This is a genomic window from Wolbachia endosymbiont (group A) of Udea olivalis, from assembly GCF_964028365.1.
GTDB lineage: Bacteria > Pseudomonadota > Alphaproteobacteria > Rickettsiales > Anaplasmataceae > Wolbachia > Wolbachia pipientis.
The window spans coordinates 1,441,783-1,499,453 of record NZ_OZ034773.1 but is presented as its reverse complement, the minus strand read 5'-3'; the positions used below and the strand labels follow the sequence as shown (position 1 = coordinate 1,499,453).

Genomic DNA, 57,671 nt, shown 5'->3' with positions numbered 1-57,671 from the left:
TTTCTCTGTAATTTAATCCAGATATACCAATTGCACATAGCAGATTATATGCTTGAAATTTTCCTAAAACTGGGAAAAATGTATTGTAAATTTGGTTATCAACTTTTACTGTAAGGTATTGACCACTTGGAGTTGGTATTTGCTCTAATAAAGTAATATCAGAGCCTTTTTTTCCATAAGTCACAACTTTATTACTGCGTTTTTCAGCTATTTTAAGCAATGCGCCGTATTCATCTATATCCGCATTTAAAATCGCTGTTTTTCCTTCTGGTAATACTTCGTAAAATAACCTTTTTTTAGTTTCTAAATATCCACCAAGACTTTTATGGTAATCTAAATGATCTTGCGAGAAATTAGTAAAAGCTGCAGCACTCAACTTTAATCCATGGATTCTGTATTGATCAATCCCATGACTTGATGATTCCAACACTAAGTGTTCTACACTTATACCACGCAATGTTGCGTAAAGGTCTTCTGCACCTGGAGTGGTAAGGCTGTTGCTATTACCTTTTCTGCCATTATTGATGCATGTTCCAATTGTTCCAATAGACGCAGCATTATAGCCAGAGTTTTGCCAGATCTGGCGGCAAAATTCTACTACTGAAGTCTTGCCATTTGTGCCTGTTACAGCAGCAACATATTTTGGCTGTTTGAATTGATAAAACCTGCTGACTATTTCGCTGTATATTTCTTGAGGGTTTGGGTGGAAGATACAGATTCCAGCATCACGCGTTGGAATGATACCAAGGCTTGAAGCTTCTGTTATGCAATCACTTGCAATTATCGCTTTAGCTCCACAAGATAATATCTGATCTATGTAAATCCTATCCCTTTCTGACACACAAACAAAAAGATAACCTTCCTTGATTTTCTTGGGATTACATGTGACGCCTTTGATTTCAATATCAAAGTTAACATCAATAATGTTATGCAGTAATTCTCTCAGTTTCATGTCCTACTTCATCGTTTTGAAAGTCTAAACATGGTAACCTTTTTAGTGCGTCATTAAGGTCAAAGATTAAATCTTCAGGATCTTCCAGTCCACAAAATATCCGTATAAAACTTCCACCATAATCTGAATTCATTACAGATCTTGACATAGATCTACGATCTATTGGTAATATCAAACTGTCGCACCCTCCCCAAGAAGCACCGATACCAAAAATTTTCATGTGATCAACCATGCAGCTTAGTTCTTCACATGAATATTCTCTACCCAATACTATACTGAATACGCCGCTTGCTCCTTTAAAGTAACTTTTCCATAATTCGTGTTGAGGATGGGAGGGAAGTGCTGGATATAAAACCTTTCTAACTTTTTGCTGTGCTTCTAGCCACTTTGCCACTTCCATTGCTGTATTTTGGTACTTTTTCATACGTGTGTGCAGTGTTCTTAGTCCCCTATGTGCAAGATAACAGTCGTGCGATTGAATGGTTACTCCATAATTTTTATAGCTCTCATAAAGCAATTTAAAAATTTCACCTTCAGCAATCATAGTCCCCATCAATAAATCTGAGTGACCGGCTAGATACTTTGTTACCGCATATAGTGCAACATCAATTCCATAATCAAGCGGCTTAAATAACAAAGGAGTGGCCCATGAATTGTCGCAAACGGTTACGATTCCACGTTCTTTAGCAACTTTTACTATATGCTCTATATTCGAAATCTCAAACGTTACAGAACCAGGAGTCTCGATCATTATCAATGAAGTATTACTCTGAATTAAATCAGTTATATCCTGTGTTGGATCATAAAAAGTTACTTCTATTCCCCTGTTTGGTAACTCATTTTCGGCAAATCTCTTGAGTCGGTAATAACTGTTATCCTGAATTAAAACATGAGAACCTGCTTTAGTGAAAGTCAAAATAGCAAAAGTAAGTGCAAATAGTCCGGAAGGAAAAATAAGCGCTTGTCCACTCCCTTCAATTTCAGCCAGTGCATTTGAAAAATAATGAACAGTGGGAGTACCAACATTACTATAGCTGTAATCTCTTGCAACATCATCGTTGATTACATCGTATATACTTTCTCCATTTGCTGCATTTAAGTAGTCCTTGTAAGTAGGGAATAATATGGTAGAAGAATGATAAACTGGCGGGTTCATAGAACCTTTATAGTCCTTAAATTTTCTTCCTGCTTTAACTAATAAAGACTCTTCCTTCACATTTTTATTATTTATTTTTTAAATTGTACTCGTTTTGCGTATACAAGTGAAGAGAAATTGCATGTATTAGCTCTATCTCACTCTTTAATAATTCATAGATCAATTTATGCCTTTTGAGAGTGTTCATTCCGATAAAGCTGTCAGATATCAATATTAGCTTGATATGTGAAGGTAGTGTTGAAGATGAAGCAAAATAATGATCAGCATGCTTTGCTGATTCATCGATAATGTTGATATCAATTACATCTATCGAATCGTGTATCTTTTCTTCTATCGTTTTAATAATATCCATAATGGTTTCTTTAAGCAACAATATGCTCCTCTTGTCATCCCAGTATCAGCTACTTGGATGACAATCGCAATTACTTATTCTCTTCTTTATTATCTATGTCTTGATAATCAGAATCTACTACTTTTTCCTCTTTATCATTTGGATTTCCTTCTGATGAAAAGCCATTTTCAGCACTATTTTGTTGAGATGCTTGATACATAGCTTCTCCAAGTTTCATAGATAATTGAGAAAGATTAGTGACTTTCTGCTGTATTGAATCAGCGTCATCAATGTTATCAGATTTACTAACTTCTTTTAATTCGTTAACTGCATTTTCAATAGCAGATCTATCTTCTGGTGAAACTTTATCACCATACTCTGTCAGAGACTTTTCTGTAGAATGGACTAAGCTATCCGCTTGATTCTTCACTTCAATAAACTTTTTGCGCTTTTCATCTTCTTGCGCTTTTTCTTCAGCTTCTTTTACCATGCGATTTATTTCATCATCAGATAAACCGCCTGAAGATTGAATGCGTATTTTTTGCTCTTTTCCAGTAGCTTTATCTTTTGCAGAAACGTGTGCTATTCCATTTGCATCTATATCAAATGTCACTTCAATTTGTGGCCTTCCGCGCGGAGCAGGAGGTATCCCTTCCAAACTAAACTGACCGAGTAGCTTATTATCAACTGCCAGTTTTCTTTCACCCTGATGCACCTTAATTGTAACAGCTGTTTGGTTATCTTCTGCAGTTGAAAACACCTGAGATTTTTTAGTAGGAATTGTAGTATTACGCTCAATAAGTGGAGTGAATACTCCTCCTAGAGTTTCAATACCAAGAGAAAGTGGGGTCACATCAAGTAGTAACACATCTCTTACATCACCTTGAATGATCCCCGCCTGTATTGCAGCTCCAATTGCTACAACTTCATCAGGGTTAACTCCTCTATGTGGATCTTTGCCAAAGAATTCTTTAACTTTCTCTATGACTTTTGGCATACGAGTCATGCCACCAACAAGAACCACTTCGCCAATTTGACTAGCAGATAAACCAGCATCCTCAAGAGCTTTTTTACAAGGAGCCATAGTTCTTTCGATTAAATCATTCACTAAGCTTTCAAGTTTTGCTCTCGTTAATTTCATATTTAAGTGTTTTGGACCACTTGCATCAGCTGTAATAAACGGTAGATTTATTTCCGTTTCCATTGCACTTGATAATTCAATTTTCGCTTTTTCAGCAGCTTCTTTGATTCTTTGCATAGCCATTGGATCATTTTTCAAATCAATGCCATTACTTTTCTTGAATTCATCTAGTAAATAACTCACTACTCCATTATCAAAGTCTTCACCTCCAAGATGGGTATCACCGTTTGTTGCTTTCACTTCGAAAACTCCATCACCTATTTCAAGTATTGAAACGTCAAATGTACCACCACCAAGGTCATATACTACTATTGTGTGCCCATGTTTCTTATCAAGACCATAAGCAAGTGCTGCAGCAGTCGGTTCATTTACTATTCTGAGTACATTTAATCCGGCAATTTTTCCTGCATCTTTTGTTGCTTGACGTTGAGAGTCGTTGAAGTATGCTGGCACTGTTATCACAGCATCTTTTACTTCCTCTCCAAGATAAGCTTCTGCTGCCTCTTTCATGTTTTGTAGTATAAATGCACCAATTTGACTAGGAGAATATTCTTTATTATCAGTTGTTTTAACCCATGCATCACCACTTTTTGCTGCAAATACTTTGTATGGTACACTTAGATTTTTCATCTCAGGATCACTATATTGACGGCCTATTAATCTCTTAGTAGCAAAAAAGGTATTACTTGCATTGGTGGTTGCTTGCCTTTTTGCTGGAGCACCAATCAACCTTTCTCCTGAAGAAGTCAATGCAACTATAGATGGAGTAGTTCTTGCCCCTTCTTTATTTTCTATTACCTTTGTATCCTTGCCCTGCATTATTGCAACACAAGAATTTGTTGTTCCGAGATCTATGCCTATTGCTCTTCCCATAATGAGTACCCCATTGTAAATATTATCTGATATAAGAATATATAAGTATAGGGCTCATTAATTACAAGCCCAATTTAGGTTTCTAATTAGTTATTAGAACTTAAAAGGCGCGAAAGCCACTTAGTCAGCCAAAAATTGCCTCGTAGTTTATTTGAATTATCAGCTTCTTCATTGCTGCTATCCCCAATTTGGTATCCAGAGTTCTGTAATGGCTTATAACCGTTTAAATTAACATCATCTCCTTGTTTTAAAACAAATGTATTTACATCTAAACTGTTATCAATACTAACGTTCAATGTAATATTAAACTCTTTTTCGATTGTAGAAACTGTATTGCGTTTGTTATTAAAAATGTGCGCTATAACTGCACTGTGTGCTACTAAATCAAAAGACTTATTTCGATTCTTGTTAGCAATATGTTGTAAATCCCTTAGTATTGATGAAACAATTACTTCGTTTGATTTTACTCTTCCAGTACCTTTGCAGTGTAAACACTCTGTAGTATTAATTTCTTGTATGTTTGGTTTAATTCTTTGTCTTGAAAATACCATTAAACCAAAGTCATTTATGTAGCTAAATTGAACTTTAGCTTTATCATCTTTAAACGCTTGCTTTATAGCAGACTCAACAGCTCTGCAATACTGATATTTCAACATATCAATAAAATCGACTACTATTAATCCTGATAGGCCCCTAAGATTCACCTGTCTTGATATTTCAGGTACTGCTTCCATGTTGGTTCTATAAGCTGTTTCTTCTATGCTATCTTCTCCTGTCATCTTTCCTGAATTTACGTCTATTGAAACAAACGCCTCAGTTAAAGTTATTATCAAAGACCCACCAGATGGCAATTCTACTCTATTGCTATATAACTCAGAAATTTGATCTTCGATTCCGTAGTAAGTAAAGATCGGAGCATAACCTCTATACAATCTATAGCGCAACTTACTACCTTTTAGTGCATTGTTAGCATATTGCCTAACTGCCTCAAAAGCTTCCTTTCCAGACACTATAACTTCTATACCATCGCTACAAAAATCACGAACAGATCTCATAATTACATCTGCTTCATTGTAAATTAATGATGGAACGTTTACAGAGAAGGCATTTTTTTGAATGCTCTGCCATAATGAGGATAAGTAATTGTAATCCTGCTCAATTTCTTTCTTATTTTTTCCTGAACCAACAGTTCTTACTATTAAACCTGACCTTTTTGGCAAGTTTATTGAACTCAGTATCTCCTTTAACTGCTTTCTGACATTAGCATCTTCAATTCTGCGAGACACTCCACCTTTACTCATGGAATTTGGCATGAAAACACAGTATCTACCCACTAAAGTTATGTATGTTGTAAATGAAGCTCCTTTATTGCCTCGTTCCTCTTTAGTTAGCTGAACCAATACTTTTTGATTTACTGAAATAACATCTTGTAATTTGTATTTTTTATATAAATGTACCTCTCTTACAAAACCACTACCTGACTCGTTGACATTCTTACTAGCTGCAGAATCTGAAGAGACATTTGCTATGGTATCGTTCCCTTTTTCTGTATAATCGTCATTTGAGTAGCTCTCAAAGATAGTTTCCTTTTCTTTTTCTGGAATATTGAAGTAATCTAGAGATATCTCGGAAAAAGACAAAAAACCTTGCTTATTTTTTCCATATTCGATAAATACGGCTTGCAAAGAAGGCTCTATACGCTTTATATAAGCAACGTATATATTACCTCTTAATTGTTTTTTTTCCTTGAATTCTTGTTCAAATTCTACAACCTTATTATTAACTGACAAGGCAACTCTTACCTCATTAGAACAGGTGGAATTTTCTATCAATAATAACCTTTTACCACTATTTACCACTTATTTACCGTTTGCTTTTCATTCTGAAGTTAACTTCATGCTACTTAATGCACTGTTGATTGTCAAGAATTTTACGATCTGCATTATTCGGTTGACTTTTAGTGTTTTGCGTAATAAACTCGCATAGAATTTATTATATCATTATAAGTATGGCGAAAAAAAATGCTTCTTTGCTCGTTAAGTTAGTTAGCACTGCAATCAAGACAACAAAAACTGGTGAAGAAAAATCAACAGGTTATTTTTATGTAAAAAAGCGTAATCCAAAAAAGCTTACCAAAAAACTGGAGTTTAGGAAGTATGACCCAGTAGTCAGAAGGCATGTGTTATTTAAAGAAGAAAAACTAAAGTAATTTTTTTATAAGGGATTTTATTATTATGCAAAATTTACAATTAAGTTATCCTATAATAGTAGAGTTGGGGGATGTGAAAGATACAAAACTGAAATTAATAAAGGTCATTGCACAATTAATAAGTAAGAAGTACACAACACAGAAAAAAGCAGCAAACGCTCTAAAGATTGATCAACCTAAAGTATCTCAAATCAATAGGTCAAAAATCGAAGGGTTCTCCTTAGAATACTTGCTTAACTTATTGATTGTATTGGGCCAAGACATAAACGTAAGAATAAAGCATAATTCTAAACCTGCATAATATGTAAAGGACAAATAAATGCAGAACAATAAAACAGTAAGCTAAAAGGGAACTTATTACTCAACAAAACAAGACTTAAAATTTTGTGCAATGTTATTGATTATAGCTAGATATGCATCTTTTCCAGGCTCTATGTCTGATCCAATAGGATCAAGAACTACCATTTTTGCGTCATTAGAAAGAGCATTAGGCTTTATGCTGTCTTCCTGTGAATGAGCAAATATACATTTAACGTTTTCTTCCTTCATTATCTTTTTTAGCTTCATTAAACTCCTCATACCTATGTAAGAATCCTCTTCTATGGAAAGAATGGCACTTGGGTGATTTAAACCAAAATATTTTTCAAAATATTGATAAGCATCGTGAGTGACGATATATTTTTGATTTTTAAAATCATTCAGTTCTTTCATAATTTCTTTTACTTCTTGGTCTATTTTTTTTATAGCTTTTGTTGCATTAGAGTTGTATCGATGGGAATTTTCTTTATCTATGTTAGACAATGTTGCACTTACAGAAAGTATCATGCTCTTTGCATTTTCGGGACTCAGCCAAATGTGTAAATCTTTTTCATCTTTAATGTGAGTAATTTTTCTAGAAAATGAATGTGGCCGAGTAGGAAGTAGGTTGATTGCCTTTGACAATTGCACTAGTTCTTTATTATTTTTGGCGAAAGTTTGAACAAACGTCTCTAAGTTATCGTCAACATAAAATATAACGTCACTTGATTCTAAATTACTCGCATCAGATGGCTTTAATATATAATTATGCGCAGATGTTGCATAGCCAAGCAATTCCGGTTCTAAAATCCCTTCTGTAATAGAAGCTACAAGTGAGTGGATAGGTTTGATTGTAGCTACAACTTTTAAATTGGATGAAAAGGCGATATTATAGTATAGTGTAAATGAAAGTAATAGAAAAAAAGTCAGTAAATGTCTCATATAAACGTTGAGAAGAAGTTAAATTTTGTCAATAAATTGAATAATGTCAATAATCGTGTTCTAAAAATAGAAAATCTTGCTCTCACATATGATGGTAAAAGAATCCTTGACAATATCAATATGTTCATGGAAAGAGGAGACATAATTACAATACTTGGTCCAAATGGTGGAGGTAAAACCTCTTTAGTGAAAGCAATTGCTGGCATAAATAAAAGCTGTACCGGTAATATCGTATTTGCTGACAACATAAAAATTGGCTATATGCCGCAAAATTTTAGTATTAGTAATTTGATGCCAATAACAGTTGAATATTTCCTTTTAAATAGCTCCTTGAAAAGACTAAAGAAAAATCAATCCATTATTACAGAAACGATAGAGTTGGTTAGTATCGGTAACATTTTGAAGAATCAAGTGTTAGAAATTTCTGCAGGGCAAACACAATTATTGCTACTTGCACGTTGTTTAATTGCAGAGCCTGACTTGATCATTCTAGATGAACCAGTTAGTGCAATGGATATTAACGCGCGGGCTAAATTTTATGATATTATAAATAAAATAGCAAAAAAACGATTGGTATCGATTCTTATGACTTCTCATGATCTTAACTCTGCTCTACCATCCTCAGATTACATAATTTGTATAAATAATACTATCTATTGCCAAGGCAAGCCTGATGAGATTATGAAAAATAGAACCCTAAATGAAATATTTAGCAGTTACGCAGCGAAATGATTCAAAATATTTTGCGTCTTCTGCACATAACTACGGTGCTGACGCGTTACAATATATTACCTTATTTACTTCCACCATCAAAAAAATCAATAAATAAAATACAAGGCCACAAGCTAAAGTGTGCTCTTGAAAAATTAGGTCCGGTGTTCATTAAGTTTGGGCAGTCTATCTCATCACGTACTGATGTTTTAAATGAAGATATAACAAATAACTTGTTATTGATATGTGATAGATTGCCATCATTTTCACATAAAATAGCAGTTAAAACTATAGAAAGTGAGTTTAATTGTAAATTGAGCGACATTTTTTCAAGCTTTTCTGAAAAGCCAATTGCAGCAGCATCGATTTCTCAGGTGCATAGAGCGGTTACAACTGAGGGTAAGGAAGTTGCTGTAAAGGTTTTAAGGCCAAATATTGAGAAAACATTCTCAAGAGATATAAAAATGCTTTCTTGGCTTGCAGAAATTGCAGAAAAATTTAGCGAACAATCAAAAAGGCTGAGGCCAATTGAATTAGTTAAAACTTTTGCTGAAATTTGCCGATTAGAGTTAGATCTACGTTTTGAAGCTGCTCACTCTTCGGAACTAAAGGAAAACACAAAAAATGACAGAGGTTTTTATGTACCTGAAATAGATTGGAATAGAACTGCAAAAAAGGTTTTAACATTAGAATGGATAGAAGCAACGCCAATATACGAAGTTGAAAAACTGAATAATCATAAGCAAATAGCTATCAATCTTATAGAATCGTTTTGTAATCAGGTATACAGGGATTGTTTTTTTCATGCTGATATGCATCCTGGAAATCTAATGGTTGATAGTAATAACAATATTATTGCTCTGGATTGTGGAATCATGGGTAGAATAGATCGTGAGACATGCTATTACGTTATAGAGATACTCAAAGGCTTTTTAAATCGGGATTATGATCACGTTGCAAAAATGCACTTTAAAGCTGGTTACGTTTCATCACAGCATAGAAATTTTGTCACAGCTTGCAGGGCAATAGGTGAACCCATTATTGGGCAGCCTATACAGAAGATTTCATTTGCTAGTTTACTTGCTCAGCTATTAAAAATAACTGGTGATTTTGATATGAAAGTTCAAACACAATTGTTATTGCTGCAGAAAACTATGATTTTACTGGAAGGGACATGTAGAAAGATCTACCCAGAAATCAATATGTGGAAAGTAGTTGAAGCGTGGATAAGCAGTCAACATGAAAGTAAAATAGGGTATAGGGAAAAAATTAGAAGTTCTTATCCTGTAAAAACAATCCAAGGGATATTTAGCCTTATAGAAAAATTGAACCTAATAGCTGATAAAAAATTAGAAAACATCCAAATTAAAAATAAATCAAATGGAAAAGTCTATTTTTTATTGTGGTTTGTAATTATAATTCTAATCGTTAAACTTTTAATTTCTTAAACTATGGGAAAAAACTGCGTCAAATCCAATTTTTATTCAACTTAATTTTTAATCTGCAGGAGCCGAGTTGAGAATGTCCAATTTTCCACTTTCTTTATGTATCTGTTCAGCAGAGTGGCAAAATAAGGTAGACGAGAAAAGACAACTATAGGAACAAATGGGTGTCATGCCAGTGCGTGACACTGGCCTCCTGTTTCAATGTTAAACAAAATACCATAGAATTCAAAAAGACAATTCCTAGAAAATTTCTACATCCAAAAAAGGCATAAGTTATGTTAATGCTGTTTGAATGAGATGATATAAAGATAAGCCAAATTTTTACAAAGAAAACATTTCAAGCAGCAAGACACCTTTGATTGAAAGAGAGCACCAAATTTATGGGGTGAGTAACTGCGCTATTTCAACTATAGTATTTTCTAAAACGAATGATAAACGTCTAAAATGGTATTACCAACTAAAAGGTGTAAGTCTGTACATTGATGCATTAGAGGTCTGAGGCAACTTTTGATGGTGTGCCAACAATGCTCTATCGGATTTAGATCAGGTGAATATGTTGGAAGATAAAGCAAATGACAGCCAAAAGACTCTATTAATGACTTTGTTTTGGGAGTTTTATGGAATGTAGCATTATCCATAACTATGGTTGTATCACGCTGTAATTGTGGAAGTAATCTTCGCTCTAACCATACATTAAATATATCTTTATTACACCCTCCTGTGAAGGTCATTGGTGCAATAAACTTCTCATCCACCTATTATACTCACTCTTTCCCGCTTTTTTCCTGGAACATCAGCATATATTTTTTCTCCTCTTGGAGCTCGTGCATATTCTCGGTATAGTCTATTATCAACTCCTGCTTCATCTATATATAAAATGCTACAGTGGTCTATTTTTGAGACTTTATCGATAAATTGCTGCCTATCTTCTTGATTGCGCTCTTGATAGAATGTGACTTTTTTTAAAGGTTATTTTTAGCTGTCTTAATCTATACCAAATTGCACTTATCCCAAAGCCAAGGTTTTGTTTCATTTCTGCTAGTGTGTGATCTGGGTGTTTTTTGACATATTCTTTGAGTATTTCTGGATCTATTTTTCGAATAAAACCAGTACTTTTTACCGCTTTGAGACCTTGGCCAGTAGCTTTCTTTTTTAGCCATCTATATAGTGTTGCTATCCCTATCTCAAAAACCTCTGCAACTTCAACCTTTGACTTTCCTTTTTCTACCAAAGACACTGCTTTTTCCCTTAAATCTACACTATATACCATCGCTTTCCCTACTTTAAAAAAACATATTATACCTTTATCATTCGCTTTTGAAAATACTATAGTTAGCGGAATGACGGTTTTTCAAATTGTCGGTAAATCTAAGTCAGTTTAGCTATAATTTCCTAAATTTGCTCACAATCTCTTGACTTGACACATATGTTTTTTTCCCAAATGTTACTATCTTCCTCCTTTTCCTTTCTCAATTTGTGCAACCATTTCCTTTACATTTGCATGCGTGAGAAGGGAATTTTTGCTGATATGAGATTTTGGATCAGATTTTGCTGTTACGTGTTTCGTTGCAGATCTTTTATTCTCTGTTAGAAATGAATGAGATTGTTTTTTCTTCACACCGATATCCGCTTGTGCTGCTGGAGTGGTTTTGCTTTCAGCAAGCTGTACATTAGCATTTCCTTTTGCTTGATTTTGCTCAAATTTTTCTTTTAATGCCTTTACTTTACTGCCCATCTCGCGATTAGCTCCTCCTTTCATAGTAGCTGCTGCTACTTTTGGTATCGCCTTACCAGCAGCTTTTTGTGCTGATTTCCTATTGTCTTGATTTTCAGATTCTAGTGGTACTCTTTCAGCTGATTTTTTAAGAATTACTCCTACTACTTTTGGCTCTGTGCTTACTTTTTGATTAGCACGGCTTAGATTTTTAGGCTTTGGCGGTACTGCAGGTTTATCTTTGATTACCACTTTCGATTCTTGTCTAACTTCTTGACCAGTAGTAAACATTTTTTTTGGCACTTGCGGTGGTTTTGGTGGTACGAGGGATTGAGGTTGTTGTTTCTGCTTACGTTCTCTTTTTGCTTCTATATGTTCTTTAGGAACTGTTGCATAAATTGGCTCTTCTTTGGGCGATTTTGAACTCTGCGAATTTTCTATTAAAATTTTACTCTTCTTCTCTTGATAATTTGATATCTCTTTGTATACAGACTCTTCATTTAATGAACTTCCATAGCCTGAATCTTCTCTCTGCTCATATAAAGGATTTTCCTTTTGCTTTTTCTCTTGATAATTTGATATGTCTTCATATTCAGACCCCTGATCTAATGAACTTTCATAGCCTGAATCCTCAGAAGGATTTTCCTTAGCATCAGGCATACTAAAACTATTAGCTCCTTTTAGTAAAGAAGATGTAGACTTTGCCTTGCTTTCTCCATCTGAGGATATTTCTGATTTAAAGCGTACCTTCCTCGAATCTGGAGCAGCCGGAGGTGCTGTTGTTGGTCGCTTTATTTGCCTCATGCGATTACCACCTAATTTTTCTTTCGGCTGTTCTTCTTTTCGCAGCTCAAAAGTACCTTCCTTTTGCTTTCTACCTTCCAAACTCACTTCGTGTGATCTATCTTTTCCTTGACTCTTTTCACTTTGTTCTAAATTTAAAGAATCTTTTAAAATATTATTTTTTCTGAAATCTTTTTCTAATTGTTCCAAGAGATCAATTTTTTTTAAAATTCTTGTATACTTAGCTGCTGTTTCTAAAGTGAAACTTGACAACTCATCATTTACAAAATTACTTATACTACTGTTCTTGGTTGGAAAATTTTTTCCCAAAATTCTATTCATTAATGTTTTAAAAAGACCTAATGGCTGTTCTACATAATTGTTCAAGTCAGTATATATAACAAACTCAGCTATACCTTTTGCCTCACCTGTAAAACCTTCTAATGCATGAGATAAATCCCTTAACGTTTTGTTATATTGTTTCTCTGCATTTCCTAGCTTTACAGCTTTGATCAGAGAATCGAGATTTTTTTTATAGTTCTCACTTTTAAATGGATTATTCATACTAATTACAGCTCATTATTTATTAAAATATAGATCTAAAATATTAAGATCTAGTAAATATTACTTTTGTAATTCATGTAGAACTATAGCTATAATAAGTAAGATTTCCCTACGTCATACCGCCGCGGTATCTCCAGATCCCCCTAACAACTTACTATTACCCACAAATATGAGGTTCGTGAGCAAGTCGCCATCCTTCTGCTAAATCAAAGAGACGTTTATATCCTTTCCAAAGAGTAATTGGTCCTGGTTTTGGGTCATTTTTTCTTGCTAAATGGCCTCCAAGTTCATGAAACAGCTTCTTTTATGTTGGGAACTACACTTGGACATGGTTTTCTGTGTATTTTAACGTATAAAACTTTCCATTCTTCTTCAGCTAATAAGGTAGTACATGGTAATGTTGGGTTAGCTCTTGCAATTGATGTAATAAAGAAGATCCTCCAAGCAATAATACTCATAACTGTTAGATATCTCATTAGTCTTTCTGCTATTCCAAGCCTACATTCTTCAACTTTGAGACCGAATTTAAAATTTTATGTAATATCTCTATTTTCCATCTAAGGCAATACCAACTAATTTTTTCAACAGCTTCATCGAAAGTATTAACTGAAAGATTCGTTAATAGCATCCATTCTAGCGGTTTTTTTTAAGGGAAGGGGAGTTTTCTCAACAACATAAACTGCATAAAGTGGTAATTTAGGTAGTTCTTCCGTCTTATGCCTAATATTATTCTTAGATGGATTCATCATAAACTTTCCAAATCTAGCTTCCAAACGTGCTGTTCTTTTTGGCTTATTATCTTTTACAGGAACTTCAACTTCTACCGTACCTGCACAATGAGAGGATTTAATAAATGCCCATAACTTCTGCTCACCTTTTTCAGGATATCGAGATTTTCTATTTACTGCTCTATCTCTGCATGCTCTAACTAGCACTGCCGAATTAAGATTATGTGCAAGCTCAAAAAAGTCATATATATCTGCTTCTCTATCGCATACAGTTATAGTCTCAGTTTGAGTTGGATCAATAATATTATTTGTTTTTCTTAAAGTTTCCAACCACTTTACGCTTTCTTTATCTTCAATGCGATCGCTCTTTTTTTTAAGGTTCTCAGTTTCTTCAGGTCTTGAATAAACTTTTTGATCTAGTATCCCTAGTACCAAACCTTCTATACTAACGGCAAGAGCTGTATGCATTATAATACCTTTTGCAGTATCATAACTGGACAAATTTGCTAATCCGCTTGTTTTTTTATGGTTATTATATACAATGTAACTGGTATCTTGAATGACAAGAACCCTCTTGTGAGCTTTTGTTCTCTCAACCGTCTTATTAATATGTGTAGCTAAAATATCACTTTCTTTTACATTCTCATTTTGAAAAAAAAGGTATGCTGCTTTTGCTTCTGACCAACTTCCGCATGCCTCATTAATTGAGCTTTCAGGTAAACTTATCAAACTATCAGCAATCTTTACTAATCGGTCAGTTAATCTTTTATCTCCAAATTCATTTTTAGCCCATTCACTACTTTTACTTGCCATTTTACACCCTCAATATTTGCAAACTTTAATATTGTAATATTTTACTTTTTAGTCCATTTATATTTGTGGGTAATAGTAAGGAATGACACCGTCTTGGATGGAAACCAGTGTCAGCTACTTTCATGACACCATCACAAGGTGAAACTGGATTCCAGTGGGCTTTGTTGCATCGCTCAAGTGAAAAGAACTGGCAGTTACTGACAAAATTCATTATAAATAGCCATTTAACTGTTGAAGAAAAAATATGCCACAAAAAATGAGAGTCAGTAACTGCCATGAATATAACAAATTTCTCCAAGAAAGAGGAAGCATTTTTTGTTATATCAATGACGCCATAGAAAATTGGTACGAGAATTGTCCAAAAATGCAGGGCGGCAACTATATTTATAGTGATAAAGTTGTGATTTTGGTGCATATAATCGTCAGTTTCTTTAGAATTGGTTTAAGACAAACAGTCGGGTTTATAAAAGGGTATTTGCAACAAATAGGAAGAGATTTGGCAGTTATCAGCTATTCACAAGCATCAAGAAGGTTTAAGAAACTTAATATTAAGATAAATGATTGCAGAAAATAATATGGAAGATATCGAAATTGCTATAGACAGTACAGGAATTAGTATATACAACAACACTCCTGGTCACAGCAAGGAAAATAGCACTGACAGAAAATATCGTGGCTATGAGCAAACGAGAAAATTGCACGTAATGTTGAATATAAACAACAAAAAAGCCATAGCTGTAAAATACAGTAACGGTGTCTACTCTGATCACTATGGAGCTTGTGATTTGCTAAAAGAAGTTGATTTTCAGCATGCCATAAAAGCACTATATGCAGATAGAGCATGTGATAGGCACAAGTTTTATAAGTTGTGTAACGAATATGATATAAAGACAAAAATTCCACCAATAAACAATGCGGCAGAACATCCAGAAATAGATTATATGTCTGACAGGAATGCTGCTATTAGGTTAATAAAATTATACGGTGAAGATGGCATGAAAGAATGGAAAAAAGAAGTAAATTATGGGAAAAGATCTTATATTGAAGGGTTTTTCTCAAGATTAAAGCAAATATTCGGATTTAGTTTGAGGAATAAATCTGAGATAAATCGAGAAAAAGAACTGCTAATCAAATGCTATTTGCTTAATAAATTCACTGATATTGGTATGGCTAAATTTGAGATAGTTACATGAATTTACCATAAATCACCATCTCATAAAGTGTGATGCAACAAAGCCCACTTGGATCCAGGAAAGTTTGCTTGTTTACAAGCAAACTAGCATAGAAAGTGGTTACAACGTTTTCGATGAGATTATATGGAAAACTGGATTCCAGTGTCAAGCACTGGAATGACATCACAGGGGCACTGGGATGACACCTTTACGTTTGAGGCAAACTAGCTATAACACTTAACATACTACCTTTGCAAACAAATGTTCATACAGTACGCGCTGGCGTTATTTTCTCTTGATGAATAAACCTCGGTAGAGTATAGTAGCAGTGCGTTTATATAGATTCTAATGAGTAGTTTAGTTTTGATTTATACAACTTTTTCAAATTTTGAAGAAGCTAAAACTATTTCTGAAGAATTGTTAAACGAGAAATTAATTGTATGTGTAAATATATTTCCCGAAGTGAATTCTCTGTATTTATGGGAAGGTAAAATTAGTAATAGTTGTGAAGTAGTAGCAATTATGAAAAGCAAAAATGATCAAGTTGATAAAATTGTAGAAAAAATTGAAGCAATGCATTCTTATGATCAGCCAGCTATTGCTGTGATGCCCATAGAAAAAGCAAATAAATCTTTTACTAATTGGGCTAATAGTGTTATTGATGTAAGTAGTATTGGGGTGTAGCCAAGTGGTAAGGCAGCGGTTTTTGATACCGCCACGCGAAGGTTCGAATCCTTCCACCCCAGCCATGTTGAAGTGGGTGTGAAATGATATCACTTTTCTATAAATTAAGATTATTGAATTATATATTAGGTAGTCTAAAAGATATAATTGTGAAACTGTTTCTCTTCACAATGTATCTTTACACATTCAGCATTGTGCTCATGTTTCTCAGCAATGGTTTTTGGTATGCTGTAGAATTTTGCTCTTTCAAAAATGCGTTTTACCGTTTGTTTCAATATTGCAAGTGGTATTATGAAAATAGGGAAGATCTCGGTTACGGAATTTCTATTCGAATATTAGTGGCGTTTCTTACTCCGCATTTTCTCTATAAATTATTACTTGGCACAGGCTGGAAGTCCTTTTTAAAGGAAAAGATAATACAGATACTCAACACAAGAAGAAAAAAGGGTAGTGAGTTCAGTAACAGTAGCAAACCAAGTGGCAGTAGTTATAGTGATAAGAATAATTACAGCAATAACAGTGGTAACAATGAGCGTCAAGCTCAAGATGCAAAGCGAAAAGTAAACATGATAAAGCAGCTATTAATCAAAGATATAGAGGCAACTATAGATAGGAGATTGAATTATATTTTTTTCGGTAAAAGGAGTAAACCTCATTAAGTATATAAAAAGGCTTTATCTAGTAAGGCTTTTTAAGGTTGGCTGTATTTTATTTTTTACGTATACCGGATCACAATCAGCCAATATACATGTGTGCACAAAATCTTGACTAAAGTCTGATAACCAAGAAATTGCCTTACGTTTTTCTACCAAGCTTTCTGTTTTTTTGCAGTGACTTGCTGCATCAATCATTGCCTGCGCTATTACTGATTTCCACAGCAAATAATACCTTTGTATATCATCTGACGTACTATTTGTTTCATAGTGGTTAAAAAATTCTTTAAAATTGAAGTTGTTTGACATAATGATACCTCTTTGGATTGAAATTTGAAATGATTTGAGTTTATGTCGCCACAGCAGATTCCGCTAACAAGCAGCGGGATAACGAATTACTTAACCGTCATTACACCGTCATACCGCGATTCATTCGCGGTATCTCAGCCGCTAACAAGAGATCCCGCTAACAAGCAGCGGGATGACGAATTACTTAACCATCATTACACCGTCATACCGCGATTCATTCGCGGTATCTCTTAGCCGCTAACAAGTAGCGGGATGACGAGCTTATCGTCATGCCACTGCGAACCGTCATACCGCCACGAACCGTCATACCGCCGCGGTATCTCATCAGCTAACAAGCAGCGGGATGACGGTTGTCGTTTAGCCATAAACATTAAGAAATTTACCAAATAAAAAAAAGGCAAAAGAAGCCCTGGGGTTATTATCCGCTTTAAAATATTGGCATTTTTTATGTTTTAAACGCTTGACAAGCGAGATTCAGCCGCTTTTAATTGCAACTAACTTACGCTGCAAATGTTTAAGAAATTTACTAAGCAGAAAAAAAGACAAAGAATCCCCAAGTTAGCTAGTCTTTTACTATCTCTGTCGAGTATTGGCATTTTTTGATGTCTTGTAACGCTTTATAAGCGCGTTCAGCTTATTTAGATAAAAATCTAGATGTAGATGAAGTTTTGTAAAGACATACAGTATCTATATACTGCAAAAAATTGAACATAAGACGCCGATACATTAAGTAATCCTTACCTTTTAATCTGCAGATTGGCGAAAGCAAATACAATAGCTTCAGTTTCATGATAAGGGGGCTGGCGAGGTTTGTCAAGGAAGTTTTTTTGTTTCTGCGGGCTACCTGGTTTTTCTACTGAAATTTTGAAAAATGTAATCTACTCCTATATTCAAATATATCAAGCAGTAATTCAAAATCAGCCATTGCGCCTTTTGCGTTATTATACGCGAGATTGAGCAGCTCTTTGTCCTGATATAAATCAGCAAATTTAAATTCCATACATCCTGATTGTTTTGTGCCTAAAATATCTCCACTGCCTCTTAGCATCATATCCCTTTCAGCAATGTAAAATCCATCTTGTGACTCACACATGATCTTTAACTTTGAAGATGAGCTTTTACTTAAATTATCGTATAATAATACACAAAAAGATGGCTTGTTTCCTCGCCCTACTCTGCCTCTTAACTGATGCAATTGTGATAACCCAAATTGCTCTGCATTTTCTATAATCATGATGGTTGCATCTGGCACATCTATACCAACTTCTATCACAGTGGTTGCAACAAGCAGAGAAAATTCATTCCTTTTGAAGGAAAACATAACTTGATCTTTCTGCTCCTGAGTCAATTTTCCGTGTATTATCCCGACTTTATCAAGAAATGTTTTTTGTAATTCCTGAAAACGCATCTCTGCTGCAGCAATATTGGTCTCTTCGTTTTCTTCTATATATGGACAAATCCAATATGCTTTTTCGCCCCTGTTTATAGCACCTTTTAGCTTTTCAATAACATCTGGCACCCTACTAATGTTCATAGTTACAGTTTTTATTGGCAATCTGGATTTTGGTTTTTCTTTCAAAATTGAACATTCAACGTCACCATACATAGCTTGCTGCAAAGTTCTTGGAATGGGAGTTGCAGTAACGAAAAGTATATCGGCATTTTCTCCTTTTCCTACCAAGCGATTTCTCTGCATCACTCCAAATCGCTGTTGCTCGTCTATGACTGCAAGCCCTAAATTTTTAAATGTAACGTTAGCTTGAAATAGTGCATGAGTGCCAATCACTATATTTAAAACACCACTTGCAAGTTCGTTCATGATAATCTTTCTTTCCTTGCGCGAAGTTTTACCAGTAAGCAGCGCAACTTTTATATCGGTACAGGATAAAACTTCCTCAATCCAATTATAATGTTGCTCCGCCAAGATAGTAGTCGGTGCCATTAGAGCTGCCTGCATGTTGTTTTCTACCACATTTATCATTGCAAAAAGTGCAACTACGGTTTTGCCACTACCAACATCACCTTGCAGCAAGCTTATCATGCGATACTTGGATTTTTGTCTCTCTGAGATCTCATCTATTGCACGAGTTTGATCATTTGTTAATTGAAACGACAATTCATTTAAAACTTGCTCTTTGTATTTACTCAATATTATAAATTCTCTTCCCCTTTCTTTCACATGATTTTTTCTTGCAAGTTTCAGCGCTAGCTGATACGCAAACAATTCATCATAAGCAAGCCTTTTTCTACAAACCTCAGCTTCCACCAATGAGCTTGGTCTGTGCAACTTTATGATGCTTTCCCTCCAACTTAACCATTTTTTTTGCTTGATTAATGTATCATCTATCCACTCTGGTAAATCAGGCAATTCCTTTAGATTAGAGCTTATTATGTTCCCAATGCGCTTATTGGTAATGCCACGGCATAATTGGTAAACTGGCTCTATGCAAGCTATTTTTTTAAATTGGTTGATGTCAAGCGACACGTAATCTGGATGAGTAATTTGCCAATGTTCAGCAAATTTTTCGAGTTTGCCACTGATGATCACATTCGCTCCAATTGGAAATAGTTTATATAAATACTTAACTGAGTAATTAAAAAAGACTATGAATATATACTGACTCTCACTTTCAACGACTATTTTATATGGTCTACCTCTAAAAGTGGGCGACTGATGCTCATAAACTTTTGCAATGAAAGTTGTAAATTCTCCAACTCGAGCATCAGATAGTAACTTGCTTCTATCCACATAACTAAGTGGCTTATAAAACAGCAGATCCACCACCTTGTCCCCACCACAAAGTTTAGGCAATATTGCGGAATGGAACTTAGGTATATTCTCCAGCCTGCTATTTAGAAAAATCTGATTGCTCATTGAGATTCATACATGTGTAAAACTGTTATAGAGCCTTTTTAAAATCTTGTCACCTTATGGTCAGGTATGCACTATAGCTAGCACAGCTCTCTAACGTTATACCGCGATTCATTCGCGGTATCTCAGCCGCTAACACGTAACGGAATGACGAATTTGTTGTTTTTAAAATCATCGGTAAGCCTAAGTTACCCCTAACTATATTTGCTATCATAGGGCTTATAGTAGGTATTTTATTAACTTATTAATCATTTTTATGTATTATTATACTATCAGCAGTCTATATCAAGGTATTCATAATGAGTAGCTCTATATCAGAAGAAAAGGAAAATCCAGTAGTTACATTAAGAGCTCAAGCAGAAAAGTTTGGTTTTAGCAAGTTAAGAGCTGGTAAAGACAATGCTGAAGCGAATTCTGGTAATACAGCGTTCTTAGATTTTCAGAGAATGGATTTTGTTATTAACGGCAAAAGTATAAGTAGAGATTTGATTGCCGAGCTATACAAAGAACATGATAGTTTACTGCCAAAAAGTGAAGGTAAAAATGAAGACTACCGCCCATTTGCAAGAAAAGTTTTTAAGGAGATGTTCAAATACGCTAAGGCAGAAGTTCCAAGTGACTCTATCTTGGAAGAATTAGTTATCAATTGTAATCAAGCAGGATATGAAGCTGGTGTACATATAGAGTTTCAAGGTGCACTTAGCCAGCATTCATTCATAATAGAAAGACCTGAAAAAGTGATAAGTATTGACTGTGTTAGCCAAAATAATGTGAGTGTTAAATCTGATATGACATTACCAATATTTTTCCAAAGGAGTGACGGTACATTCGGTGACAAGGTGTGTGATCTATCCAGCTCACTAGAATTCACGCTTAAGTCTCAAGATGATAAAAATGTAACATACACAAATGGTAACTTGTAACTTACTGTTCCTGAGAGACTGAAGGACTATAATATAGGTGATAAAAGCTTATTTGACATTATAAAAGAATACTTTCAGAAATTGTGCGAGAGGCTTGGATTTTTTAAAATAAAAATAGAGCATGGTTTAGGCGATCCACTAGAAGTAAGCGACCATCTGGAAAATATGGAACCCCCTATTCGTAGTAATGAGCACGGCCTGAATTAAAATATCTTGAGCTTGTTTGCACAATCAATCACTTCAGCATTTAGAAATTGTTTTTTAAACCAGGTATACTGACGTTTCGCGTAGTGTCTTGTGTTTGTTTGAGCAATTTGTATCGCTTCGTCTAAAGTAATCTCACCTTTCAAGTACTTTATAATTTCTGGCACTCCGTGTGCTTTCATAGCTGGCAAATGTGGGGCTAGGTTCATGCTAAGTAGCTTTTTTACTTCATCAATTGCTCCATTTTCAATCATTGTAATGAAACGAGAATTTATTTTTCGGTATACATCTTCACGTTTAGGCAGAATTGTATATATCTTAAAATTATTGAATAAAGGAGGCTGTCTATTCTCTTGCCATACAAAAATTGACTTGCCAGTTTCAGTGATAACTTCAAGTGCCCTTGAAAGGCGGTGCGAGTCATTCATGAACACTTTACCTTGAATCCTTGGATCTTTGCTTAGCGCTAATTTGTAAAACTCCTCTTTACTTAAATTTTTCCTGAGCTCACTTACGTTTTTTCTCACTTTCTGACTTATTTGTGGCATTGATGATAAGCCTTTGATTAAACTGCTGATGTAAAGCCCGCTTCCTCCAGTGATGATAGGTATTTGAGCATTTTCTAATGCGTGATTAACTTCTTTTTCTAAATCTTCTAACCATAGACCCACGGAATAATTTTCTTTTGCTGAAACATAACCATATAGTTTATAAAATACTTCTTGCTTTGGTGGTTGAGCAGTAATTATGGGAATTTCTTCATATACCTGCTTTGAATCACAATTTATTATACTAATATTTCCATATTTTTCTATCAGGTTATCGCATAATTCTGATTTACCTGAGGCCGTAATTCCTGTAATAATTACTATATTATTTTTCATTTATATTAATTTAATTAACATATGATAAAGTGTAGTAAAAGTTTGGATTCTACAATCTAAAGTTTGGAGATTTTTATGGCAGAAAACAACGACAATAATTCATTTACTAAGCGTTTCACAAACAGGACTCCTGGCGGTACAGGGGAAGGTTTTTCCAGTAAGTATTCGTCTCAAAACACCAAAGAACGGGCATTAGGGGAAAAAGGAAAAATTTCTGAATTAGCAGGCAAAAAAACCGAATCCAAGGAAGCTTTTTCTGAAAGTGGCGGCATAAAAAGTAAAAGCAGAACTGTCAATGAAAGATCTTTTGCTGATGCAACAAAAAGAAGTAGGTCAGATCTTGTATACTTAGTCCGTGGTAAAGATCGTGGAAAATCAGCGTGGCATTATGTGTTAGTTGATAAAGAGAAAAGAGAAATGTTTCTAGCAAAAAGCAGAACTGGCTCTATAGATGTTGCAGACTATGGAGAGATTTTGTATTCAGGATGGGGAGAGGATCCACCACAGGCAATAATTGATAAAGTCAATGAAGAGTTTGGGTTGTAGCAAATCTGCATAACAAATGGTAAGCTGCGTTGCATTACGTTTACAAAAACTAGCAGTTACTATATAAGATACAGTGCAACAAAACTGATCTAGTTGTTATGAATAAGTTTTTAGCTATATGGTATCTAAAATAATAAATGCAATACAGAACAATTTATTAGTGTGTTTTCCAACAGAAACAGTGTATGCTCTTGCTTGTAATGCACTAGATAATGAATCTATAGGAAAAATATATCAGATAAAGAAACGCTCTCAAAATAAACCACTGTCTATATTTGTTAGTGATATTTACAATTTGACAAAAATAGCAAAGGTAAAGGAAAGATATATTGATTTAATAAACCACTTTTCTCCTGGACCAATTACCTATATTTTACCACTTAAAAACAACAACATATTGCCAAACGAATTCTTTAAAGATAGTATAGGTATCAGAATTCCTGAGCATCCTATTGCAATTTCAATACTAAACAAACTGAAAGTTCCAATAGTTGCAACTAGTATAAATATTTCAGGAGAAAAAAGTGTATGTAAGGCAGACGATATACCACAATCCATTAAGCAACATTTATCTGCAGTGATTGAAGATGACGAATTAGTTTCTGGTATAGAATCTACTATTATTGACTTAACCGAAGATAAGATTAAGGTTTTAAGGGAAGGTGCAATTTTATTACAAACAGTAAACAATGCATTTTCAAACTAAGATCTATAGGAGAAAGAATGAAAAAAGTAATAGGTCACAACCAGGCCAAAAAAAAATTAATGAACAACTTATCTGTTCAGTCTTGGCTGATCTGTGGTAAAAAAGGTATAGGAAAAGCAACACTTGCAAAATCCTTCTCCAATTGGTTACTCATAAAAAGCTATAATGAAGTAGCATTGGACTTACACATTGTTGAAGGTGATACTATCGGAATAGAAAAAGTCAGAGAAATGAAAAACTTTCTACACTTAAGTCCCATTCAATCAGAACACAAAATAGCTATAATAGATAGCTTAGAGGCAATGACTAATAACGCTAAAAACGCAATATTGAAAATATTAGAAGAGCCGCCAAAAAATTCTAAGATATTTATAATTAGCCATAAGCCATATGATATACAAACCACTATCTTGTGTAGGTGCTTTCAGCTGAATTTACTCCCATTAACTTATGATGAAACAAAGCAAGTTGTTTCATCTCAATGTAAATTTGATGATCAAATATTTGATGAAATCATTACTTTATTTCCTGGAATGCCAGGAATGATAATAAATGCAATAAGTAGTGATGCTTATGAAGCATACAAGTGCTTTTATAAATTTCTTCATGATTTAAAGAATCCCAATATGATTAATAAAGTAATTAATAGCGAAATCGAACTAGAACTAGCATCATATATAATTCAGGCCTTCATTTTAGAAAGCATAAAGAGAGAGGTAAATGATGTTGAAATTCTGCTAAGTCAGTGGAAAAAAATAGATGAACTTTTTGTTGTTGCTAAGCAACTCCACTTAGATAAAAAGCATGTTTTAGCTAATGTAGTTAATATCATGACATAAGTTTACAAAGTATAATACTTTTAACATAAATTCATGATAAAATCCTGTTAATTTAATACTTGAAGTATATAATTTGACTGATAATAAATTAACTGTATGGCAATCAATAGAAGTTTTGACGAAAGCTATACTGAATATGCAGAAAGAATTGAGTTCAATCAAGAATATAGCTTTAGACCAGGACGTCACCTTAGAAAAAGGAAAGGAGTTATTAAGTGGCATCTATGAGGCAAATTTTAAGCTAAACAAGGCAATCAATATAGCCACTTTGCCAAAAATTGGCTATCATATGCTAAATGGTGAGTTTGTTGTACGTAATCATATCACGGAAGAGGAAGTAAGGATTCCTAGAGATTTTCATTACCTTAAAGTCGTAAAATCCGATCATGATAATTATAAATTAACGTTTTGTAATTTTTTAGGTAATGAGTTTTTTGAATATAAAAAGTATGATCCACAATATTCTGGCGTTTCAGATGAATATAAGTTTGTGGATTTTGGTAGTGTAAAAAAGACTCATAATCTAAAATTTAAGGAATACGTTGGTCATGCACCTAAATTTTTTGCTGCAGAAGGGCCTATTGAGCCTGGATCCCAAAACCATGTAATTGATCTATTTGAGCTAGTCAAAAGTGGTAAAGGTAGAAAAGTGGGAACCTTTGCTGATGAATTTGGTTATTTTGATGATCAAAATAAATTACATTATTATAATTATCACAAAAGTGTAGAAAGTAATACTTATGATCCTGAAAATTTCAGTGTAAAAATGATAAATATAGATGTGAGCAAAATCGATAAATTCTACCTCATTGCAGAACAAGGTGATATAATCATTCATCCTATTTGGGAAAATTTAGACATATTTTAAAGTTTTTTTTAGAGTATCTAAGCTTATTGTTATTATAACGATCCGATTAGGTCTGGTAGTATTGTGTTATGGAAGATAAATTGCTTGAATCAGTAAAAAACAAAAGTTATTTCAGTAAAGCAGTCGAATGGTACTGCCATAGGTATCTGTTTTGTGTAGCAGAAAGATCTTGGATGGCATTAATAGTATCGCTTCTCCTAGTATGCTTATGTTTATTAACATTAAACATATACCTGTTATTTCCTGTTAAAAAAGATTTAAATTTTGTGAAGTATATGAACCACACAGAAGATGAGTTCTCTGCAATGCATAAGCTTAGTTTCAGTAAAAAGGAAGATGAATACACTTCCACAGCGAGGTACTTAATAAGTAAATACATTGAAGTATACGAGTCCATTAAGACCGTTGAACCGAAGTACCAAGAAAATTTTATAAGAAACAATTCTATACATAAAATCCATCAAGGCTTTCAGGAAAAAACGAATAATGAAGCTGTTTCATCCAAAAGAAAAATTACCAACATAAACGTAATAACATTATCTATTGACCGATCGACCAAGGACCTAGTTACATTTGCTGGAAATGCTACTGTAGTTTTTACAACCGAGCAAAATAAGGAGGATACTGTGGAGATTAGCTTCACTTTGTCGAATATAAAAGCAACTCTGGCTGGTATAATACCATTTAAATTTATTGTTAATGGTTATAAATACAGATTTTAAAATATTACTTGGTAGCTAAAAAAAATAACCAAAGTGCATGTAGCAGTAATAACTGGAGGTAAAACTAGAAGAATTGGTGTTTTTTTAATAAAGTAATTCTGAGAAGGTTTTAAGAAAAAGGCGTTGTAAATTATCGGTAAAAAGTACAGAGCGTTGAGTATAGTACTAACAATTAACACTAGAGTTACAAACACAGAAAGTATTACATTGCCAGAGTTGAAAACAGCTTGAAAAATGAGAAATTTACCCCAAAAAGTCGGAGCAGGCGGCACCCCTATCATAGACAACGCACCTATAGCAAATGCTGTCATGCTAATTGGCATACTGCGTCCTATACCGTAAATCTTATCTATATACTTCTCACCTGCTCTTGTTATTATTGCTCCTGCAACGAAAAACAAAGTGATTTTTGCAAATGCGTGGCAAACTAATTGGAAAATTGCAACCCTCATGCTGAGCTCACTAAAAATTGAAGCGAATAATATAATATACGACAATTGAGAGATGGTAGAGTAAGCAAGCAATTTTTTTAATTCTTTTTGCTTTAATGCAATCAATGATGCAGTAATAATAGTAAATCCAGCAGCGTACGGAAGCCACCCTCCAGCAAACCAACTTTGCTGCGCAAAACGTTGCATGTTACCGATACCGAAAGTGTATAATATAACTTTTATGATGATGAAAACTCCGGATTTCACAACAGCAACAGCATGCAGTAGTGCGCTTACAGGAGTTGGTGCAACCATTGCTTTTGGTAACCAAAAATGCATTGGCATTAATGCAGCTTTTCCTATTCCGTAAATCAGCATAGCAAAACACACTGCAATGAAAGTGATGAGTGAAGTATCAAATTTGAATATTCCACCACTTACAAAGTCTAAAGTATGAAATTCATTATATAAAAGGCCTATTGCAGGAAAAAACAATACCAAAGAAGAGAAAAATAGCACGCCAAAGTAATAGCGCCCTGCAATCATTGATTCATTTGTTGAGTTGTAAGTAACCAGAGGGTATGTACTAATAGTTAGAAGCTCATAAAAGACAAATGTAGTGAGCAAATCTCCAGAAAAAGCAATAAACATTGCACAGCTAATTGATATTGAAAAAAAGCATAGAAAACTTGAGTGATTGCTATCAGCATAGTTATTCTGCATATAACATATTGCATATATACTGGTCAGCACCCATAAAAACGATATTAATAAACTGAATATTACTCCGGTAGACTCTAGCTTTAAACTAATGTGCAAATTATTACCAAAATCCATGAGGATAAATTGAGAATGATCACCATACACCCAATATAAAGTGCACAGACACGTATACGTAAACAGAAGTACAGAAGAAGTGACAGTAATACTATTGTTCACTCCGGGCCATTTACCAGTAAAAAAAATAACTAACGCACTTAAAAGTGGAATCAACGCAGTAATTAATAAATAATTCTCAGTAATTGAAAATGGTAAGGAAAGATACATTAAGATATAGTCCATTAAATTTTTTGTTTAGGTAAAGCTAGAATTATACTAAAATCATAGAAAAACTGCTATGTTTTTTTAGTTGTTGCATATGCTATAGCTATACTGCCGCGGTATCTCTAGATCCCGCTAACACGTAGCGGGATGACGAATTTGTCGTTACGTCATACCGCGATTCATTCGCGGTATCTCATCCGCTAACTAGTAGCGGGATGACGAGCTTATCGTCATGCCACCGCGAACCGTCATACCGCCGCGGTATCTCAGCATAGATTCCGCTAACTAGTAGCGGAATGACGGTTTTTCAAATTGTTGTAAGTCGGTTTAGCTATATAGATAGCATAAAGTCAACTGCATAAATTGAAACAATATCTGCTAGACGCAAATTACAACAAATGCAGTAGCGTAATCTCCATCGTCACTCAGAGAAAGATGAATTTTGGAGATAAAATCCTTGCTAACGGTAAGATATGGCTTGCCTCTTACATCATTGTATATTTCTATATCTTTCATTATAATACCCTGACCACTACCTCGTGCTTTAACAAAAGCCTCCTTTGCCGCAAAACGCTTAGCGAAATACCTTGCTCGCATTTCTTGACTATTATACTTTCTACTTAGCTCTATTTCTTTCTCAGTGTAGATTCTATTGAGAAATTTTTCCCCGTATTTTTGTAATATCCTCGATACTCTTGGTATATATACTATGTCAGTGCCGATACCGTGTATCATTTTGTGCTAAAGTGATTTATTGCTTCCTCAATCTGCATTTCCTTTACCTCTCCAGTTGCTCTATTTTTTACTTCAACTATCTTTTCATCTATTGCCTTTTTTCCGACAATTATTTGCCACGGCAAGCCTATCAGATCCATTCTAGAAAATTTTACTCCTACACTTCCTTCCGTGTCATCGTAAAGCACTTCATCGCTCTTCAAAGCTTTGTATATTTTATCTGCAGCCTCCGTTACTTTCGTTTGTAAATTGATTAAACCAATTCTGAAAGGAGCCACCGATTCTGGCCAGATAATTCCTTTATCATCATGAAAAGCTTCTATTATTGCACCGACAAGCCTTGAAACTCCAATGCCATACGAACCCATATGTATATTGACATTTTTTCCATCTTGAGAAGTAACACTTGCCTTCATAGGCTTTGAGTATTTGTCGCCAAAATAAAAAATATGCCCTATTTCAATACCTTTACTAACATTTAACTGCTCTTGTGATATAGGGCAAGTCTCAGGATCATGCATATCATCTGCAACTGCGTATATACTCTTCAAACTTTCAACATCTTCGCTTTCTAGCAACTCAGAAAATTTGTTGTCGTAATATAAAGTGCTTTCACCAGTGTTTGCCAATATATGAAACTCGTGGCTCAAATTTCCTCCAATTGGCCCCGTATCAGCTCGAACTCCAATTGGGGTAAGTCCCATGCGTTTGAAGATTTTTATGTAAGTTTTGTACATCAAATTATATGAATTCAGTGCACCTTCGTAATCTACATCGAAGCTATATGCATCCTTCATCAAAAATTCCCTGCCCCTCATAACGCCATAACGTGGTCTTACCTCATCACGAAACTTCCATTGAATTTGGTATAAACAAAGTGGCAAATCTTTGTAACTTTTTACCATATCTCTAATTAGATCAGTTGCCACCTCCTCGTGCGTTGGACCAAAAAGCATGTCTTCCTCATGCCTATCCCTTATACGTAACATTTCCTTACCGTAATCATCGTAACGCCCTGATTCTCGCCAAAGATTTGCTGGTTGGACACAAGGCATCAACACTTCAATAGCACCGGATTTGTTCATTTCATCTCTGATAATGTCTTCAATATTTTTAAGCACTAAGAGACCAAGTGGTAACCAGGAATAAATGCCAGATGCTATCTGCTTTATTAAACCTGCACGTAAAGAATATTGATGGGAGATAATTTTAGCATGAGCAGGCTTTTCCTTTAGAGTTGGTAAGTAATACTTGGATAAACGCATATAATAGATCTGATTGTATTAAACAATCTTAATACAATCAGATCTATAGGTAAACTTATTTTGAAAAAGAAGGGAAGTGTGTGGTGCTTTCCTTAACGTACTAATACCGATCCCCTCTCAAATTTAGTAGCCGCTCCACCAAACATTTTACAACGGTCCTTAACAGAAGAAGCTGGTAGCTTTCCTGCTTCATTAGTCACTGTTGTTGCAGGAAGAGCTTCAGGTTTCGTTTTTAAATTAACAGGCTTAGGCGATATCAGTGGTTTATCTGCCTTTGGCGCAGAATGTGAGGGAGTGTTAAATAAACCATACGCGTCAAGTTAAGGAATGTAGAGAGCTTAAAGTAGATACCCTGGTCTTCCTATATCTGTCTTTCAAAGAAAACTTTGACCAGATTATAGTAAGCTTTTTTAGAAAAATTTTTAAATTATTGACAATATTGTTTAATATCAAAAAGAGCTCTCTAACCCGCCTTTTCAATTCAATAAATGCCTTTGTTAAACTGAGCTCCGTGTTCTTTTTTAGTTTTACACAGCCAATCATTCCGTGAAATACGAGAATAGCACATAATTTTGCGTATAGCTCGCACAATACTCTAAATGGATTTGTCTTTCCTTTTAGTTTATCAAGATTGATATGACTTTTATATAGTTTAAATAGTAATTCGATTTGCCATCTTACTCTATAAACCGTCAATATTTGTTCAGCATTAATTTTACTCTCTGGAACATTAGTTATAAATATTGACCAATCTAATAACTTTTGATTCTTTTGAGAAGATGTATATCCATGTGACTTTGCTAATTTATTAGCCTTTCTTCTTCTAGCCATAGACTGTTCTTCAGTTAGCTTTTGACATATAATTCTTACCTTAATTTTTACTTCCTTTCCTAATAATACTTCTTTTTCTGAAGATAATTGACCTTCCAAATACTCCAATAGCTCTATTTTTTGATTTGTTTCTATATCATATATATTGGTATCAGACTTATAACGACTAACAAAATATGCACCTGCTTCATCAATCTGTTTAAAAGAACTAGGCACAAAGTAGCCCAAGTCAAATATTAGCAAATCATTGGCTGATAAACCGTTCAGATAATCCCTATAACCTTGATCCGACCTTATTCCTTCCATAAAATTTAACTTATCTAGCGCTTGATTCAGGTAATCAAAGACTAACTGTAGCTTTATTCCTGATTTGGTATTATTCTCACAATCTCTATAGCTACTGCCATATCCTTTGTACATATCTTCCATGCTACTGGGCAGGCTAATGTAGCTGCTATCCAATAATTTAACGCTTCCAAATTGCTGTAAAATTTTGCAATCAATCTGTAGACTTTTTTTAAATAAACACAAAGCTTCGTTATACATTTTTTTCATGAACTCAACTGCTTCTTCACTAAACCTAAAATCTAAACCCTGTTTTGTAATTTCTATCGAGTCTTCATTTAGCAATTGGCACATTGTTTCTATGCTGCAATCATCAACTCCTATGTTACCAAAAACCATAGCTTTTATGAATGATGAGCCATTAAGTTTTCTCTTTCTTTTTATAAAACCTACTGCAATTGATATTTCGTCTGCTTTTTCATTAAAGAATTCATTGAGGTCTTTTGATAAGCAAGCTATTCTGTCCATTGTAAGTTCTCTCATTCATATATCCAAGAGAATTTATACCTTATTATTTTCCTTCACTCTATCAACTTTACTTACACTTTTCCTTAACTTGACGCGTATGGTTAAATAAACTGTGTCAAACCGCATTTTTAGTTCAACTCAATTTTCAATCTATTAGGAAAGAAAATGTCGAGCTGAGACATAGTTAATGCCCAATTAGGCAAAGCCATAGTCCATTTTTGCTCTACCTTTTTTATAGCACAATACACCTGTTTATACAAGGCATTTGTGCTGGTAAATGAGCCCTTAGTTTTAGTGAATTTTCTAATCTGTCTATGCAGTCCCTCAATAGGATTGGTAGTATAAATTAGCCTTCTAACTGGGCCAGAATACTTGAAATAGCCGGATAAGTTTTCCCAATTATTCTGCCATGATTTTACAACCAATGGGTACTTTTCTCCCCATTTTTCTTCCAACTCAAGTAGATAATTTTCAGCTATTTCTCTACTTGAAGCCTGATATACTTTTTTTAAATCACTCATGAAAATCTTTACATCTTTGCTAGATACATATTTCAGAGAATTGCGTATCTGATGCACCACACATAGCTGTACCTCCGCATTAGGAAACACACTGTTTATGGCTGTAGGAAAGCTTTTCAGCCCATCAACGCAGGCAATAAGGATATCTTCTACTCCTCTTTTTTTTAGATCATTTAGTACTCCCAACCAGAAGTTAGCTCCTTCACTTTCAGCCAAATAAAAGCCCAAGACTTCTTTTCTGCCATTTTGATCTATGCCCAATATATTGTACATGCATTTACTTACGCAATGCCCATCCTCTTTGACTTTAAAAAACATGCCATCCATGAACACTATCGGATATACAGATTGCAGCGGACGACTGCGCCATTCATTGATTACTGGTAGCAATTTGTCAGTAATACTTGATATCTCTGCTGCCGATATTTTGTGATCATAAATTTCCTCAACATGTGACGCTATATCTCTATAACCCATACCACTGGCAAATGTGCTCAAAATCTTCGTTTCAAGCTCTGGATGTAAGTTTGTTTGCCTTTTTTTGACTATTTGTGGTTCGAAACTTCCTTCTCTATCTCTTGGTGTTAATAGCTCAAATGAGCCTGCACTTGTACGTAAAGTTTTTGCATTCCTCCCATTTCTTCGGTTATTTTCTTCGCTTTCAGCCAACAAGTGGTTTTCTATTTCACCCTCTAGACTCGCCTCCAGCAACCTTTTTATAAACGGTGTTAACGCTCCGTCCCTTCCTGTCAGCGGCCTTCCTTCTCGTATAGACGACAGGATATTTGTTTCTAATTCTTTATAATCTACCAATCCGGTAGTTCTGTTTACTACTTTCTGACTCATTGTCAAACCTCCATTTTTTTATATCAATTTATTACTTTTTTTTCGGTTTGACACAGTTTATTTAACCATACGCGTCAAGTTAAGGAAAAGTGTAAGTAAAGTTGATAGAGTGAAGGAAAATAATAAGGTATAAATTCTCTTGGATATATGAATGAGAGAACTTACAATGGACAGAATAGCTTGCTTATCAAAAGACCTCAATGAATTCTTTAATGAAAAAGCAGACGAAATATCAATTGCAGTAGGTTTTATAAAAAGAAAGAGAAAACTTAATGGCTCATCATTCATAAAAGCTATGGTTTTTGGTAACATAGGAGTTGATGATTGCAGCATAGAAACAATGTGCCAATTGCTAAATGAAGACTCGATAGAAATTACAAAACAGGGTTTAGATTTTAGGTTTAGTGAAGAAGCAGTTGAGTTCATGAAAAAAATGTATAACGAAGCTTTGTGTTTATTTAAAAAAAGTCTACAGATTGATTGCAAAATTTTACAGCAATTTGGAAGCGTTAAATTATTGGATAGCAGCTACATTAGCCTGCCCAGTAGCATGGAAGATATGTACAAAGGATATGGCAGTAGCTATAGAGATTGTGAGAATAATACCAAATCAGGAATAAAGCTACAGTTAGTCTTTGATTACCTGAATCAAGCGCTAGATAAGTTAAATTTTATGGAAGGAATAAGGTCGGATCAAGGTTATAGGGATTATCTGAACGGTTTATCAGCCAATGATTTGCTAATATTTGACTTGGGCTACTTTGTGCCTAGTTCTTTTAAACAGATTGATGAAGCAGGTGCATATTTTGTTAGTCGTTATAAGTCTGATACCAATATATATGATATAGAAACAAATCAAAAAATAGAGCTATTGGAGTATTTGGAAGGTCAATTATCTTCAGAAAAAGAAGTATTATTAGGAAAGGAAGTAAAAATTAAGGTAAGAATTATATGTCAAAAGCTAACTGAAGAACAGTCTATGGCTAGAAGAAGAAAGGCTAATAAATTAGCAAAGTCACATGGATATACATCTTCTCAAAAGAATCAAAAGTTATTAGATTGGTCAATATTTATAACTAATGTTCCAGAGAGTAAAATTAATGCTGAACAAATATTGACGGTTTATAGAGTAAGATGGCAAATCGAATTACTATTTAAACTATATAAAAGTCATATCAATCTTGATAAACTAAAAGGAAAGACAAATCCATTTAGAGTATTGTGCGAGCTATACGCAAAATTATGTGCTATTCTCGTATTTCACGGAATGATTGGCTGTGTAAAACTAAAAAAGAACACGGAGCTCAGTTTAACAAAGGCATTTATTGAATTGAAAAGGCGGGTTAGAGAGCTCTTTTTGATATTAAACAATATTGTCAATAATTTAAAAATTTTTCTAAAAAAGCTTACTATAATCTGGTCAAAGTTTTCTTTGAAAGACAGATATAGGAAGACCAGGGTATCTACTTTAAGCTCTCTACATTCCTTAACTTGACGCGTATGGTTTATTTAACACTCCCGAATGTGACGGAGATGTGGGTTCAGAACCAGATCCTATACCACTGTCAAGACTCCCGCTTCTTTCTCTATGGAGCGATTGGGAGCCTGAAGATGCCTGCTCAATAGGTTCTGGGTCTGTCTCCCAATTTTCATCATCAGATACATTACTACTATCACTTGATACACTACTACTACGACTCCGTGGTGGTGGGATCATAGCTAACACTTTACTGAATGCCCTGCCCAGGTGACTTGGCTGTTGTACGTCGCTCCCTTGCTTTCCATTAACGCCTGCCCTTCGTTTCTGAAGTGCTTTACTCAAATCAGCCATAAGATCTTCATTTTTTTCTTGTTGCCCACCTCCTTTATTGCTTGACTTCTTTGCTGCCTGTTCCTTTAACTTCTTATCACGCTCTTCCTTGCTCATGAGATTTGGTTTTTGTTGTGTTATTTTATTAAATACAGCGCTCATGTCAGGTTTAACGTCAGGATCACTAGGACTACTAGCATTCTTTGATGAAGAAGTTCCATTTGAACTTGGAGGTGGAGGCGGTGGCGGAGGTGCATTATTATTTTGAGGAATTGCTGTACCAAGTGTTAGCGGAGGTTGTTGAGGAGTAAGGTTCGGAACATGTTCCGAACTTCTCACTTCCGTCTGTGATCCACTATCTTGCTTAACAGACAATCCTTTTCTAATTAGTTCACTGTCCAGATTATTACAATTTTTACACGCAGATTTTTATGGTTCTTGAGATGCAGTATGGCCAAATTCCTGTCCATTAAGACCTGCTTCTTTCTTATTATCATCTCTAGAAACGGCAAGTTTAATAAGATATGCTACTGAAGCCAATGCAACAACCACAGAAACAGCAAAGATTGCTAAAGGAACTGCTGCAATGGCACCAGAACCAGAAACTGCTGCAATAACATAAGGGAGATGTATATAAATTGCAACGGCAGATACACATAATGATAAAGCAGCAATCGAAATTTTAAGGTTAGATGTAGACATTTTTTACCTCATTAACCACTAGAATATTAATAATAACTAGATTATCAACAGTGTCAATAATTAATTATGAAAAATAAAGTCAAAATTTGAATAGATAAACTATAAGTAATATACAACCGGCAATAGCTATACAATAGACTTCTTGCATAGAAAAAAGGCAAAATAGCTCCAAGTTGTATCCGTTTAGGAAAGCGGTAAAATAAGGTAGACAAGGTAGTATAAAAAGATAACCATAGAGTAAAAGTGAGTTTACAACAAATAGTGTCATGCAAGTAGCTGATACTGGAATCTAGTCTTTATTATGCAGCCACTTATTTAAAGTTAAGTTTTCTGGATCCAAGTAGTCAAGGCACTGGGATGACAGGAGGCTACTTTCATGACACCATTCTTTTTCCTGGATCCCAGTGTCTGGGCACTGGGATGACATCATAGGGACACTGGGATTACACCCTGACAATCGTCATCCAGCTACTTGTTAGCGGCTAAGAGATACCGCGAATGAATCGCGGTATGACGGTTCGTGGCGGCATGACGATAACCTCGTCTCACTGCCATTAAGTTAAGGAAAAAAGATAGATTTTATGGGATAATGATGTATACCAATAAGTTTAAAGGTAGTATGAGTAAAAAAGGCAGTAATAAAATTTATTCAAAATGAATTGGCAAGTCTAGAATTTATAGAATCCCATAAATCATCTTCAAAAGATTTTATGAGAAAGAGGAAGTTATCTTTTATTGACATATTTATCTTAATTTTAAGAAAAAGTGTAAAGTCGCTGCAAGTAATACTAAACGAATTTATTTTATATAGGAAAAAAGACTATACCGTTACTGCTAGTGCTTTTAGTCAAGCAAGAAAAAAAATGAAACACAGTGCATTTTCAGAAATTAACGAAGGTGTGGTTTCCTTGTACTACCAAGACCAAAAATTTAAAACTTGTTTTGGCTTTAGAGTGTTAGCTCTTGATGCCTCCAAAATCATTTTACCAACAAGCGTTGAAATAAAAAATGAATTTGGCTCAAGAAAAATACGTAACCAAAAACCAAAAGATTTAGGTGATTATGCAAGTGCAACCTTTGCGGTTTGTTAAGATGTGCTAAATAATGTTGCCATAAGGTCAGTGTTAGATAGAGGTAACACTCATGAAATTAACTTAGCAGATGAAATGCTTAAAGTTGTAAATACTAATGACTTACTGATTTGTATATTTATCTTATAAATTTCTTTCTAGCCTTACAAAAAGAAAAATTGCTTATGTCATTCGATGTCCCAGATCATCTTTTAATGAAGTGAATGCTATGTTTGAAGAAAAAAGCCCATCTAGTGTTGAGGTTACCATATGTGCTCAGCGTAAGATAAAACAAGAAAATAGTGGAATAACGCTTCAAAGTGGTACTGCCATCTGGTGAAATTGAAGTGTTAGCTACATCATTAATGGATGAACAAAAGTTTCAAACTGGAGGATTTAAGGAGTTATATTTTTTACGCTGGGGAGTTGAGACATTTTTTGCAAAACTCAAAGGAAGACTAAGTCTAGAAAATTTTACAGGAAAAAGTGTTGAGTCTGTTAAACAGGATTTTTGGTCAGCTATCTTTATTAGCAACCTAGAAAGTGTTATGACAGAAGATGTAGAAGAAGCGTTGAATATGGACTTAACCGATGATAAGCTTAAGAGGAGCATTAACAAATCTGTCTCATTTAACGCGATCAAAAACTTGGCTTTCGACATTTTTGCTACGGAATCAGATACTGACTGCATTATGGATCAATTATCAAAGCTATTTTTGATGAACACTTTGGCGGTAAGAAAGGGAAGGAAAGTTGATCGTCATAAGGTACCTTATCTTCGTTCGTTCAATTACCAAAAAAGGGTTAGAAAACACATATTTTGACTAGAGGTAGTATTCATATCTTCTGATAATAACTGGGTAGCTTATTGCCATAGCTCCTGTAAAATGACTTCTAAACAAACTATTTCTTAAGTAATTTACACTTCAGAGTTTATCTGCTTTAAAGTTTACTCTATTCTGTTTCAGCATTTGTCATAAATCCTTAATTATTTCTGACTTTTTAGTTCAGTTTTTAACCATTCTTTCCTTAACTTAATGGCAGTGAACCTCGTCATCCCGCTACTTGTTAGCGGGATCTCTTGTTAGCGGCTGAGATACCGCGAATGAATCGCGGTATGACGGTTCGCGGCGGTATGGACGTAAGAAAACCTTTCTTGGGTCAGCTATAGAGACTCTCATCTTTAGCGAGCTTCAAGGTAATTGGTTGCTATTTGCGAAAATATTCGCATAATTTAAGTAACATTACTTAATAAAAATTAACTATGGAGCTTAATAAGATTGCAGCATCGATTTTACTTTCTGGGCTAATCATTATGATAGTTAGTAATGTAGTTGATATGCTTTACAGTCCAGAAGAATATAAGATTGAACACCAAACGATAGTAGCTGCTGGCAGCAATGAGTTCCAGCAAAAAATCGAGCAAGTGGCGCTTGATATTGGAGCGCTCATGCAGAATGCTAGCTTTGAGAAAGGTAAATCAGCAGCAAAAAAATGTATAGCCTGCCATAGTTTTGAGAAAGGTGGAATGAATAAAGTAGGACCAAACTTATGGAACATAGTTGGAAATAAAAAGGCCCATCTTGGTAACTCATTCAATTACTCAAAAGCAGTGCTTGACAGAGGTGGAAAATGGGGGTATGAGGAGCTATTTGCCTTTTTAAAGAACCCAAAAGCCTATATAAAAGGTACACGTATGGCATTTGCAGGTATTTCCAATCCACAAGAAATTGCAGATCTAGTTAGTTATTTGCATCAATTGAGTGATAGCCCGGTTGCTTTGCCAAAGTAGTATGGATTATTGTAAATTGTTTGATGGAAATAATGGTCACATAGCATATCGAAAGCTACAAGGAAAGAAAGCTTCTGTAGTTTTTTTCGGTGGATTTGCATCCAATATGGATGGAACTAAAGCAACTGCTATTTACAAATTTTGCCAAGAAAATGACGTAGCACTTGTGCTATTTGATTATTTTGGTCACGGTCATTCAAGTGGTAATTTTATTGATTACACGATAAGTGATTGGCAAAAAAATTGTGCTAAAGTAATGAGTGAATTAACTAGCGATAAACAAATAATTATAGGTTCAAGTATGGGAGGATGGCTGATGTTGCTCACTGCCCTTCAATTTCCAGAAAAAATTGCAGCACTAATTGGTATATCGTCTGCTCCCGATTTTACTGAAGATTTGATATTCAAGCAATTGTCAGGCAAGCAAAAAGAAGAACTAGATTCTAAAGGTGTAATAGATTTTACTTCAGAGCATTGTACATACAAAATAACTAAAAATTTGATCGAAGATGGCAGAAAGAACCTTCTTTTAAACAAAAAGACAATAGATATAAACTGTCCTGTGCGCTTGCTGCATAGCATTAATGATAAAGATGTTCCTTATCAAACTTCATTGAATTTAGCTGAAAAAATTAAGTCAACCGATGTTGAAGTACACTTAATAAAATCAGCAGAGCACAATATGTCTGACAATCATTCACTGGAAGTTTTATTTAAGACCATTAGAGAATTTTGTAACCAGACTGCATTCTGTGATTTTTAGCAAAACACGATTTTTCATTTGAGCTTTCTTCAACTTAAAATAAATACAGAAAATTGCTGCCTATAGCTAAACTGACTTAGATTTACCGACAATTTGAAAAACCGTCATCCCGCTACGTGTTAGCGGCTGAGATACCGCGGCGGTATGACGGTTCGCACCATCACACTTTGGAACCTTACAGATATTGAGCAAATCCAATAATATCCTTGATTTCTTTTATATTATGGGTTGCAATTTCTGCTGCTTTCTTTGTGCCTTTTTTTAATATTTCATGTAAATGGAATTGGTCTTTTAAAAGATCATTCATTTTCTCACGTATGGGTGATATAACACTGATAATTAAATCAGCTAACTCTTTTTTGAAGTGCTTCATGTCATGTTTGTTCACTTCTTCACATACTTTTTCTGCATTTACATTACTAAGCACTGAATAAATGTTTATCAAATTGCTTATTTCTGGTCGGCACTTTAAAGTAGCAAAGCCTAGAATTGAATCTGTTTTTGCTTTTTCTATTTTTTTGACAATTAAGTCATCCGTATCATCAAGGTTAATGCACGAATGTTCTGAAGGATCAGATTTACTCATCTTGCTTGTGCCATCCCTTAAGCTCATTATCCTTGATGTGCAATCCAAAGTTAAGATTTCAGGTACGATGAAATAATCCAGCTTATAATGATTGTTAAAAGCTGATGCAATATCACGTGCAAGCTCCAAATGCTGTTTTTGATCATCACCAACAGGAACGTATTTAGTTTGATACAACAATATATCTGCAGCCATAAGTACTGGATAACTATATAATCCAAGAGAGGCTTTTTGTTTATCGCTGCCAGCTTTATCTTTAAATTGAGTCATGCGATTAAGCCAACCAATTGGTGTATAGCATCCAAGCAGCCAGCCCAGTTCTGCATGACCACTAACTGTGGACTGACTAAAAATAATGGACTTTTCTGTATCTATTCCGCATGCAATATAAGCTGCTGCTGTTTTGAAAATATTACTTTTTAATTCACTTGCGGGAAGCTTATTTGCTGTGATTGCGTGTAGGTCGACAATACAAAAAAGAGATTTGTATTTATCCTGTAAGTCTATCCACTGTTTGATTGCACCAAGATAATTACCTAAATGTAGTACGCCACTTGGCTGGATACCTGAAAAGACAATACTTGTCATTATACATTTACCTCATGCTAATCGCTTCCACAATCAGCAGATTTCTTAGAAAGAATAACCATTGCAGGACGGAGCAACCTATTTTTGATAGTATAACCAGTTTGTAGTACTTCTACAATGGTGCCAGGCTTTTTTTCATTGTCTTCTCTTTCCACAACAGCTTGGTGTAAATTACTATCAAAAAGCTCACCAAGTGGATCTACTTCCTCTATTTCATGTTTTTTTAGATCATTTATAATTTTTTGATAAGCTACTTTAATCCCCTCATGAACAGGATCACCGTCTTTCAAAATTTCCATTACTCTTTTTAAATTGTCGCACGAGTCGATCATATCACGTGCAAGTTTTGTGACTGCGTAGTCACTTGCATCGCTAATTTGCTTTTGCATTATACGTTTGACGTTTTCATTATCTGCAACAGCACGGCGTAAATGATCTTCAAGCTGAGCTGCACGTTCTTTTAATGTATTGAGATCTTCATTTAAATCATCAGTCTGCTTATGGTTATCACTTTGTTGGTCGTCACCTTTCTGCCTACTTACCATATCAGCAAACTTCTTCTTTTTCTCTTTACTGCTATCTGACATATTATTACCCTTAAGAATCTAATAAATATATAGCAATTAATTCGAAAATATCAAGCGCCAGCTACATTCGTCTTTCTATGCTCGCATTTAAAAAGTCAATTAAAGTAGTTTTATAAAAAGAATCAGAAAAAGTACTAATATCATTTTGTGCCATATTAATGTAGTGTCTAGCTTTTTCCATAGAAAGCTGAATGGCATTATGGTGATTAATATAGTGTAATGCTTGGTCAAAATTGTGTCTAGCTGAAGAAAAGCATTTTTCCCAGAATTTTTGCTCTGCTGGACTGCCCTTTTCGTATGCTATAATAGCAGGTAAGGTGACTTTACCTTCGAAAAAGTCTTTTCCGACTTGCTTTCCAGAAGTGCCTTGATTAGCAGTATAATCGAGCATATCATCAACTATTTGAAATGCCATACCAAAATTAAAACCAAAATTCTTTAGCCTCTCTGTTTCGTCATTTGTTGCACCAGATACTGTTGATGCAGCTTCACAGCATGCAGAAAATAAAGATGCTGTCTTTTCTCCAATGATATCAAAATAATTTTCCCTGACTGTGTGGGGGTCAAAACGTGCTGTCATCTGCTTTATTTCACCCTTCACAAGTAAATGCGATGCTTTAGATAAAATAGAGAGAATATTTAAATTTCCACACTCTATAAGCCATCTAAATGCTAGAGTCAACAATAGATCACCAACTAAAATGCTTGATTTATTTCCCCAAATCTTATTCGCTGTTTTAACTCCATGGCGTGCCTCACTTTCATCGAGCACATCATCATGAAGTAAAGTAGCATTGTGTATAAACTCTACCGATGCAGCAACGTTGATCCTATTCTCCCCAGAATAGTTTAGCATTTTACATATAATAAAAACTAGTTTAGGCCTTATTTTTTTTCCACCTGACCTAACAAGATGAGATATAATATCAGTAGCAAGCTTAGCATCTTCATCATTGACATTTTTGAAGACAAAGTCATTCATAGCTGACAAATCAGAAGATACAATATCGTCTAATTTATCGCTGTTTGTTAAATCAGTATTTAGCATTTTAAGAGACTTATGCCTCTTGCCCTTGTGCTTTCTCGTTCTCTACTTTCTTCTTTTCTGTTTTCTTTGGTTCTGTTTCTAAAGTTACTATGCCTTTTTTGATAAACCACAGTACTCTTTCAGTTGCCTGCGCGCCTACACTTAGCCAATGTTTTAATCTATCAGCTTTCACCACAACACGATTTTTATTGTCTTTTGGTAACATTGGATCATATTGTCCTATTTTCTCAATAAAACGCCCATCTCTTGGTGCTCGTGAATCAGCTACAACTATCCTATAAAAAGGGCGTTTCTTTGCGCCAAACCTCGCCAACCTTATTTTAACTGCCATGTTAACCTTTATTCATATATTAGCCACAATTTTATACAATGAGCCGTTTTAAGTCAAATGAATTATACAACTTTTGCACCTTATAATATAATTACCAATAATGTAGGGCAGTGCCGGGCGCACAGCTATACGAACATTCATTTTTGAAGGTAAATTGCACAGCAAATGGTGTCATTCCAGTGCTTGACACTGGAATCCAGCCTTTTTTTAATCATTAAAACGTTGTATTTTAACATAAAACGGCTACTTTTATGCTTACCAACTTAATAAAATTCCTGGATCCCAGTGTCTGGGCACTGGGATGACATCCTTTCTAGTGAAGATTGCTCTCAAATCGCAATGTTCGTACAGTTGTGTGTCTGGGCACTGGATGCGTTTGAAGCAGCTTATAAGATTTTTGATTATATATCATCAAGTATAGCGTGATTAACTTCGACTTTATACTTTGATTCCAGATAGCTAATTAATTGCTCTTTTAGCGATATCATCACACGTTTTCCGGTGTCAAGCGTGTTTAATTTGCCATTTGATGAATGCATTTCTTTTAGAACACCTATTATAATTTCATTATTGTATTGAATAGGATCTGTCACTGAACCAGTTGTTTTCATATTGAAAATCTCTTCTACAAAAGAAAAGGGGTAGTTTTGTTGATCCACTTTATTGCGGTGCATCTGCTGACCTTTAACTAATTCCACACCTTGAATTTCTTCCAAATCTGTTTTTTCTCTTAGTTGAACTGCAACCTCTTGCCCGAATTTAAACATTCTTTCTTTTATAAACTCACTACGCCAAAGCTCTACCGCTAATGCCTTGCCTTCTTCAAAACTTTGCAATTTGGGTGGAAAGATATCGACGATTTTTACACTAACAACGGCGTCCCCAACGCCCTTAAAATAACCTTTCTGATCCTTTTCTCGCGAAAAAATGAAAGAAATCAAATCACCAGAATCTCCTACGTTATTACCGCTTTGATCTTTTCCACTCGCATCTACTGGACCAATAGTTTGTATAGGTAAATTATATTCACTCAATATTTCTTCAATTTCTGAACCATTGTATATCTTATAGTTCACTTGGTTTATGAAATCATTGACTCTTTCAAAAGACTTTTGGTTAGTTAGAACTGACTTTATGTCTTTTTTTAAATCAACTAAGTCTTCATCAGAGATTTGATGCGCACTTTCCACTTTTACTATGTGCCAACCAAAACTGCTTGCTAAAACTTCACTTACTTCACCTACTTTAAGAGCAAATACCTTCTCTCTCACGTCTTCTGGTAAAAAATCCTTAGTTATATTATTTACTCTAGTTTCCTCAAGTTTTGCTTTGCCAAACTCTTCTACTATCTGTTCAAAGCTTGTTTTACCCTCCTCAAATGCTCTTCTTGCTGTCTCAGCTTCTTCTTTGGTAGAAAATATTGCATTGAATATATCTCTTTGATTTTTAAGTTCTTGTTGTTCTATTATACCATCAACTTCTTCATCTGAGATCTTGATTTGATCTTCAAAATACTTTTGGCCTAGGGAAATATATTGCGCAGTTCGATACTCAGGATAATAAAAATGGGATTTATTTCTTTCGTACAAATCAAGTAAGGCTTGATCATCTGGTTCAGGAATGTTTGTAACTGCATCTTCAGTTATTTTAACAATATCAACTACTCTAGTTTGGTAGCGACTTTTGTATATCTGCTCATCAATTTTCTCGCCAAAAGTTACTGGATAATTATCTTTAAATAATGAAGTCATGAACATCATTGCAGGCAGGACTTTCTCTAGCTTTGCTATATACTCTTTCTCTGTCATATGCAGGTCATTTAGCGTTTCATAGAATTTATTTTTGTCAAATTCACCTTTATCATTTTGAAAGTATTTGGTGTTTTTAATATGGTTTTTTATAGATTCTTCTCCAACTGTCAACCCCAGCTCACTAGTTAGGTTAAACAATAGTTTTTGCTCTATAAGTGCGTTAAGCAAATCATATTTCAGCTTTTTTACTTGTTCTCTACTCGCATCAGATCCAGAAATTTGCTTTTCATAATTTTGATATAGTGATTTATACTCATCTGACATTATAACTTCTTTTCCAACCCTAGCTACCTCTTCTTTTTCATCATCACCTGATAAAAGGTTGCCAATTCCCATGAAGATTAACAAGCAAGCTAAAAGGACAACGGTTACTTTAGTGAAAAAATTTTTAACATTCATTTTAAACCCAGTTAATTAATGATTAATTATAGAATAGTGATAATTTAATGCTTGTAAACCTGTTGCTTTATTAGCTAATATATATAATATTACAATATATTAACTTAAAATTTAACTCTCTAATCTTAAATAGGAACATATGTTTAACTGAGTTATACTATACCTTAGGAAGGGGAAATATTTTGTTTGAAATATGCTTAAAGGTAAGCGCATTTAATTAACTTAAGAGGTGGGAAATGACAAACAAAAAGTTATTGAATGACAAAATTAATGCTTTTTTAGTTTTAATAGTTTATATTTTAGCTCTGTATAACAGTAAGGGATACTTTAAATGGGAGATGCTTTTTTGATGTCAATGGAATCTTCTAAGGGCAATAACGATAGAAATAAACAGTTTCTAGTGCAAATAGCTGCTTGGTTAGTAGACAACACTGGTTTAACTTTTAATCAAATAGCACAATGTTGCAGATTGGCCCTTGAAGAAGTACAAGACATAGCTGATGAGGAAATAGGAGTAGAAAAATATAACCCTATTATTTCTGGAATAATTACTGAAAAAGAAATCGATGATTGCAAAAAAAATCCAAATCGTGTACCAAATTTGATTATAAAAAATATAAAAAAAAGGAGTAAAGCGATTGGTAGCATTCTTGGCTTTGCCTCTACGGCAAGACGTAGAGATAAACCTGATGCGATTTATTATTTAGTAAAAAAATTTCCTATCTTGGACAATAACGTTATAGCTAAATTAATTAGTACAACAAATTACACAGTTGAGCAGGTAAGAGATGGATCTCATCATAACATGCAAAATATAAAACCCCAAGATCCTGTACTACTCGGCTTATGTAGTCAAGAAAATTTAGAAGCAGAAGTGGAAAAAGCAAAAGTAGAAGAGGAGAAGCAAGAAAGGTTAAAAAAATATAAAGAATAGCTATTGAAAATCCTCAAATTTTTGTGCTTTGTTAACATTAAATTAACTTGACTTGCTAGTGTTTATTAGTATAATGTAAGTAAAGTACGGGGTTTAATAATAATTAAGCTTAATACGCACTGAAACTAACTCAGCCTAATTTATTATCTTATAGTCACATTTTAGGTTAGTAAGCATCAATTAAAATTTTTGGAGGATTATGACAACAATCAATGAAGATGTTTTGGCAAAAGGAAAGGTTACAGCTCAACCTGAAAAAAGTGAGCAAATTTACAATAACGATACAGTAAAACAGATGGTCAATGAAGGTACTGAGAAAAACAGAAAAACATTAGATCTGAGCGAATTAAAAGAGAAAACAGCAGAAGAATTGTTAGAGTTAGCTGAAGAAAGAAAAATTTCAACTAACGGTAAAAGCAATGGTAGAATGCTAAAGCAGGAAATAATATTCAGCTTAATGAAAAAAATGAGTGAAGAAGGAGGCATAACCACAGGGAGTGGAATAGTGGAAATATTGCCTGATGGTTTTGGTTTCTTACGTTCAGCAAGTGCAAATTATGCCCCAAGTACCGATGATGTTTATATTTCTAACGGGCAAATAAAGAAGTTTAATTTACGTACAGGAGATATGGCATATGGAGAAATAAGGCCACCTGGTGATAAAGAGAGATATTTTACTTTAACTAAGGTTCAAAGTATAAACTCTACTGAAGTAAGTGAATTAAGAAAGTACGTCCATTTTGATAATTTGCTTCCTCTTTATCCTGAGGAAAGCATAGTACTTGAGTGTAATAATGGTGATGATAAAAAAGGCTTAAGCATGCGTGCTATAGATATAGTAGCTCCTCTTGGAAAAGGGCAAAGAGCGTTAGTAGTTGCTCCACCTCGCACAGGAAAAACTGTATTGCTTCAGCAAATGGCTAACTCTATAGCTATAAATCACCCTGAAGTAGAATTAATAGTGTTACTTATAGATGAAAGACCTGAAGAAGTAACAGATATGATACGTTCTGTAAAAGGTGAGGTAGTAAGTTCTACGTTCGATGAGCCTGCTTACCGTCACGTACAGCTTGCTGAAATAGTAATAGAAAAAGCTAAAAGAATGGTTGAGCATAAAAAAGATGTGGTAATTCTACTTGACAATATTACTAGACTTGCACGTGCTTATAATGCGGTTATTCCTTCGTCTGGGAAAGTTCTAACTGGTGGTGTAGATTCAAACGCACTGCAGAGACCAAAACGCTTTTTTGGAGCAGCTCGTAATATTGAGAATGGGGGTTCTTTAACTATAATCGCCACAGCTCTTATAGAGACTGGTTCAAAAATGGATGAAGTTATTTTTGAAGAGTTTAAAGGTACAGGAAATGCTGAGATCATACTTGATAGAAAACTTTCTGATAAACGTATATTTCCAGCTATTGATATTACAAAATCCGGAACAAGGAAGGAAGAGCTATTAGTTGATAAGGCTATACTAAATAAAATATGGGTGGTGCGTAGGATACTCAATCCTATGGGACCCGTTGAAGCAATGGAATTTTTACGTGACAAACTACTTTTAACAAAGAGCAATGCTGACTTTTTTAACTCCATGAATCACTAAAAGTAAGCCAGTTATGATGGATATGCTGAGCAAAAAGTAAAACGCTCTTATAGCTAAAATAATTTGGATTTACCAAAATATATTTATAGTTAAGTTGGCAATTTACCTTAAGTTAGCGCGTGACACTGGAATGACACCCTTGGTGGCAGACAGCTAAAGGAAAATATCAACTAGGTTTATAATCTATCACTACCGTGTTTGCAATTTTGTCGTGAAAAGCTTGTTTATGTTCATCACCTACTGCACATACTAAAACTAAGATTAGTATAGCTAAGAATAAAATGGGATTACAAAGTGATATGCAATAAATTATAAAAAGAGCTATAGTCCTTTTCATTGCTTGCATTGTAGTGATTGACTCAAATGTATCTTTGTCTTTTACACGCATGCTAAATAACAAGTGTCCTGGAGTGCCGCCAAATTTTACTAGCATGAATATATGAAATATACATGGTATCATTAAAAATAAAGAAAATACAATCGTGGTGATTACAATTATTGCACCCATGATCCCTTGTATTGCGTGTGTAAGTGAGAAACCCACCGCCATTAAACCAAATGGTATTGCGATAAATAAAATACAATCAACTATAAATGCTAGAGTACGTCTTGTCATCGTTGAGTAGTTTACTTTTTTATCCATGTACTACCTATAAAGAAAAATATCAACTAGATTTATAGTCTATCACTACTGTTTTTGCAATTTTATCGTAAAAAGTCTGTTTGCGTTGATCAAATACTGCAAACAAAAATAAAATTAGCACAATTAAAAGATATAGAAAAGTATAACCATGATAATGCAGATGAAGCAAAAAGCGAAAAATAATCCAGATGCTTCCCTTAGAAATACATCTTATTGTTGCTTGCATAAGGGTAACATTTGTAAATGTATTAGCATCTTTAATATGCATACCACACAATAGTTTTCCTGGGGTACCACCAAGTTTTGTTACCATTAATATTTTGGATATTGTTAGTACTAATGTTGCGACCACTGTAGAAACTATAAATGGTATTTCTGTTGCTAGTTGTGCAAGTTCCTGAAAAGAGTCTTTATCTTGATCTTGTAATGATACGATGAATACACCATAGATAAAACCGAAGATAAAATGAGGGGAAAATATGATGAGGTCAAGTATTTCTGCTACAATACGCCTTGTAAATCCTACATAATTTACTTTAACATTTATTTCAGTATTCATAACCCCACCTATATTTCATAATATCATCATATGATATAAAAATACGTTATTAAATAACCGTAAATATACTAACTTGGGTAATATTAGCTACTTGTGCCACTCTATTATTTAAATTAATATTAAATCATTTATAACTAGGGAAGTTATGTCAACACTAATCACAGTTGCATATGGCGACGGTATCGGACCAGAAATCATGGAAGCGGTGCTGTCGATATTGCGCGAAGCAGAAGCGGAAATCTCAATAGATATTATTGAAATAGGGGAGCGTGTTTACAGTAAAGAATGGTCTCACGGAATTTCTCCAAGTGGTTGGGAATCAATTGAAAGGACAAAAATATTATTAAAATCTCCGACAACAACTCCTCAAGGTAAAGGGCACAAAAGCTTAAACGTTGCACTCAGAAAAAATCTAGGGTTGTATGCAAATATCAGACCATGCATTTCATATCATCCTGTTATAGAAAATAAATTCGATAAGTTTGATATCGTAGTGATACGTGAAAATGAAGAGGACGTTTACACCGGAATAGAGCATAGGCTCACTGGTGACTCTTACCAATGCACTAAAATTATTACTAGATCTGGCTCAGAGAAGATATGCAGGTACGCTTTTGAATATGCAAAAAAACACAACAGAAAAAAAGTAACTTGCCTGACTAAAGATAACATCATGAAAATGACCGACGGAACTTTCCATGCCGCGTTTGATCGCATTGCAAAGGAATACCCAGATATAAAGGCAGAACATTATATAGTTGATATTGGAATGGCGCGTGTTGCAACAGAACCGGAGAATTTTGATGTTATAGTAACCGAGAACTTATATGGCGACATATTATCAGATATAGTCGCACAAACCTCTGGATCTGTGGGGCTTGCCGGAAGTAGCAACATCGGGAATGAATACGCAATGTTTGAAGCAGTGCACGGTTCTGCCCCTGATATTGCAGGAAAAAACATAGCCAATCCTTCTGGTCTTTTAAATGCTGCAGTGCATATGCTAATTTACATAGGTCAAGTGGGTACTGCAAAACTAATCTACGATGCATGGCTCAAGACTTTGGAGGATGGAATACACACTGCCGATTTATATAAGGAGAAAAGAAGTAAACAGAAAGTTGGTACCAAAGAATTTGCAGAAGCTGTTATAGATAATTTAGGAAAGAAACCTGCTGAGCTTATAATTGGCAGTGGTTCGGATAGTAAAATAAATTTGGATAGTAAAATAAATAAAGTACAAGACAATTACGAACAAGATTACAAAGTTAAAAAGCTAGTGGGTAGTGATATAACTCTCGCTTGGGACAAATCCAGTAATGTTGATCAAATAGTAGGATTATTTGAATCAAGTAATCTGCAAATGATAGCAATATACTCAAAAGGACTTGCGATTTGGCCAGGAAACTCAAAACCTTCAAGTGACCAAATAACCTGTAGGTTTATCGCAAATAATGAAAAGCAAGCTATTACAAATAGTGATGTAAATAACTTGCTAATCAAACTCGAAGAACACAATTTTGACGTGGTGAGAATGGACAAATTGTATTTGTATGATGGGAAAGAGGGGTTCTTTGTTTAAATATTTAAAAGAGGTGTGGTAAATGAGATGGACTCAAAAAAAGTAGAACTAATATTTGAAAAGTTTCAACAATCAAATCCTGCGCCAAAAATAGAGCTAAATTATACCAATCATTTTACGTTACTGGTTGCGATAGTTTTATCAGCGCGGACAACTGATGTAAGCGTTAATAAAATTACAAGAGAACTATTTAATATCGCTGATACGCCAGAAAAAATGCTGAGCTTTGGGCAGAGTGAGCTGAGAAAATGCATAAGCAGTATTGGTTTATATAATTCCAAAGCAAAAAATATAATCGGGCTTAGTAAAATATTGGTAGAACGATACAACAGCAAAGTACCTACTAATTTTGATGATTTGGTGTCTTTGCCTGGAGTGGGGAGAAAGAGCGCTAATGTGTTCTTAAATTCGGGGCTTGGCATTCCAACATTGGCAGTTGATACTCACGTTTTTAGAGTGAGCAATAGAATTGGGCTTGTGAAAGAAAAAGATGTGTTTAAAACAGAGCAATCTCTTTTAAATGTGGTTCCCAAAAAATACCTGCTTTATGCTCATCATTGGCTAGTTTTGCATGGTAGATATGTTTGCAAAGCACAGAAACCTTCGTGTGAAACGTGCATAATTCATGATTTATGTGAATTTGAGTGCAAAAGGTATAAAGTCTAGTATTTCTTCTTTTGTCATCCAAGTAGCTATAGAAACGAAAAAACTTACTTGACACATTTTGCTGGAATGACACCAGTTGTTATTCAGACAACAGTTATGCAAGAGATCTGATTACATCTAAGCTAACAATGGACCACTAGATATATTCCTAACCACGTTGACCTGATTCAATATTTTATTAGTGGGATTGAAATAATTTTCTATAAATTCCTTATATATAGCTGTTAACTTGTGTATATCGTTTACTGATACGCATTCGTTTATCTGATGTGCGGTTTTGTTGATTATACCAAATTCAATCACTGGACAAACATCTTTGATAAACGCAGCGTCAGATGTGCCACCACTTGTGCTAAGTATAGCATCAATGTTGGTAACCTTACTTATTGCATCAAGCATAATATCAGTATTTCTATCGGGAGTAGAGAGGAAAACGTCCCTGCTGCTATGCACAGAAAGTTTATAATCGCTAGTTACACTGGAGCATATTTCATCAATCAGCTTATATAAGCCACCCGGTGTTTGTTCATTGTTATATCGAATGTTAAAACGTGTAGTTGCTGAGCCAGGTATTAGATTGCTAGTATTATTTCCAACATCGATAGTAGTAACTTCGCAATGTGAAGGCTGAAAATATTTATTACCATGATCAAAAGTAGTATTTTTTACCTTACTCAATATCGATATTACCTTATATATTGGATTGTCTGCTAGGTCTGGGTAGGCAACGTGCCCTTGTTTTCCATGGCAAATTAATTCAAATGTTACAGAACCTCTTCTGCCTATTTTTATGGTATCACCTAATTTCTCACTACTGGTTGGTTCGCCAACCACACAAAAATCTATCTTTTTCTGCTTATTTTTCATCCATTCCAAAACTGCCTTTGTTCCATATTCTTCCATGCTTTCTTCAGCACTGGTAATCAATGCACTTATCGAACCATTAAATTGAAACTTCTCTGCAATCAAATTTACCATAGCAGCAATAAATGCAGCTACTCCGCTTTTCATATCAGCGGCCCCTCTTCCATATAGCATTCCATCCCTCACTTCTGGATTAAATGGACCAAATGCCCAATCTTTTAACTGACCCGGTGGTACAACATCAACGTGCCCAGCAAAGCACAAATTTGGTACTCCATTTATATATTTCGCATAAAGATTTTTAACTTTATCACCAAATTCTAAAATCTCACAATCAAAGCCGCTCTTCTTGAAGATTGTTGCTATATACTCTATTGCCCCGCTGTCTTCTGGTGTTATACTCTCAAAAGAGATCAATTTCCTAGTTAGCTCTACAGGGTCAATTTTCATGTCAATCTTAAAATACTTATACTGCTATATTGTAAACACTCTATGCACTATTTAAAACAAATATTACATCAAACCGAACAAACTTTTCTAAGGGAAGTAATAACAGATTACTACCTTGCTGATGATATCTATGAAATATGCACACGACACGGAAATGACGTCTTTCTAGTTGCAGATAAAAATACAGCAAAACTTTTAAACAAAAACGTACTTAATAAAATTCCTAACTTAATTATTCCAGCTCCACCTGTCATTCCAGCGCGTGACACTGGAATCCATAAGTTGTTTTCCTGGATCCCAGTGTCAGCTACTTGCATGACACCAAGCAGAGCTGCCTCTCTTGAAACTGTAAATCTAGTTAGAAACAAAGCAAAAGACAGTGACTTAATAGTTGCATTTGGTAGCGGCACTGTTAACGATATCTGCAAATATGCAAGCTACCTCGAGAAAAAAGATTATATATCGTTCCCAACAGCCGCTTCTATGAATGGATATACCTCTGCAAATGCTTCAATATTAGTAAATGGATATAAAAAATCGTTCAAAGCACATCTTCCAAGAGCAGTATATATAGATATAGACATACTTGCCAATGCACCACTGCGTCTCACATTAAGCGGATTTGCAGATTTCATTTGTCGTTCAACAGTTCAGGCTGACTGGCTACTATCTCATTTGTTGCTTGGCACAGAATACAATGAATTACCTTTTACACTTGTTCGCGATTTGGAGCAAATTTTGCTAAGAGAGTATACGGCGCTTACTAAAAGAAGTAGAAAAGTGGTCCTATTACTTATGGAAGTTCTACTAATTTCAGGACTTGGAATGGTAATATCAAAAGGCAGCTATTCTGCAAGCCAAGGAGAGCATATGATAGCTCACGCAATGGAAATGGTAACAAGAGATCATTCCTTACTACATGGCGAAAAAATTGCTGTTACGACGATTACCATGGCTAATTTGCAGGAAAAGATATTATCAATACAAAACCCGATTATCAAACCGACCACTTTAGATGTAGAACATATAACTCAGTGCTTTGATAATATCGAATTTGTAAGAACTTTTGAACAGAAGCAAATTATGCAGCAAAAAATCCAAGAGATTATTTGTAAAGAATGGCATAATATTTCCAGTTTAATTAAGCAAAATTTACTACCTGCAAAACACCTGCAAAAAATATTTGAAGATCTATCAATTCCACACTTACCAGAGCACCTCAGTTGGAATAAAGAACAATATTGTAAAGTGGTCGATCTTGCGTTTACAACAAGAGATAGATTCACCTTTCTTGACTTAGCTAACTGCATAGAAGAAAGTTAAGTTTTGTAGTGAAATTCTGTCATTTAAAGAGATCATAGGCCAAAAGCTAAACCCTTTTCACAATCTCTTATCCATTGTCTCCTCACCTGAGTGGATATACAACTCATTCCAAGTAACTGACACTGGGTTTCACCAGTAGCACTGCTTTGCTAAACATAGTTTAGTTCGAGTGGCTGAGGAGGGACTTGAACCCCCGACCAAGAGATTATGATCCTCCTGCTCTACCAACTGAGCTACTCAGCCTAATTAAAAACCTTATTATACACACGATCTATATGTTTCGTATAATACTTCAAATCAAACAAAGATTCAAGTTTTTCCGAGTTAATAACCTTAAGTAAGGGTTTATCTTGTTTCAATTCGGCCAGAAAATCACTGTTGTTTTGTTTCACTTTCATTGCATTGCTCTGAACAATTTTATACGCCTCTTCCCTCGCCAAACCACTATTTACTAACTCAAGCAATACACGCTGTGAGAAAACTAAACCTTTTGAAGAATTTAAGTTCTTTTCAATGTTTTCCTTATTGATCACCAATTTATCTATCAAATCTGTTAATCGCACTAAAGCAAAATCCATTGTTATACAAGCATCAGGAGCAATGCATCTTTCCACAGACGAGTGTGATATATCACGTTCGTGCCACAATGCAACATTTTCTAACGCAGGAAAAACATAACTGCGTATTAAACGTGAGAGTCCAGTCAGATTTTCACTTAAAATAGGATTACATTTGTGTGGCATAGCAGAGCTTCCCTTCTGCCCCGTGGAAAAATGCTCAGAAATTTCGCCGATTTCAGTTCTTTGCAAATGACGAATTTCAACAGCAACATTTTCTATTGAGCTTGCAATCACTCCCAAAACTGAAAAGAACATAGCATGTCTATCACGAGGAATGACTTGAGACGATATGATTTCAGGTATGAGTCCTATTTCTTTCGCTACATATTCTTCAACAAACGGATCAACATTTGCAAAATTGCCTACTGCACCTGATATTTTACAAATTGAGATCTCTTTTTGCGCGCTAATTAATCTCTGATAATTGCGTTTAAATTCAGCATAAAATCTGGCAAATTTTATTCCAAGAGTTGTTGGTTCTGCATGCATTCCGTGACTGCGTCCAACACAAACAATATCTTTATAGTCCTCAGCTTTTTTTTTCAATGCTGCAAGTAAATTTTTTAGATTCTCGAGCAAAATATCACAGGACTCTTTCAGTTGCACCGCAAGGCATGTATCCAAAACATCAGAACTTGTCATTCCATAATGAAGATAACGAACATCAACTCCCGCTTTTTTAGCAATATATGTCAGAAAAGCTATAACATCATGTTTTACAATGGATTCAATTTCGTTGATACATTCAACATCAAATTCAATAGCACCAGAGAGGTTCTCAGCAATATTATTCGGAATCACTCCTAACTTTGCTTGAGCTTCACACGCTAATTTTTCTATTTTAAGCCATATATTAAATTTATTATTTTCCTCCCAAATGGAAGACATTTCTTTTCTGCTATAGCGGGGAATCATTTTTGATTTATTCCAATAATGGTGTCATTCCAGTGCGTGACACTGGAATCCAGGTATAAAAGTATTTGCAAATTATTCAATGGACAACGGATTCTAGAAGCATAAAATAATGTCCATGATGAAATAAACTGGATCCCAGTGTCACGCACTGGGATGACATGAGGGAAGCACTGGGATGACACCAGCTTAGCCATGGCAGACATTTCTTTTCGGCTATAACAAGGGATCATCTTTGATCAGCTATCATCACCATCAGCAGCTTCTTTATTCGCATCTTGCTCTGCCTCTTGTTGCTCAGACTTCTGATTTTGCAATTTTACTTGCCTTAGCTCATTTGCATCTGTTTCGGATTTCACGACGTATATAGTAATTGGTACTACTACTTCACTATGTAATTCTACGTTTACTTGGTATTCACCCAAGTTTTTGATGCTTACTCCACCAAAAGATAAACTACGGTGGTCTATCACATGTCCTTCTTGTAGTAAAATTTTCGCAATTTCACGTGTTGTTACAGAACCAAAAATTTTACCATCCTCTGAAGCTTGCTTTATCAATACCACAAACTTATCATGTAGTGACAATGCAAGCTCTTTTGCTACATTTAATCTTTTTATATTCTCTTCTTCCAGTAATAAACGTTGCTCCTCTAGCTTTGTTAAATTTTCCTTGGTAGCTTTCACCGCTTTTCTTTGTGGAAAAAGAAAATTACGTGCATAACCTGGTTTAACTTTGACAACTTCACCAAGCTTACCTAAAGTCCTTATATTTTCCTTTAAAATTATCAACATAAATTACCTAAACTTTTTTAGTACAGTAAGGAATAAGAGCTAAAAAACGTGCCCTTATGATCGCTAAGCGTAACTTCCTTTGTTTTTTTGCACATACGCCTGTTAATCTTCTAGGTAATATCCTACCATAGTCAGAGGTAAACTTGGATAATAAATCTATATTCTTATAATCTATGTCTTCATCTTTAGACGCAGCAAGAGGGCAAACTTTAGAACGCCTAAAGCCAGTCCTATTATTTACAGATACGTAAGAATTATTAAAACTATTTCGTCTTTTCATCATTATGCGCTTTGCTCCTCAATTTGTTTATTCATCATATGAGATTTACCTTCAAAAATTTTATCAACCTGCACAGGAAAGTGGCGAATAACGTTCTCATTAAGTTTCATTCTACGCATAAATTCATCCAGAATGCTTGCAGTAGAACTTATGCACATTATACAATAATGACCGCTCTTCATTTTATTTTTGTGATATGCAAAATCCAAAAGACCCCAATGTTCATACTTGATTAATCCTGATGCTTCAATGTTTTTCAAAAGCATTTCCAACGCTTTGCTCGATTGAGTTGGACCGTTTATTCTAAAATCTTTCAAAATATCTTGAAAAATCTTTATTAGATGTTCTGAAATATTTCTCTTCAAAGCATTTACTGCGTTATGGATAAACGCACTTTTAGTACTGCCTCCTAGAAATTTTGTAAAATCTTGCGTTATTCCTAAATCTTTTAGGTCATCTTTCAACTCTTTATCGATTTTTGACTTCACTTCTTTCAAATTTGAAAGATCTTCTTCCAATTCAACCCATAAAATTTTTGTAAGATCTTCCAAGAAATCAGAGTAAGCAACTAGACCTTCTTTAATGTTTTCAGCACGCACTTCTAACTCTTGTGTTGTAAGCTTGTCATTTCCTTTTTTCAGAATATCCCTGATTTGCTGGAACATAACATCTGCTTTAATATTTTTCAATGAAACAGCTAGCTCTTGGACCATTTCCTCTACTTCTTGCTGTAATAATCCTTGTTGTGTTATAAAAGTAAATTCATAAAGATTCACTATATCTTCCTTTAATACCGATTAAATATTTCATTATATAAAGCTTTTTTATATAAGCAAGTTATTTGTGTTAATTTCTACGCCTTTAATCCAGCTTAAGTTAGATATTTCATACATAACTTGAGGAGCAATTGAGTACGCACCTGGTAATAAGATGCTCACTTTATGTTTTTCGAGAAGAAGTCTTAGCATTATTTTGGTTCTGCCTTCATCTTTCAATATTGCGTTTAATTCCATAGCGGCTTTTTGTGAATCCGTGCACTCAGTGGTGAGAACTAATTCTTTTATTGTAGAAGCGATTCTTTTTGTAAACTCAGATATATCCTTGCCTGCTAATCTTGTCGTATTTTCCGAAGCTTCAAGATCAATTATCACAAATGTTCCTGGTGAAAATAAATCTCTTTTTTCTTCTATTATTTCATTATTATAGAATGCTATTTCAGAAACGTTATGGGGATCGGAAAGTGTGAGGATAACAAACCTTCCACGCTCTGAAGTTCTCATACGTGCATTTAATATTACCCCAGCAGTTTTTGCTGTTCTATTTTCTCCGATAAACCCAATATTTAACTTTTCCAGAAGAATTCTAAATTTTTCAAGTGGATGATTAGTTAAATAAAATCCTAGTGAAAATAACTCATGCTCTAATTTTTTCTCTTCATCAAAATCTTCCACATTCTCAAGTTTCGGTTTGAGGACATCAAGGCTACCAAACAAAGCAGCTTGACTTGATTCTCTATCCTGTTTGTTTTTATTTGCAAAGTAAATCAGCGTGTCCATTGACTCATATAGCTGCTTTCTGTTCTTATGCACGCTATCGAATGCTCCGGATTTAATCAGGCTTTCTAGCGCTCTCTTATTTATTATATGACCTGAATTTTGAATGAATTCCCATATGTCCTTACAAGCGCTTGAACGTACGTTCACTATTCCTTCCGCTATAGAAAAACCAACATTCCTCAAGGCAGCAATACCATAACGTATGCGTTCGTTCTCTATTGAGAATTCAGCTTTAGATTTGTTTATATCAGGTGGAAGAACGGTAACGCCACTAAACTTTGCTGCATGATAAAATAAATTCAGTTTATCTCTATCATCAATATTCAGATTCATTAGTGCTGTAAAAAATTCTAATGGATAATTAGCTTTAAGGTAAGCCGTTTGATAAGATATAACCGCATATGCTGCAGCATGAGATTTATTGAACCCATAACCAGCAAATTTTGCAACAAGGTCAAAGATATAACTTGCCCTGTCATAATCAACGCCATTTTTTGTTGCCCCTTGGACAAAAAGTTCACGTTGTTTATCCATCTCTTCCTTGATTTTCTTACCCATGGCACGTCTCAGCAGATCTGCTTCCGCTAAGCTATACCCGGAAAGAATACGGGCTATTTCCATCACTTGTTCTTGGTAAATTATTACCCCAAATGTCTCTTTTAATACTTCCTCAAGTAACGGATGAATATAATCTGGCTTTTCAAGTCCATGTTTTCTTGCAACATAAGTTGGAATGTTATCCATAGGTCCTGGACGATAAAGGGAAATTAAAGCGATAATATCTTCAATGCAGTCCGGTTTTAGTTTAATTAAAGCTTCTCTCATTCCCGAACTTTCAAGCTGAAACACTCCAATTGAATCACCGCTTGAG

At 34.6% G+C, this 57,671-nt stretch carries 55 protein-coding genes, 2 tRNA genes and 2 pseudogenes (2 of these 59 only partly in view); 25 read left to right on the top strand and 34 right to left on the bottom strand.

From position 1 onward, the window contains the following. From ABWU32_RS07070 to ABWU32_RS07050, 5 genes are all read right to left on the bottom strand, one after another. Positions 1-952, bottom strand: the 5' portion of a protein-coding gene (locus ABWU32_RS07070; RefSeq protein WP_265027887.1) for a Mur ligase family protein. The gene continues 494 nt to the left of window position 1, outside the view; 952 of the gene's 1,446 nt are visible here — the first part of the coding sequence; its start codon is at positions 950-952; its stop codon lies beyond the left edge, outside the window. Continuing rightward, on the bottom strand, positions 927-2,168 hold the full coding sequence (metC, locus tag ABWU32_RS07065) for a cystathionine beta-lyase (protein WP_012673299.1): 1,242 nt from the start codon (positions 2,166-2,168) through the stop codon (positions 927-929). The genes ABWU32_RS07070 and metC overlap by 26 nt, the downstream gene beginning before the upstream one ends. A 7-nt stretch (positions 2,169-2,175) precedes the next feature. Continuing rightward, positions 2,176-2,460, bottom strand: coding sequence for a BolA family protein (locus ABWU32_RS07060; protein WP_007549117.1), 285 nt, complete (start codon positions 2,458-2,460; stop codon positions 2,176-2,178). Between the two features lie 70 nt (positions 2,461-2,530). Next, positions 2,531-4,453, bottom strand: a complete 1,923-nt coding sequence (gene dnaK / locus ABWU32_RS07055) for a molecular chaperone DnaK (protein ID WP_012673300.1) — start codon at positions 4,451-4,453, stop codon at positions 2,531-2,533. A gap of 86 nt (positions 4,454-4,539) precedes the next feature. Further along, positions 4,540-6,312 carry a ribonuclease E/G gene (locus ABWU32_RS07050; protein ID WP_353278618.1) on the bottom strand — a complete coding sequence of 591 codons (1,773 nt, stop codon included), beginning with the start codon at positions 6,310-6,312 and terminating at the stop codon, positions 4,540-4,542. A gap of 149 nt (positions 6,313-6,461) precedes the next feature. Here ABWU32_RS07050 and rpmG point away from each other — a divergent pair, with 149 nt between their 5' ends. Further along, positions 6,462-6,662, top strand: a complete 201-nt coding sequence (gene rpmG / locus ABWU32_RS07045; protein ID WP_015589280.1) for a 50S ribosomal protein L33 — start codon at positions 6,462-6,464, stop codon at positions 6,660-6,662. Between the two features lie 25 nt (positions 6,663-6,687). Beyond that, complete coding sequence (locus tag ABWU32_RS07040) at positions 6,688-6,963, top strand: helix-turn-helix domain-containing protein (RefSeq protein WP_010082632.1); 276 nt, start codon at positions 6,688-6,690, stop codon at positions 6,961-6,963. Positions 6,964-7,019: 56 nt separating this feature from the next. Here the strand turns inward: ABWU32_RS07040 and ABWU32_RS07035 are convergent, their stop codons facing one another. Next, a complete protein-coding gene (locus ABWU32_RS07035) occupies positions 7,020-7,901 on the bottom strand; it encodes a zinc ABC transporter substrate-binding protein (RefSeq protein WP_012673303.1) in 882 nt (293 codons plus the stop codon). Between ABWU32_RS07035 and ABWU32_RS07030 the strand changes: the two genes are divergently transcribed. Together ABWU32_RS07030 and ubiB are read left to right on the top strand one after the other, a co-directional pair. Next, positions 7,893-8,633, top strand: coding sequence for a metal ABC transporter ATP-binding protein (locus tag ABWU32_RS07030; RefSeq protein WP_015589282.1), 741 nt, complete (start codon positions 7,893-7,895; stop codon positions 8,631-8,633). The two genes, ABWU32_RS07035 and ABWU32_RS07030, sit on opposite strands and share 9 nt — an antisense overlap. Beyond that, positions 8,630-10,060, top strand: a complete 1,431-nt coding sequence (ubiB, locus tag ABWU32_RS07025; protein WP_012673305.1) for a 2-polyprenylphenol 6-hydroxylase — start codon at positions 8,630-8,632, stop codon at positions 10,058-10,060. Before ABWU32_RS07030 ends, ubiB begins: the two co-directional genes overlap by 4 nt. Positions 10,061-10,476: 416 nt before the next feature. Here ubiB and ABWU32_RS07020 read toward each other — a convergent pair whose 3' ends face one another. From ABWU32_RS07020 to ABWU32_RS07005, 4 genes and pseudogenes are all read right to left on the bottom strand, one after another. Next, positions 10,477-10,812, bottom strand: coding sequence for a transposase (locus ABWU32_RS07020; RefSeq protein WP_049973597.1), 336 nt, complete (start codon positions 10,810-10,812; stop codon positions 10,477-10,479). 167 nt (positions 10,813-10,979) lie between these two features. Next, complete coding sequence (locus tag ABWU32_RS07015; RefSeq protein WP_022626382.1) at positions 10,980-11,327, bottom strand: IS630 transposase-related protein; 348 nt, start codon at positions 11,325-11,327, stop codon at positions 10,980-10,982. 177 nt (positions 11,328-11,504) lie between these two features. Then, on the bottom strand, positions 11,505-13,118 hold the full coding sequence (locus ABWU32_RS07010; RefSeq protein WP_141457261.1) for a hypothetical protein: 1,614 nt from the start codon (positions 13,116-13,118) through the stop codon (positions 11,505-11,507). A gap of 157 nt (positions 13,119-13,275) precedes the next feature. Next, a pseudogene (locus tag ABWU32_RS07005) lies at positions 13,276-14,659 on the bottom strand (IS4 family transposase). 122 nt (positions 14,660-14,781) lie between these two features. Here ABWU32_RS07005 and ABWU32_RS07000 point away from each other — a divergent pair. The 6 genes from ABWU32_RS07000 to ABWU32_RS06975 all read left to right on the top strand — a co-directional run bounded on the left by ABWU32_RS07000 (position 14,782) and on the right by ABWU32_RS06975 (position 17,174). Beyond that, positions 14,782-14,919 carry a hypothetical protein gene (locus tag ABWU32_RS07000; protein WP_179943636.1) on the top strand — a complete coding sequence of 46 codons (138 nt, stop codon included), beginning with the start codon at positions 14,782-14,784 and terminating at the stop codon, positions 14,917-14,919. Continuing rightward, positions 14,904-15,233 (top strand): transposase, encoded by a 330-nt coding sequence (locus ABWU32_RS06995; RefSeq protein ID WP_141456678.1) that lies wholly within the window; start codon positions 14,904-14,906, stop codon positions 15,231-15,233. The genes ABWU32_RS07000 and ABWU32_RS06995 overlap by 16 nt, the downstream gene beginning before the upstream one ends. Further along, a complete protein-coding gene (locus ABWU32_RS06990) occupies positions 15,217-15,852 on the top strand; it encodes a transposase (RefSeq protein WP_265027790.1) in 636 nt (211 codons plus the stop codon). The genes ABWU32_RS06995 and ABWU32_RS06990 overlap by 17 nt, the downstream gene beginning before the upstream one ends. A 327-nt stretch (positions 15,853-16,179) precedes the next feature. After that, on the top strand, positions 16,180-16,515 hold the full coding sequence (gene cutA, locus ABWU32_RS06985) for a divalent-cation tolerance protein CutA (protein WP_015589221.1): 336 nt from the start codon (positions 16,180-16,182) through the stop codon (positions 16,513-16,515). Continuing rightward, positions 16,506-16,580 (top strand) — tRNA-Gln (locus ABWU32_RS06980). Before cutA ends, ABWU32_RS06980 begins: the two co-directional genes overlap by 10 nt. A 135-nt stretch (positions 16,581-16,715) precedes the next feature. Next, a complete protein-coding gene (locus tag ABWU32_RS06975; RefSeq protein WP_022626355.1) occupies positions 16,716-17,174 on the top strand; it encodes a hypothetical protein in 459 nt (152 codons plus the stop codon). A 15-nt stretch (positions 17,175-17,189) separates the two neighbouring features. Here ABWU32_RS06975 and ABWU32_RS06970 read toward each other — a convergent pair whose 3' ends face one another. Next, positions 17,190-17,477, bottom strand: coding sequence for a hypothetical protein (locus ABWU32_RS06970; RefSeq protein ID WP_007549783.1), 288 nt, complete (start codon positions 17,475-17,477; stop codon positions 17,190-17,192). 853 nt (positions 17,478-18,330) lie between these two features. After that, entirely contained in the window at positions 18,331-20,352 is a 2,022-nt protein-coding gene (gene recG / locus ABWU32_RS06965) for an ATP-dependent DNA helicase RecG (RefSeq protein ID WP_015589220.1), read from the bottom strand. A 296-nt stretch (positions 20,353-20,648) separates the two neighbouring features. Between recG and ABWU32_RS06960 the strand changes: the two genes are divergently transcribed. Then, positions 20,649-21,272, top strand: coding sequence for a hypothetical protein (locus tag ABWU32_RS06960; RefSeq protein WP_353278615.1), 624 nt, complete (start codon positions 20,649-20,651; stop codon positions 21,270-21,272). Positions 21,273-21,475: 203 nt separating this feature from the next. Here the strand turns inward: ABWU32_RS06960 and miaA are convergent, their stop codons facing one another. Next, positions 21,476-22,360 carry a tRNA (adenosine(37)-N6)-dimethylallyltransferase MiaA gene (gene miaA / locus ABWU32_RS06955; RefSeq protein ID WP_006280293.1) on the bottom strand — a complete coding sequence of 295 codons (885 nt, stop codon included), beginning with the start codon at positions 22,358-22,360 and terminating at the stop codon, positions 21,476-21,478. Positions 22,361-22,435: 75 nt separating this feature from the next. Here miaA and ABWU32_RS06950 point away from each other — a divergent pair, with 75 nt between their 5' ends. The 5 genes from ABWU32_RS06950 to ABWU32_RS06930 all read left to right on the top strand — a co-directional run bounded on the left by ABWU32_RS06950 (position 22,436) and on the right by ABWU32_RS06930 (position 26,041). Further along, positions 22,436-22,906, top strand: a complete 471-nt coding sequence (locus ABWU32_RS06950) for a hypothetical protein (RefSeq protein WP_015589217.1) — start codon at positions 22,436-22,438, stop codon at positions 22,904-22,906. Positions 22,907-23,024: 118 nt separating this feature from the next. Next, the gene (locus tag ABWU32_RS06945) at positions 23,025-23,612 is read left to right on the top strand and encodes an L-threonylcarbamoyladenylate synthase (RefSeq protein WP_141457207.1); all 588 of its coding nucleotides are present in this window, start codon (positions 23,025-23,027) and stop codon (positions 23,610-23,612) included. Positions 23,613-23,629: 17 nt separating this feature from the next. Beyond that, complete coding sequence (locus tag ABWU32_RS06940) at positions 23,630-24,451, top strand: AAA family ATPase (RefSeq protein WP_141457205.1); 822 nt, start codon at positions 23,630-23,632, stop codon at positions 24,449-24,451. 73 nt (positions 24,452-24,524) lie between these two features. After that, positions 24,525-25,319, top strand: coding sequence for a hypothetical protein (locus ABWU32_RS06935; RefSeq protein ID WP_015589214.1), 795 nt, complete (start codon positions 24,525-24,527; stop codon positions 25,317-25,319). Between the two features lie 68 nt (positions 25,320-25,387). Beyond that, complete coding sequence (locus ABWU32_RS06930) at positions 25,388-26,041, top strand: type IV secretion system protein VirB8 (RefSeq protein WP_015589213.1); 654 nt, start codon at positions 25,388-25,390, stop codon at positions 26,039-26,041. Here the strand turns inward: ABWU32_RS06930 and ABWU32_RS06925 are convergent. The 5 genes from ABWU32_RS06925 to ABWU32_RS06905 all read right to left on the bottom strand — a co-directional run bounded on the left by ABWU32_RS06925 (position 26,038) and on the right by ABWU32_RS06905 (position 32,527). Next, entirely contained in the window at positions 26,038-27,534 is a 1,497-nt protein-coding gene (locus ABWU32_RS06925; protein WP_041573531.1) for a proton-conducting transporter membrane subunit, read from the bottom strand. The genes ABWU32_RS06930 and ABWU32_RS06925 overlap by 4 nt on opposite strands. A 360-nt stretch (positions 27,535-27,894) precedes the next feature. Then, positions 27,895-28,251, bottom strand: a complete 357-nt coding sequence (locus ABWU32_RS06920; protein ID WP_007549151.1) for a holo-[acyl-carrier-protein] synthase — start codon at positions 28,249-28,251, stop codon at positions 27,895-27,897. Continuing rightward, positions 28,248-29,516, bottom strand: a complete 1,269-nt coding sequence (proS, locus tag ABWU32_RS06915) for a proline--tRNA ligase (protein ID WP_015589211.1) — start codon at positions 29,514-29,516, stop codon at positions 28,248-28,250. The genes ABWU32_RS06920 and proS overlap by 4 nt, the downstream gene beginning before the upstream one ends. 315 nt (positions 29,517-29,831) lie before the next feature. After that, positions 29,832-31,160, bottom strand: a complete 1,329-nt coding sequence (locus ABWU32_RS06910) for an IS4-like element ISWosp9 family transposase (RefSeq protein ID WP_041573564.1) — start codon at positions 31,158-31,160, stop codon at positions 29,832-29,834. Positions 31,161-31,288: 128 nt separating this feature from the next. Continuing rightward, positions 31,289-32,527, bottom strand: a complete 1,239-nt coding sequence (locus ABWU32_RS06905) for an IS256 family transposase (protein ID WP_353278612.1) — start codon at positions 32,525-32,527, stop codon at positions 31,289-31,291. Positions 32,528-32,693: 166 nt separating this feature from the next. On the opposite strand from ABWU32_RS06905, the gene ABWU32_RS06900 reads away from it, so the two are divergent. Continuing rightward, complete coding sequence (locus ABWU32_RS06900) at positions 32,694-34,022, top strand: IS4-like element ISWosp9 family transposase (RefSeq protein ID WP_041573564.1); 1,329 nt, start codon at positions 32,694-32,696, stop codon at positions 34,020-34,022. Here the strand turns inward: ABWU32_RS06900 and ABWU32_RS06895 are convergent. Together ABWU32_RS06895 and ABWU32_RS06890 are read right to left on the bottom strand one after the other, a co-directional pair. Further along, positions 34,014-34,712: a hypothetical protein gene (locus ABWU32_RS06895; protein ID WP_353278610.1), complete on the bottom strand. Its 699-nt coding sequence runs from the start codon at positions 34,710-34,712 to the stop codon at positions 34,014-34,016. The genes ABWU32_RS06900 and ABWU32_RS06895 overlap by 9 nt on opposite strands. 54 nt (positions 34,713-34,766) lie before the next feature. After that, complete coding sequence (locus tag ABWU32_RS06890) at positions 34,767-35,039, bottom strand: hypothetical protein (protein ID WP_051062215.1); 273 nt, start codon at positions 35,037-35,039, stop codon at positions 34,767-34,769. 638 nt (positions 35,040-35,677) lie between these two features. Between ABWU32_RS06890 and ABWU32_RS06880 the strand changes: the two are divergent. The 3 genes and pseudogenes from ABWU32_RS06880 to ABWU32_RS06870 all read left to right on the top strand — a co-directional run bounded on the left by ABWU32_RS06880 (position 35,678) and on the right by ABWU32_RS06870 (position 38,664). Next, a pseudogene (locus ABWU32_RS06880) lies at positions 35,678-36,933 on the top strand (IS4 family transposase). 440 nt (positions 36,934-37,373) lie between these two features. Next, positions 37,374-37,901, top strand: a complete 528-nt coding sequence (locus ABWU32_RS06875) for a c-type cytochrome (RefSeq protein WP_015589210.1) — start codon at positions 37,374-37,376, stop codon at positions 37,899-37,901. Position 37,902: 1 nt separating this feature from the next. Further along, the gene (locus ABWU32_RS06870) at positions 37,903-38,664 is read left to right on the top strand and encodes an alpha/beta hydrolase (protein ID WP_012673268.1); all 762 of its coding nucleotides are present in this window, start codon (positions 37,903-37,905) and stop codon (positions 38,662-38,664) included. 175 nt (positions 38,665-38,839) lie between these two features. Here ABWU32_RS06870 and trpS read toward each other — a convergent pair whose 3' ends face one another. The 5 genes from trpS to ABWU32_RS06845 form a co-directional block, all read right to left on the bottom strand. Beyond that, positions 38,840-39,838, bottom strand: a complete 999-nt coding sequence (gene trpS, locus ABWU32_RS06865; RefSeq protein ID WP_006280207.1) for a tryptophan--tRNA ligase — start codon at positions 39,836-39,838, stop codon at positions 38,840-38,842. A 17-nt stretch (positions 39,839-39,855) separates the two neighbouring features. After that, positions 39,856-40,425 (bottom strand): nucleotide exchange factor GrpE, encoded by a 570-nt coding sequence (locus ABWU32_RS06860; protein WP_015589209.1) that lies wholly within the window; start codon positions 40,423-40,425, stop codon positions 39,856-39,858. A gap of 61 nt (positions 40,426-40,486) precedes the next feature. Next, positions 40,487-41,473: a polyprenyl synthetase family protein gene (locus tag ABWU32_RS06855; RefSeq protein ID WP_015589208.1), complete on the bottom strand. Its 987-nt coding sequence runs from the start codon at positions 41,471-41,473 to the stop codon at positions 40,487-40,489. Between the two features lie 10 nt (positions 41,474-41,483). Continuing rightward, a complete protein-coding gene (gene rpsP, locus ABWU32_RS06850; RefSeq protein WP_006279266.1) occupies positions 41,484-41,804 on the bottom strand; it encodes a 30S ribosomal protein S16 in 321 nt (106 codons plus the stop codon). Between the two features lie 401 nt (positions 41,805-42,205). Continuing rightward, entirely contained in the window at positions 42,206-44,014 is a 1,809-nt protein-coding gene (locus ABWU32_RS06845) for a peptidylprolyl isomerase (protein WP_015589207.1), read from the bottom strand. A gap of 331 nt (positions 44,015-44,345) precedes the next feature. Here ABWU32_RS06845 and ABWU32_RS06840 point away from each other — a divergent pair, with 331 nt between their 5' ends. Further along, positions 44,346-44,948, top strand: a complete 603-nt coding sequence (locus ABWU32_RS06840; RefSeq protein WP_015589206.1) for a cell cycle transcriptional regulator TrcR — start codon at positions 44,346-44,348, stop codon at positions 44,946-44,948. A 199-nt stretch (positions 44,949-45,147) separates the two neighbouring features. Continuing rightward, positions 45,148-46,551 (top strand): transcription termination factor Rho, encoded by a 1,404-nt coding sequence (rho, locus tag ABWU32_RS06835; RefSeq protein WP_007549497.1) that lies wholly within the window; start codon positions 45,148-45,150, stop codon positions 46,549-46,551. Positions 46,552-46,717: 166 nt separating this feature from the next. Here rho and ABWU32_RS06830 read toward each other — a convergent pair whose 3' ends face one another. Both ABWU32_RS06830 and ABWU32_RS06825 read right to left on the bottom strand, forming a co-directional pair. Further along, positions 46,718-47,194, bottom strand: a complete 477-nt coding sequence (locus tag ABWU32_RS06830) for an RDD family protein (protein WP_006279800.1) — start codon at positions 47,192-47,194, stop codon at positions 46,718-46,720. Between the two features lie 22 nt (positions 47,195-47,216). After that, positions 47,217-47,753, bottom strand: a complete 537-nt coding sequence (locus ABWU32_RS06825) for an RDD family protein (protein ID WP_006279799.1) — start codon at positions 47,751-47,753, stop codon at positions 47,217-47,219. A 145-nt stretch (positions 47,754-47,898) separates the two neighbouring features. Between ABWU32_RS06825 and icd the strand changes: the two genes are divergently transcribed. Both icd and nth read left to right on the top strand, forming a co-directional pair. Further along, complete coding sequence (gene icd, locus ABWU32_RS06820; RefSeq protein WP_141456998.1) at positions 47,899-49,335, top strand: isocitrate dehydrogenase; 1,437 nt, start codon at positions 47,899-47,901, stop codon at positions 49,333-49,335. 27 nt (positions 49,336-49,362) lie between these two features. Further along, positions 49,363-50,001, top strand: a complete 639-nt coding sequence (gene nth / locus ABWU32_RS06815; protein ID WP_353278967.1) for an endonuclease III — start codon at positions 49,363-49,365, stop codon at positions 49,999-50,001. A 117-nt stretch (positions 50,002-50,118) separates the two neighbouring features. On the opposite strand, the gene dapE is transcribed toward nth, so the two are convergent. Then, entirely contained in the window at positions 50,119-51,315 is a 1,197-nt protein-coding gene (dapE, locus tag ABWU32_RS06810; protein WP_015589204.1) for a succinyl-diaminopimelate desuccinylase, read from the bottom strand. A gap of 42 nt (positions 51,316-51,357) precedes the next feature. On the opposite strand from dapE, the gene ABWU32_RS06805 reads away from it, so the two are divergent. Then, positions 51,358-52,638 carry an iron-containing alcohol dehydrogenase gene (locus tag ABWU32_RS06805; protein WP_141457000.1) on the top strand — a complete coding sequence of 427 codons (1,281 nt, stop codon included), beginning with the start codon at positions 51,358-51,360 and terminating at the stop codon, positions 52,636-52,638. Between the two features lie 170 nt (positions 52,639-52,808). On the opposite strand, the gene ABWU32_RS06800 is transcribed toward ABWU32_RS06805, so the two are convergent. The 6 genes from ABWU32_RS06800 to dnaE all read right to left on the bottom strand — a co-directional run. After that, positions 52,809-52,881: transfer RNA gene (locus ABWU32_RS06800), tRNA-Met, on the bottom strand. After that, positions 52,881-54,173 (bottom strand): adenylosuccinate lyase, encoded by a 1,293-nt coding sequence (purB, locus tag ABWU32_RS06795; RefSeq protein ID WP_012673216.1) that lies wholly within the window; start codon positions 54,171-54,173, stop codon positions 52,881-52,883. The genes ABWU32_RS06800 and purB overlap by 1 nt, the downstream gene beginning before the upstream one ends. Before the next feature lie 236 nt (positions 54,174-54,409). Further along, a complete protein-coding gene (gene rplI / locus ABWU32_RS06790; RefSeq protein ID WP_141457004.1) occupies positions 54,410-54,964 on the bottom strand; it encodes a 50S ribosomal protein L9 in 555 nt (184 codons plus the stop codon). Between the two features lie 7 nt (positions 54,965-54,971). Continuing rightward, positions 54,972-55,247 (bottom strand): 30S ribosomal protein S18, encoded by a 276-nt coding sequence (gene rpsR / locus ABWU32_RS06785; protein WP_007548890.1) that lies wholly within the window; start codon positions 55,245-55,247, stop codon positions 54,972-54,974. Further along, complete coding sequence (locus ABWU32_RS06780) at positions 55,247-56,020, bottom strand: 30S ribosomal protein S6 (RefSeq protein WP_065094495.1); 774 nt, start codon at positions 56,018-56,020, stop codon at positions 55,247-55,249. Before ABWU32_RS06780 ends, rpsR begins: the two co-directional genes overlap by 1 nt. Positions 56,021-56,068: 48 nt before the next feature. Continuing rightward, positions 56,069-57,671, bottom strand: the 3' portion of a protein-coding gene (gene dnaE / locus ABWU32_RS06775) for a DNA polymerase III subunit alpha (protein WP_015589199.1). It continues 1,727 nt past the right edge of the window; 1,603 of the gene's 3,330 nt are visible here — the last part of the coding sequence; its start codon lies off the right edge, out of view; it ends in the stop codon at positions 56,069-56,071.

Excerpts from the sequence above, each read along its gene's own strand:
- ABWU32_RS07060 (WP_007549117.1), bottom strand. The coding sequence starts at position 2,460 with ATGGATATTATTAAAACGATAGAAGAAAAGATACACGATTCGATAGAT.
- dnaK (WP_012673300.1), bottom strand. The coding sequence starts at position 4,453 with ATGGGAAGAGCAATAGGCATAGATCTCGGAACAACAAATTCTTGTGTT.
- rpmG (WP_015589280.1), top strand. The coding sequence starts at position 6,462 with ATGGCGAAAAAAAATGCTTCTTTGCTCGTTAAGTTAGTTAGCACTGCA.
- ABWU32_RS07040 (WP_010082632.1), top strand. The coding sequence starts at position 6,688 with ATGCAAAATTTACAATTAAGTTATCCTATAATAGTAGAGTTGGGGGAT.
- ABWU32_RS07030 (WP_015589282.1), top strand. The coding sequence starts at position 7,893 with ATGTCTCATATAAACGTTGAGAAGAAGTTAAATTTTGTCAATAAATTG.
- ABWU32_RS07035 (WP_012673303.1), bottom strand. The coding sequence starts at position 7,901 with ATGAGACATTTACTGACTTTTTTTCTATTACTTTCATTTACACTATAC.
- ubiB (WP_012673305.1), top strand. The coding sequence starts at position 8,630 with ATGATTCAAAATATTTTGCGTCTTCTGCACATAACTACGGTGCTGACG.
- ABWU32_RS07015 (WP_022626382.1), bottom strand. The coding sequence starts at position 11,327 with ATGGTATATAGTGTAGATTTAAGGGAAAAAGCAGTGTCTTTGGTAGAA.
- ABWU32_RS07010 (WP_141457261.1), bottom strand. The coding sequence starts at position 13,118 with ATGAATAATCCATTTAAAAGTGAGAACTATAAAAAAAATCTCGATTCT.
- ABWU32_RS07000 (WP_179943636.1), top strand. The coding sequence starts at position 14,782 with ATGACACCATCACAAGGTGAAACTGGATTCCAGTGGGCTTTGTTGCAT.
- ABWU32_RS06995 (WP_141456678.1), top strand. The coding sequence starts at position 14,904 with ATGCCACAAAAAATGAGAGTCAGTAACTGCCATGAATATAACAAATTT.
- ABWU32_RS06990 (WP_265027790.1), top strand. The coding sequence starts at position 15,217 with ATGATTGCAGAAAATAATATGGAAGATATCGAAATTGCTATAGACAGT.
- cutA (WP_015589221.1), top strand. The coding sequence starts at position 16,180 with ATGAGTAGTTTAGTTTTGATTTATACAACTTTTTCAAATTTTGAAGAA.
- ABWU32_RS06975 (WP_022626355.1), top strand. The coding sequence starts at position 16,716 with ATGTTTCTCAGCAATGGTTTTTGGTATGCTGTAGAATTTTGCTCTTTC.
- ABWU32_RS06970 (WP_007549783.1), bottom strand. The coding sequence starts at position 17,477 with ATGTCAAACAACTTCAATTTTAAAGAATTTTTTAACCACTATGAAACA.
- recG (WP_015589220.1), bottom strand. The coding sequence starts at position 20,352 with ATGAGCAATCAGATTTTTCTAAATAGCAGGCTGGAGAATATACCTAAG.
- ABWU32_RS06960 (WP_353278615.1), top strand. The coding sequence starts at position 20,649 with ATGAGTAGCTCTATATCAGAAGAAAAGGAAAATCCAGTAGTTACATTA.
- miaA (WP_006280293.1), bottom strand. The coding sequence starts at position 22,360 with ATGAAAAATAATATAGTAATTATTACAGGAATTACGGCCTCAGGTAAA.
- ABWU32_RS06950 (WP_015589217.1), top strand. The coding sequence starts at position 22,436 with ATGGCAGAAAACAACGACAATAATTCATTTACTAAGCGTTTCACAAAC.
- ABWU32_RS06945 (WP_141457207.1), top strand. The coding sequence starts at position 23,025 with ATGGTATCTAAAATAATAAATGCAATACAGAACAATTTATTAGTGTGT.
- ABWU32_RS06940 (WP_141457205.1), top strand. The coding sequence starts at position 23,630 with ATGAAAAAAGTAATAGGTCACAACCAGGCCAAAAAAAAATTAATGAAC.
- ABWU32_RS06930 (WP_015589213.1), top strand. The coding sequence starts at position 25,388 with ATGGAAGATAAATTGCTTGAATCAGTAAAAAACAAAAGTTATTTCAGT.
- ABWU32_RS06925 (WP_041573531.1), bottom strand. The coding sequence starts at position 27,534 with ATGGACTATATCTTAATGTATCTTTCCTTACCATTTTCAATTACTGAG.
- ABWU32_RS06920 (WP_007549151.1), bottom strand. The coding sequence starts at position 28,251 with ATGATACACGGTATCGGCACTGACATAGTATATATACCAAGAGTATCG.
- proS (WP_015589211.1), bottom strand. The coding sequence starts at position 29,516 with ATGCGTTTATCCAAGTATTACTTACCAACTCTAAAGGAAAAGCCTGCT.
- ABWU32_RS06910 (WP_041573564.1), bottom strand. The coding sequence starts at position 31,160 with ATGGACAGAATAGCTTGCTTATCAAAAGACCTCAATGAATTCTTTAAT.
- ABWU32_RS06905 (WP_353278612.1), bottom strand. The coding sequence starts at position 32,527 with ATGAGTCAGAAAGTAGTAAACAGAACTACCGGATTGGTAGATTATAAA.
- ABWU32_RS06900 (WP_041573564.1), top strand. The coding sequence starts at position 32,694 with ATGGACAGAATAGCTTGCTTATCAAAAGACCTCAATGAATTCTTTAAT.
- ABWU32_RS06890 (WP_051062215.1), bottom strand. The coding sequence starts at position 35,039 with ATGTCTACATCTAACCTTAAAATTTCGATTGCTGCTTTATCATTATGT.
- ABWU32_RS06875 (WP_015589210.1), top strand. The coding sequence starts at position 37,374 with ATGGAGCTTAATAAGATTGCAGCATCGATTTTACTTTCTGGGCTAATC.
- ABWU32_RS06870 (WP_012673268.1), top strand. The coding sequence starts at position 37,903 with ATGGATTATTGTAAATTGTTTGATGGAAATAATGGTCACATAGCATAT.
- trpS (WP_006280207.1), bottom strand. The coding sequence starts at position 39,838 with ATGACAAGTATTGTCTTTTCAGGTATCCAGCCAAGTGGCGTACTACAT.
- ABWU32_RS06860 (WP_015589209.1), bottom strand. The coding sequence starts at position 40,425 with ATGTCAGATAGCAGTAAAGAGAAAAAGAAGAAGTTTGCTGATATGGTA.
- ABWU32_RS06855 (WP_015589208.1), bottom strand. The coding sequence starts at position 41,473 with ATGCTAAATACTGATTTAACAAACAGCGATAAATTAGACGATATTGTA.
- rpsP (WP_006279266.1), bottom strand. The coding sequence starts at position 41,804 with ATGGCAGTTAAAATAAGGTTGGCGAGGTTTGGCGCAAAGAAACGCCCT.
- ABWU32_RS06845 (WP_015589207.1), bottom strand. The coding sequence starts at position 44,014 with ATGAATGTTAAAAATTTTTTCACTAAAGTAACCGTTGTCCTTTTAGCT.
- ABWU32_RS06840 (WP_015589206.1), top strand. The coding sequence starts at position 44,346 with ATGGGAGATGCTTTTTTGATGTCAATGGAATCTTCTAAGGGCAATAAC.
- rho (WP_007549497.1), top strand. The coding sequence starts at position 45,148 with ATGACAACAATCAATGAAGATGTTTTGGCAAAAGGAAAGGTTACAGCT.
- ABWU32_RS06830 (WP_006279800.1), bottom strand. The coding sequence starts at position 47,194 with ATGGATAAAAAAGTAAACTACTCAACGATGACAAGACGTACTCTAGCA.
- ABWU32_RS06825 (WP_006279799.1), bottom strand. The coding sequence starts at position 47,753 with ATGAATACTGAAATAAATGTTAAAGTAAATTATGTAGGATTTACAAGG.
- icd (WP_141456998.1), top strand. The coding sequence starts at position 47,899 with ATGTCAACACTAATCACAGTTGCATATGGCGACGGTATCGGACCAGAA.
- nth (WP_353278967.1), top strand. The coding sequence starts at position 49,363 with ATGGACTCAAAAAAAGTAGAACTAATATTTGAAAAGTTTCAACAATCA.
- dapE (WP_015589204.1), bottom strand. The coding sequence starts at position 51,315 with ATGAAAATTGACCCTGTAGAGCTAACTAGGAAATTGATCTCTTTTGAG.
- ABWU32_RS06805 (WP_141457000.1), top strand. The coding sequence starts at position 51,358 with ATGCACTATTTAAAACAAATATTACATCAAACCGAACAAACTTTTCTA.
- purB (WP_012673216.1), bottom strand. The coding sequence starts at position 54,173 with ATGATTCCCCGCTATAGCAGAAAAGAAATGTCTTCCATTTGGGAGGAA.
- rplI (WP_141457004.1), bottom strand. The coding sequence starts at position 54,964 with ATGTTGATAATTTTAAAGGAAAATATAAGGACTTTAGGTAAGCTTGGT.
- rpsR (WP_007548890.1), bottom strand. The coding sequence starts at position 55,247 with ATGATGAAAAGACGAAATAGTTTTAATAATTCTTACGTATCTGTAAAT.